Origin of the sequence: Paenibacillus sp. VT-400, assembly GCF_001029205.1 — a bacterium.
Classification (GTDB): Bacteria; Bacillota; Bacilli; order Paenibacillales; family Paenibacillaceae; genus Paenibacillus; species Paenibacillus amylolyticus.
Map to the genome: position 1 here is coordinate 115343 of NZ_LELF01000062.1, position 57671 is coordinate 173013.

Here is a 57671-nt window from a genome sequence, read left to right on the forward strand (position 1 = left end):
AAGTTTGATACCTTATATATGAAAGAAGCGGAAGCCACGGGATTTAAACCCGGAGCTTTCGCTTTTTTTGTATTCTTTTCTTGGGCAAAATGAATTTCAAAAATGTTTTCCTTCTATATAGAAGGAATGAGTATAATGATTTATGATTTGTTGGTTGTTTATCCAATGAAATCATCGGTTAATAAGTTCTATAACGTGATGAGTATGTACTGTATACAACATGAGTTTCTATATAAGTTGGATTAAGGATCATATATAAAAACTTATTGCGTTTGTAAGTTAATTACTCTGATCATTAAAGTTAGTGCGCAGATGTATCAATTAGCCGGCTATAAGGAGATACTTGTTAAAAGGTCTACAGGGTACTCATTTCATAAGAATTTAATGTTTATCGAAAAAAGACTTGCGTTCCATAACTGTACATGGTATATTCTATTTCCGGCCAAAAAAACACGAGATACACGGTGCGGCAAGCGATTGAAATAAGCTTCGAAAGAAACTTGAAAAAAAGAACTTGCAAAGTTGGTTCGGACATGATATTATATAAGAGTTGCTGAAGAGAACGACATTAGGCAACAAAATAAGTTTGATCTTTGAAAACTGAACAACGAGTGAGTAAACATTCTGCTTGCAGAATGAACGCAAAAGTTTGAGACAAGCCTTGGCTTGAATCGACTGGAGCACAAATGAGATTTTTAATCTCGTCAGATTCAAAATGAGCTTATCGCTCTTTTCAATACTTTATTGGAGAGTTTGATCCTGGCTCAGGACGAACGCTGGCGGCATGCCTAATACATGCAAGTCGAGCGGACTTGAAGAGAAGCTTGCTTCTCTGATGGTTAGCGGCGGACGGGTGAGTAACACGTAGGCAACCTGCCCTCAAGTTTGGGACAACTACCGGAAACGGTAGCTAATACCGAATAATTGTTTTCTTCGCCTGAAGAAAACTGGAAAGACGGAGCAATCTGTCACTTGGGGATGGGCCTGCGGCGCATTAGCTAGTTGGTGAGGTAACGGCTCACCAAGGCGACGATGCGTAGCCGACCTGAGAGGGTGATCGGCCACACTGGGACTGAGACACGGCCCAGACTCCTACGGGAGGCAGCAGTAGGGAATCTTCCGCAATGGGCGAAAGCCTGACGGAGCAATGCCGCGTGAGTGATGAAGGTTTTCGGATCGTAAAGCTCTGTTGCCAGGGAAGAACGCTTGGGAGAGTAACTGCTCTCAAGGTGACGGTACCTGAGAAGAAAGCCCCGGCTAACTACGTGCCAGCAGCCGCGGTAATACGTAGGGGGCAAGCGTTGTCCGGAATTATTGGGCGTAAAGCGCGCGCAGGCGGTCATTTAAGTCTGGTGTTTAATCCCGGGGCTCAACCCCGGATCGCACTGGAAACTGGGTGACTTGAGTGCAGAAGAGGAGAGTGGAATTCCACGTGTAGCGGTGAAATGCGTAGATATGTGGAGGAACACCAGTGGCGAAGGCGACTCTCTGGGCTGTAACTGACGCTGAGGCGCGAAAGCGTGGGGAGCAAACAGGATTAGATACCCTGGTAGTCCACGCCGTAAACGATGAGTGCTAGGTGTTAGGGGTTTCGATACCCTTGGTGCCGAAGTTAACACATTAAGCACTCCGCCTGGGGAGTACGGTCGCAAGACTGAAACTCAAAGGAATTGACGGGGACCCGCACAAGCAGTGGAGTATGTGGTTTAATTCGAAGCAACGCGAAGAACCTTACCAGGTCTTGACATCCCTCTGATCGATGCAGAGATGTATCTTTCCTTCGGGACAGAGGAGACAGGTGGTGCATGGTTGTCGTCAGCTCGTGTCGTGAGATGTTGGGTTAAGTCCCGCAACGAGCGCAACCCTTATATTTAGTTGCCAGCACTTCGGGTGGGCACTCTAGATAGACTGCCGGTGACAAACCGGAGGAAGGTGGGGATGACGTCAAATCATCATGCCCCTTATGACCTGGGCTACACACGTACTACAATGGCCGGTACAACGGGCTGCGAAATCGCGAGATGGAGCCAATCCCAACAAAGCCGGTCTCAGTTCGGATTGCAGGCTGCAACTCGCCTGCATGAAGTCGGAATTGCTAGTAATCGCGGATCAGCATGCCGCGGTGAATACGTTCCCGGGTCTTGTACACACCGCCCGTCACACCACGAGAGTTTATAACACCCGAAGTCGGTGGGGTAACCGCAAGGAGCCAGCCGCCGAAGGTGGGATAGATGATTGGGGTGAAGTCGTAACAAGGTAGCCGTATCGGAAGGTGCGGCTGGATCACCTCCTTTCTATGGAGAATCGTTTCCTGCAACGGAAACATTCAAATATGCAGTTCTTAGAACCTGCACACATTCATTTCGGTCCTCACTTCGGTGTGGATGAAATGAAGAGCAAAACACTCACTCGTTGTTCGGTTTTGAGAGCTCAAACTCTCAAACAGCTTGCTTTTGCATGGAGCTTGTTCTTTGAAAACTAGATATCGAAACGAAACAAACGCGAATTAGAACATTCCTTTAAGCTGAACTTGTGCAAACAAGTCAAGTGTTATAAGGTAGATTGCTTTTGTGATGGTATCGGGTGAGAGCGACTTTTGGCTTTGCGCAAGCAAAACAAGGGAAGCGAGCGACCGAAACCGGAACAAAAGGTTAAGCTACTAAGAGCACACGGAGGATGCCTAGGCGCTAGGAGCCGATGAAGGACGTGGCGAACAACGAAACTGCCTCGGGGAGCTGTAAGCAAGCTTTGATCCGGGGGTGTCCGAATGGGGAAACCCAGCTGGGGTAATTTCCAGTTACTCATAACTGAATACATAGGTTGTGCAGAGGCATACCAGGGGAACTGAAACATCTAAGTACCCTGAGGAAGAGAAAACAATAGTGATTCCGTCAGTAGCGGCGAGCGAACGCGGAGAAGCCCAAACCAGAGAGCTTGCTCTTTGGGGTTGTGGGACGTCTCACATGGAGTTACAAAGGAACCGGTTAAGCGAAGAGGTCTGGAAAGGCCCGCCAAAGAAGGTAAAAGCCCTGTAGTTGAAAGTTGGTTCCCTCCGAGACGGATCCCGAGTAGTGCGGGGCACGTGAAACCCCGTATGAATCCGGCAGGACCATCTGCCAAGGCTAAATACTTCCTAGCGACCGATAGTGAAGCAGTACCGTGAGGGAAAGGTGAAAAGCACCCCGGAAGGGGAGTGAAATAGAACCTGAAACCGTGTGCTTACAAAAAGTCAGAGCCCGTTTTAGGGGTGATGGCGTGCCTTTTGTAGAATGAACCGGCGAGTTACGTTCCCGTGCAAGGTTAAGGTGAAGAGCCGGAGCCGCAGCGAAAGCGAGTCTGAATAGGGCGACTTAGTACGTGGACGTAGACCCGAAACCGGGTGATCTACCCCTGTCCAGGGTGAAGGTGCGGTAACACGCACTGGAGGCCCGAACCCACGCATGTTGAAAAATGCGGGGATGAGGTGGGGGTAGCGGAGAAATTCCAATCGAACTCGGAGATAGCTGGTTCTCCCCGAAATAGCTTTAGGGCTAGCCTCGGAAAACAGAGTCGTGGAGGTAGAGCACTGATTGGGTGCGGGGCCCGCAAGGGTTACCAAGCTCAGTCAAACTCCGAATGCCATAGACTTACTTCCGGGAGTCAGACAGTGAGTGCTAAGATCCATTGTCAAAAGGGAAACAGCCCAGACCATCAGCTAAGGTCCCCAAGTGTGTGTTAAGTGGGAAAGGATGTGGAGTTGCACAGACAACCAGGATGTTGGCTTAGAAGCAGCCACCATTGAAAGAGTGCGTAATAGCTCACTGGTCGAGTGACTCTGCGCCGAAAATGTAACGGGGCTAAACACACCACCGAAGCTATGGCTTGATGCTTTGCATCAGGGGTAGGGGAGCGTTGTATAAGGGTTGAAGGTGTACCGTAAGGAGCGCTGGACATTATACAAGTGAGAATGCCGGTATGAGTAACGAAAAGATCAGTGAGAATCTGATCCGCCGAAAGCCTAAGGGTTCCTGAGGAAGGCTCGTCCGCTCAGGGTAAGTCGGGACCTAAGGCGAGGCCGAAAGGCGTAGTCGAAGGACAACAGGTCGAAATTCCTGTACCACCGTAAGCCGTTATGAGCAATGGGGGGACGCAGTAGGGTAGTGACGCGGACTGATGGATGTCCGTCTAAGCAGTGAGGCTGATGTGTAGGCAAATCCGCACATTGTAAGGCTGAGCTGTGATGGGGAGCGAAAATTATAGTAGCGAAGGTCATGATCTCACACTGCCAAGAAAAGCCTCTAGCCAGGTGATGGTGCCCGTACCGCAAACCGACACAGGTAGGCGAGAAGAGTATTCTAAGGCGCGCGGAAGAACTCTCGTTAAGGAACTCGGCAAAATGACCCCGTAACTTCGGGAGAAGGGGTGCCCCGGTAGTGTGAATAGCACGAGGGGGCCGCAGTGAAAAGGCCCAAGCGACTGTTTAGCAAAAACACAGGTCTGTGCGAAGCCGTAAGGCGAAGTATACGGGCTGACGCCTGCCCGGTGCTGGAAGGTTAAGGGGAGTGGTTAGGAGCAATCCGAAGCTGTGAACCGAAGCCCCAGTAAACGGCGGCCGTAACTATAACGGTCCTAAGGTAGCGAAATTCCTTGTCAGGTAAATTCTGACCCGCACGAATGGCGTAACGACTTGGGCGCTGTCTCAACGAGAGATCCGGTGAAATTTTAATACCTGTGAAGATGCAGGTTACCCGCGACAAGACGGAAAGACCCCATGGAGCTTTACTGCAGCTTGATATTGAATTTGGGTACGATCTGTACAGGATAGGTGGGAGCCTTTGAAACGTGAGCGCCAGCTTGCATGGAGGCAACGTTGGGATACCACCCTGATCGTATCTAGGTTCTAACCTGGTACCGTAATCCGGTGCGGGGACAGTGTCAGGTGGGCAGTTTGACTGGGGCGGTCGCCTCCTAAAGAGTAACGGAGGCGCCCAAAGGTTCCCTCAGAATGGTTGGAAATCATTCGAAGAGTGCAAAGGCATAAGGGAGCTTGACTGCGAGACCTACAAGTCGAGCAGGGACGAAAGTCGGGCTTAGTGATCCGGTGGTACCGCATGGAAGGGCCATCGCTCAACGGATAAAAGCTACCCTGGGGATAACAGGCTTATCTCCCCCAAGAGTCCACATCGACGGGGAGGTTTGGCACCTCGATGTCGGCTCATCGCATCCTGGGGCTGAAGTAGGTCCCAAGGGTTGGGCTGTTCGCCCATTAAAGCGGTACGCGAGCTGGGTTCAGAACGTCGTGAGACAGTTCGGTCCCTATCTGTCGTGGGCGTAGGAAATTTGAGAGGAGCTGTCCTTAGTACGAGAGGACCGGGATGGACGTACCGCTGGTGTACCAGTTGTTCCGCCAGGAGCACCGCTGGGTAGCTATGTACGGACGGGATAAACGCTGAAAGCATCTAAGCGTGAAGCCCCCCTCAAGATGAGATTTCCCAGTATGTAAGACCCCTTGAAGACGACGAGGTAGATAGGCTGGGGGTGGAAGTGCAGCAATGCATGGAGCTGACCAGTACTAATCGGTCGAGGGCTTATCCAATAGCAAGTTGTAATTCGCATGTTTCGTTTCGAATCTAGTTTTCAGGGAGCAATCCTTGAATGATGTTGATGATTGTTATTTGGAGAGATACCCAAGTGGCTATAAGGGGACCCTCTGCTAAGGGGTTAGACTGCGTAAGCGGTGCGAGGGTTCGAATCCCTCTCTCTCCGCCATCTTTACCTAAAGATGGACAAGCAATCAAGACACAATTAATATGGCGGTGTAGCTCAGCTGGCTAGAGCGTACGGTTCATACCCGTAAGGTCGGGGGTTCGATCCCCTCCGCCGCTACCATATTACCCAGGAGGCTTAGCTCAGCTGGGAGAGCATCTGCCTTACAAGCAGAGGGTCGGGGGTTCGATCCCCTCAGCCTCCACCATATACGCCGGTGTAGCTCAACTGGTAGAGCAACTGACTTGTAATCAGTAGGTTGGGGGTTCAAGTCCTCTCGCCGGCACCATTAATGCCTGGAACCGTGGTGTAGTTGGCCTAACATGCCTGCCTGTCACGCAGGAGATCGCGGGTTCGAATCCCGTCGGTTCCGCCATTAATCCTAAAAATTAAATATGGCTCGGTAGCTCAGTCGGTAGAGCAGAGGACTGAAAATCCTCGTGTCGGCGGTTCGATTCCGTCCCGAGCCACCTTTAATCCCTGGAGGATTAGCGAAGTGGCCAAACGCATCAGACTGTAAATCTGCTCCCGTACGGGTTCGGTGGTTCGAATCCATCATCCTCCACCAGTTTTATGAGTCATTAGCTCAGTTGGTAGAGCACCTGACTTTTAATCAGGGTGTCGAAGGTTCGAGCCCTTCATGACTCATCTTTAAGAAAAGAGTGATTAATCATTAATTTGATTAGTTGCTCTTTTTTTGTTATGTAATTTTAGCTCAATATGGATATTTATTAATGCTGGTCAAGATATGATAAACTAATAGAAAACATGCAGAGTGGTGACGTTCATTATATGAAGCTCATACCTGATTTAAAACAGCAAATTGAAGTCATTATAGGCACAACTTTGGACGAATATGAAATTACAATAGAAGAATGGATGCAATCTGTTGCCAATCTAGTTGGTAATCATGAAAATTCAGAGACCCTTGGTGATGAAGGTGAGCGTCAGGAGTTATCTGATCAATCTGCATCTCCAATTTCATCCGATGTGATCAGTTTGAATACGGGAAAGCGTATATTTTTTAAGGTTCGGATGAATGAGCAAGAAGAGACTGTCGTGTGTTGGGGATGCCCTGCAAAATCTATTACCGTGGAGACACGACAATTGATTGAGCTTTTGATCCGTACTAACACGGCTCTACCCGATGAGGTACAACCTGTTGTATATGAGAATGATAGGGAGCAGTATTTGACTGAATTGGGTCTCTGGCTTAAAGAGCAGATCGAAGAACCAACCAAGCAGGAATCTGAAGCGGTTCCTGATCGCTTTGTGGTGCCCGCAGGATTAAATGCTGAGAAAATTCTCTTCTTGCTGCAAGGGGATACACCGGATGCACATCGTTTACGATCCAAGGAACTCAACAAGTTGCTTGAGAGTTACTTTGGCGAGGAGATAGTCTTGATTCCTTTGGGGGAGCAAGAGTGGATTTTCATGGGTGATAAAGAAATTGTTACAGAAGAAGCCGAGGAAGATACAACGGAAGCCAAAAAGGATTCGCTGAACGCCTTTTGTCTGGGGTTGCATGAATTGGTTGCCAGTGAGTGGGCTGGGGTGTTCCATCTGTCCGCATCTCTGCCATGCATTCCTGCGCAACAACTTGTATCGGTCACAACTCTTCTTAGAGAAAGTGTTCACTTAGGGAGAGCATTCCATGTTACGCAGCATATTCATCTCCCATGGGATCTTCACCTGGAGCGGTTGGTAGCGAGCATTCCAGATGATCAACGTATACGTTTTATAAAGGAAACTGGCAAAGACACGGTGATCTTCAATGACAGTGAGACACTTGCTACGCTGGAGACCTTTTTTAGCCTGGACTGTAATGTCAGCGAGACAGCGAAACGACTTTTCATTCATCGTAATACGTTGGTTTATCGTCTGGACAAGATAAAACAGGAGATTGGTTACGATGTGAGGCACTTCGAAAGTGCTGTTCTAGTGCAGTTTTTACTACTAATGTACAAAGTGACGAAAAAGCATTGATATTTTTGTGCAGTTTGCGAATAGTCAAACCTCACGTAGATAGGGTATTATAAAAATACAAATTGTATTCGATTACAAAATGATCTCTGAGGAGGCAACAATCATGGCTGGAGTACGTTTAGAGCATATTTTCAAAAAATACCCGGGTTCTGATAAAGCAACTGTAGTTGACATTAACCTGGACATTAAAGATAAAGAATTTCTGGTACTGGTAGGCCCGTCCGGTTGTGGTAAATCAACAACACTTCGTATGATCGCAGGCCTTGAGGAAATTTCTGAAGGTAAACTCTATATCGGTGACCGTGTCGTTAATGATGTTGCACCTAAAGACCGCGATATCGCGATGGTATTCCAATCCTATGCCTTGTATCCGCATATGAGCGTATATCAAAACATGGCGTTTGGTTTGAAATTGCGTAAGGTTAAAAAAGATGAGATCGACAAACGTGTACGTGAAGCAGCTAAAATTCTGGATATCGAACATTTGCTTGAGCGTAAACCTAAGGCATTGTCCGGTGGTCAACGTCAACGTGTCGCTTTGGGACGTGCGATTGTCCGTGATCCACAAGTGTTCTTGATGGATGAGCCTCTCTCCAACTTGGATGCCAAACTGCGTGGTCAAATGCGTGCTGAGATCACTAAACTTGCGAAACGTTTGGAAACAACTGTTATCTACGTAACGCATGACCAGATCGAAGCTATGACGATGGGTGATCGGATCGTTGTTATGAAGGATGGTATCATCCAACAAGCAGCTTCTCCGGAAGAGTTGTACAACCTGCCGGCTAACCTGTTCGTAGCTGGTTTCATCGGTTCCCCGACAATGAACTTTATCTCGGGTAAACTCGCTGAGCAAGGTACTAGCATGCATTTCATAGCTCCTGGTGTGGATGTTGAAATCCCGCAAGGTAAAGCACAAGTGTTGAAATCTAGAGGATACATTGGTAAAGAAGTGATTCTGGGTGTTCGTCCAGAAGACATTCACGAAGAGCCAGTATTCCTGGAAGCATCCCCGAACTCTGTATTCTCTACACACGTAGATGTTACAGAGAACCTGGGTCACGAAATGCTCCTCTACTTGAGCGGTGTTGGTAATGATACAACGATCGCACGTGTAGACGGACGTTCTAACACTCGTGATGGTTCCACAGTTAAAATGGCCATCGACATGAACAAAGTTCATATCTTTGACAAAGAGACTGAAGTGAACGTACTTCTTCAAGACAAATAATACTGGGATTCCTCGGTGACGATGGAACCTGACAGTTAACGCAATTATACATTGTAATGAGAGCCCCTTCCGTTATTGCTGGAAGGGGCTTTTTTAAGATTAATGAATTTATAAGTTTCGGCAGAGTTGAAGGATTGATAATCGTAAGAAAAACACCCCTTAAACTACGAATGTAGTATCCTAGAAGGTGCTTCGATCAGAAGACTTTTCTTACTAATGGTTGTCGGAGGCTGCGATTGCATTCATCCCGGAATTCATTTAAGATTATTTGAAGGTCTGTCTTCATTTATTTGAGAGAATCGACTGTTGGAAGGGTATGCATTCTGTACCCCATGTTGTGAATGCGCTAATAATGGAAATAACTGATACACGATCTGATGTACATAGAGGGACAGCTAATGCTGAAAGGAAGAGACAAATGGCGAAAAAAGTGAAAGTATCTGAACTGGTGCAGCAATTTCAATTGGAGGTTGTTTCTGGATCTCACGGATTGAAAAGAGTCATTACGGTAGATGACCTGAACCGTCCTGGTTTGGAAATGGCCGGTTATTTTGAATACCATCCACAAGAACGGGTACAGCTGCTTGGAAGAACGGAGTTAGCTTTCTTTGCAATGTTACCTGAGCAAGAGCGGCGTGATCGTATGCAACGTCTTTGTACGGAAGAGACACCTTGTATCGTTGTCACGCGTGGACTGGAAGTTCCACAAGAGCTGATTGATATTAGTGAAGAACAGAATCTGGCTGTACTTCGCAGCAACATGGCTACAACAATTCTATCCAGCCGGATCACGGGATTCCTGGAAAAGAAATTGGCACCAACAGCAACCATTCACGGTGTACTTTGTGATGTCTATGGCGTAGGTATGCTGATCACAGGTAGCAGCGGTATTGGTAAGAGTGAAACAGCGCTTGAACTGGTGAAACGTGGACACCGACTGATTGCCGATGATGCGGTAGAGATCCGCCAAACGTCAGATTTTCAGTTGCACGGTACTGCACCTGAATTGATCCGCCACTTGCTCGAAATTCGAGGTGTCGGTATTATCAACGTCATGACATTGTTCGGAGCCGGTGCGGTTCGGAATAACAAACGGATTACTTTGGTTGTACGTCTGGAAGCATGGCAGCAGGATAAACAATATGATCGTCTGGGTCTGGATGAAGAGACTACACGTATCATTGATACGGATGTACCTCTTGTTACAATCCCTGTTCGTCCGGGACGGAACTTGGCGGTTATTATTGAAGTGGCAGGTATGAACTATCGCCTGAAACAGATGGGTCTGAATGCTGCACTGCAATTCACGAACAAGCTGACAGCAACCATCTCCGAAGATATGGAAGACATGGATTAAGAAACATTTTATACAAGGAAATGAAGATAAATGGTTGACATGTACTGCTTCTCTTAAGGCGCAGTGTATGCCAACCATTCGTCATGCGTGCGATTGATTGAATAAATAGGAGTGTGAATGAATGGATACATTATTACTGTTGAACCCGATTGCGTTCTCTATTGGAGCGTTAAAGGTTCACTGGTACGGGCTTATTCTTGGTGCTGCGGCACTTATAGGACTCCTGCTCGTGATCCGGGAGGGCAAACGTTACAATATTCCACAGGAAGTGTTCATGGACATGGTCTTGCTGGGCGTACCTTCTGCCATCATTGGTGCCCGCATTTACTACGTCGCATTTAAATGGGAAGATTATAAAGATAATTTCTGGGATGTCTTTAAAATATGGAATGGCGGTATCGCCATCTATGGTGCCCTTATTGGTGCAATCATCTGTGCAGTTATTTTCTTCCGTCGTAAAGGGTATAACTTCTGGCGTATGGCCGATATCTGTGCGCCTGGACTGCTCGTTGGACAGTTGATCGGACGCTGGGGGAACTTTGTGAATCAGGAAGCCTACGGCGGTCCTGTAGAAGAATCATTTTTGAGAGACAAGCTTCATCTGCCGGACTTTATTGTGAATCAAATGAACGTAGAGGGCGTATTCCACCATCCTGCGTTTTTGTATGAATCGATGTGGAGTCTCGTTGGTCTGGTCTTGCTGCTGGTTCTGCGTCGTCAGAAGTTTCTGCGTTCAGGTGAACTGTTCATGTCTTATTTCATCTGGTACTCTATCGGTCGTTTCTTCATTGAAGCTCTACGTACGGACAGTCTTGGCTTCCAAGCTCCGCAATGGGTTGCTTCATTAGTGAACGGGCTGTGGTCTCCAATGACTGCAATGGGCTTCGAACAAGGATATCTTGATCCTGCTTACGGTAACGTAAGAATCTCGCAACTGCTCGCGATTGGCATCATTATTGTTGCTGTTGTATTCATTGTGGTGAGAAGAGTGACAGGTAAAGCAGATGTTCGTTATAGTGATCCGATTGTATCGTCCAAGGTTCCTACTGATGATATGGAGCATACGGGAACGGTTACTGGCAAAGAGAACAAGGTAACACCTCCAGCCAAAGATGAATCCAAGCAAGTTGATGATAAAAAGGAGTAATGCAACATGATTGACAAGGTATTGTTCGATCTGGATGGAACGATTATTGATACCAATGAGCTGATTATCAGCTCATTCCAGCATGTCATGGGGGGATGGGAACATTCAGCTCCATGGACACGGGAACAGATCATTCCACATATGGGTGGCACACTGGAGCAGCAAATGCGCACTTTCTCCGGCCAGGAGGAAGTCTCCGAGTACGTAAAGGGTTACCGTGCCTATAATGATATCCACCATGAAGCGATGGTTAGACCTTTTCCACATGTTATTGAAGTAGTGGAGGCGCTACATCAGGCCGGCATTGTGATGGGGGTAGTCACAACCAAAATTCGTCCATCTACATTAAAGGTGTTGGAGCGTTTTGACCTATTGAAGTATATGAAGACGATTGTAACAGTAACTGACGTAACGAATCCGAAGCCGCACGCTGAACCTGTACTGAAAGCGATGACGGAACTGGGTGCAGATCCTGCCAAAACGTTAATGGTGGGTGACAGTCCAGTGGATATCCAATCGGCACAGAATGCGGGCGCACTCTCGGCGGGGGTTGCATGGTCTCTTAAAGGAGAAACAATCCTGAACGGATATGGACCCGACTATATGTTGCATGACATGAGAGACTTGTTGAAACTCATCCGTATTGAAACGGGACGTTCATGAGAAAAGTAACCCGCTATCCGGTAGAGGACCAGAATGCACTTTGGCATATCTACAAGACAGTGAGTCCGTGGAAGGGCGTTTGTAATTTTATCTGGATCCAGTTGTCACGTTATTGTCCAATCCTATCGGTGAAGAACTGGATTTACCGCCGAATGCTCGGTATGAAGGTGGGAAAACACACAGCCTTTGGCCTGATGGTGATGGTGGATGTGTTTTTTCCGGAGAAAATAACGGTCGGCGAAAACTCGGTCATCGGTTACAACACAACGATTCTCGCTCATGAGTATCTTATTAAGGAGTACAGACTCGGTGAGGTGATTATCGGGGAAAATGTACTGATTGGTGCTAACACAACGATTCTGCCCGGGGTAACCATAGGGGATGGAGCCGTTGTAGCTGCTGGAGCAGTCGTACATAAGGATGTTGCACCAGGAGCTTTTGTTGGAGGTAATCCACTTCGTGATTTATCCAGTGCGGCAGCTTCTACGGAAGAAACTGTCTTTAACACGGATGATTCTTCTCAGGGTAGTGTGCATTGAGTCAATAAAGTAATGAATGAAGATGGGTTGAAGTAAAAAGCTGCTTATGGCAGCTTTTTTCGTATATAAATACCGATTGGCGAGCGTAATGGTGTGCATATAAAACGATATGTCGATCCAAGGGCAATCAGGCTTTGGTATTGTTGACGGTAGTGCGGATTTCATGTTATCATATCCCATATCCTTTAGTTTGTTAGCACTTTACCATGTGAAAGTATTCTTGGAGAAATGAAGCATGATAAGGATTGGAATAAACCAATAGTTGAAGGCTTATGCGATAATACTGTGATTCAGGTTTATAAGATAGAATGGGGATTTACACTACATAAATCCTGTTGAAATAGAACGAGTGCAACTCTTAAATTACTGACTCGGGGTGAATATTACCAATGTCCAAACCAAAAGGTTTTGAAAAACCGACCGGATTCCGCGACTATACACCACATGTAGTATCCAAGCTGCGGACGATTGAACGCAATGTACTGGAATGTATGGAACGCTGGGGTTACCGTCAGATTATCACACCAACGATTGAATATTACGACACGGTAGGTGTGGCAAGCTCTACATCAGATCGCAAATTGTTTAAATTATTGAACAGCCGTGGAACCACGCTGGTGCTGAGATCGGATTTAACAGCTCCAATTGCACGTGTAGTTTCGTCCATGCTCAAAGATGAGCAGTTACCGCTACGTCTGTCCTACCATGCGAACGTATTTCGTTCCATTGAAGAGGAAGCTGGGCGTGAGGCGGAATTCTTCCAAACTGGCGTGGAGCTGGTAGGGGACGACTCACCTGAGGCGGATGCAGAAGTTGTTGCGCTTGCGATTGCCTCTTTGCAGGCAGCGGGAGTGTCTTCTTTTAAAATAGCGATGGGTCATATGGGATTCCTGAACGGATTACTGGAGGAAGTGATTCCAGGCCAGACCGCTGAGCAGGAGCAATTGAAGGAAGGGTTGCTCGGACGTGATTATGTCGGCTATCGCCAGTCAATTGAAGCATTGAATCTGGAGCCGAAGTTGAAAGAACAGCTTGAAGCGATCCTTCGTCTGCGTGGTGGCAAGGAAGTATGCACACATGCGGTAGAGCTAAGTTCAAGTGCTGAAGCAGCACAGTCGATTGCACATCTGTGTGCCGTATTCGAAGTGTTGGAAGCGTACGGTGTATCCGAGCATGTGCTGATTGATCTGACGATGATCGGTGATTTCTCCTATTATACGGGCATGACCTTTGAAGGGTATGCAGCCGAACTGGGATCTCCGGTATGTAGCGGTGGACGGTATGATAATCTCTTACAACAGTTTGGTCGTTCATTGCCAGCTACAGGATTTGCACTGAAAACGAACCGGATTATTGACGGTGTTCATGGCATTACGATTGAAGAGAAAAAAACGATACTTATCCAATATACCCCGAAACGTCGGGCTGAGGCACTAACAGAAGCGGCAAGATTACGCAGTATGGGACAAAATGTAGTGACACTCCTTCTTCCTGAAGATGGGGCTGGGGCAAGTGCCGTATCGGTTGAAGCAAGAACCGTTCACGCTGAGCAGGTTATTACTTACGGATCTGAAGAAGGAGGACGCTGAGATGTCGGATATTCTGAAGGTGGCCATGCCGAAGGGCCGAATCTATAAAAAAGCCTCCAAATTGTTCCGTGAAGCGGGGCTGGATATTCCAGAAGATGTGGACGATACACGCAGATTGGTCATCGAAGTACCGGAAGCGGGAATGGAATTCATTATGGCGAAGCCAGTAGATGTTCCAACTTATGTGGAGTACGGTGTTGCCGATATCGGAATTGTTGGTAAAGACGTGCTACTGGAGGAAGATCGGGATGTGTACGAACTGTTGAATCTGGGAATCGCTCAGTGCCGTATGTCTGTGATCGGACTTCCAGACTGGAAGCCAGGCATCCAGCAACGTGTTGCAACGAAGTATCCGAGGATTGCTTCGCAGTATTTCCGGGAGCAGGGACAGCAGGTCGAGGTGATCAAGCTGAATGGTTCCATTGAGCTGGCACCCCTGATTGGTCTGGCAGACCGGATTGTCGATCTGGTGGAGACTGGTCAGACGCTGCGAGAGAACGGACTGGTGGAGATGACAGGCATTCTGGACATCACGAGCCGTCTTATCGCCAATCGGGTAAGTTATCGGATGAAAAATGCACGAATCCAGGCTTTGTGTGATGCACTTCAGCAGGTCATACCGGCATCGAATGAGATATCGGCGGGAAGCTTTCGGGGATAAATTACTACGTTGGAAACATAGATGAGAAACATACAAAGCAGAAGCAGAAGCAGAAGCAAAATTAAGAGTAAGAGACAAAATAAAGAAGCAAATCGGCCACATGAAGGCAGGTATTACAGAGGATGAGGAGGTTGTACGTATGAAAATTGTACCTGCACGGGAGTTTGATCTGAAGCGGGAAGTGGAGTATGGCACGCCGGAGCAAAATGAAACGGTACGGCGTATTGTCAGCGACATTCGCCGTGAGGGTGATACGGCACTGCTGCGTTACACGGAGCAACTGGACCGCACAAAGCTGACGGCCGCGGAATTGTGCGTGCCGCAGGAAGAGCTGCAGGCGGCTTATGCAGCCGTGGAGCCATCCTTTGTGACGGCGATTCGGCAAGCCGCCGCAAACATTCGTGCGTTTCATGAGAAACAGAAACGCAACTCGTGGATGGATTGGCAGCCGGACGGCAGCCTGCTGGGCCAGGTCATCCGACCGCTGAAGCGGGTCGGCGTTTATGTACCTGGCGGCAAAGCAGCGTATCCATCGTCTGTGCTGATGAATGTGATTCCGGCACAGGTGGCAGGCGTGCCGGAGATTGTTCTTGTGACGCCGCCGTCAACGAACGGTGGCGAAGGTATTAACCCGTACATCCTCGTTGCTGCTGCGGAAGCAGGCGTGAGCGAGATGTACCGGGTTGGCGGCGCTCAAGCTATCGCCGCCCTGGCTTACGGCACGGAGAGTATTGCCCCGGTCGATAAAATCTGTGGACCGGGCAATATTTACGTGGCGCTCGCGAAGCGCGAGGTGTACGGTGCGGTCGATATCGATAGTATCGCCGGGCCGAGTGAGATTGTGGTGCTCGCCGATGATACGGCGAATCCAGTGTACGTCGCCGCCGACCTGTTGTCGCAGGCGGAACATGACGAGATGGCATCGGCCATTCTCGTCACGAATTCGGCCGCGCTGGCGGAAGCCGTGCAGGGCGAAGTGCAGCGGCAGCTTGAAGTGCTGCCGCGGCGTGATATCGCTGCTGCTTCCGTGGAGCAGTATGGCGCTATTATTGTGGTTGATTCCATCGATGAGGGAATTGACGTGGTGAACCGGCTCGCACCGGAGCATCTGGAGATCATGGTGCAGGAGCCGATGGCTTACGCTGGCCGGATCGAAAATGCCGGCGCGATCTTCCTCGGCCCGTACAGCTCGGAGCCGGTAGGGGATTATTTTGCAGGACCCAATCACATTATACCGACCAATGGCACTGCGCGGTTCAGTTCGCCAGTGGACGTGGATGATTTTATCAAGAAATCGAGTCTGATCTATTATAGTAAAGAAGCGCTGCTGAAGAACGGAGCGGCTATTATAGAGTTGGCCCGCCATGAGGGTCTTGAAGGGCATGCCCGTGCAATTGCTGTACGGTTAGAACAGGAAGGAAAGGCGGAATCGGACAATGGATAAGCAAAATAATGGTGTGGAACTTGAAAACAAAGGTGCAGTGCGCCAAGCAGAGGTTGACCGCAAAACAAACGAGACCAATATCCAATTGGCCTTTAATGTAGATGGAACAGGACAATCCACGATTGAAACGGATGTACCTTTCCTGAATCATATGCTGGATCTGTTCACAAAGCACGGACAATTCGACCTGAACGTGCAGGCCCGCGGAGATATTGATATCGACGATCATCACACGGTTGAAGACATCGGAATCTGTCTCGGACAGACGTTGCGAGAAGCGTTGGGTGACAAACGTGGAATTAAGCGTTACGCCAGTGTTTTTGTACCAATGGACGAGGCACTCGCTCAGGTCATTATTGATGTGAGTAACCGACCTCACTTTGAATACCGTGCAGAATACCCTTCCCAACAAGTAGGCAGTTTCTCCACGGAGCTGGTACATGAATTCCTGTGGAAATTAGCGCTGGAAGCTCGGATTACGTTACATGTCATTGTGCACTATGGTCAGAACACCCACCACATGATTGAAGCGATCTTTAAGGCGCTGGGACGTGCACTGGATGAAGCAACGATGATTGATCCACGTGTAACGGGTGTGCCTTCCACGAAGGGAGTGCTGTAGACGATGGCGATTGCAATTGTCGATTACGGTATGGGTAACCTGCACAGCGTCGGCAAAGCGGTCGAACGTCTTGGCTACGAAGCGCTGGTCACGGGTGACCGGGAAGAGATTCTTGGCGCAGATGGTGTCATTTTGCCAGGCGTAGGTGCTTTTGGTGATGCGATGGTTCATCTGCGTGAGAGTGGACTGGATAAGGTGGTGAAGGAAGCCGCTGTCGGGTCTAAACCACTGCTCGGTATCTGTTTGGGCATGCAATTGTTATTCAGCTCAAGTGAAGAGCATGGTGAGCATGAGGGACTGGATATTTTGCCAGGTAAAGTGGTGCGATTCGCACCAGGAGAGCTGAAAGTTCCTCATATGGGATGGAACCGTTTGGAATTCCTGCACGCGGAAAATCCTCTATTTACGGGGCTTGAAGCAGGTCACGTCTATTTTGTCCATTCCTATCATGCGCTTACTGAAAACAGGGACGATCTGCTGGCGGTAACGGATTACGGACATCCGGTGACAGCCATTGTAGGCAGAGGATCCAACTTCGGCATGCAATTCCACCCGGAGAAAAGTGGAGAGCTCGGTATGAAGTTGCTCGGCAACTTTTTGGCTCTGACAGGAGCACCTGTACAAAGGTAAAACATCATCTCTTCTTAACTATAGAAAGCGTACAAATCTAATTCATATTCAGGAGGCCTTGTATGTCATCTTTTATCCTATATCCGGCGATTGATATCCGGGACGGCAAATGTGTAAGACTGGTGCAGGGAGATTATAATCAGGAGACCGTGTATAACGATGACCCGGTTCAAGTGGCTCTATCCTGGGAGAAGCAAGGCGGTACATACGTTCATCTGGTCGATCTGGATGGTGCGAAAGCGGGTCATCCTGTTAACGATGAGCTGATCGGGCGGATTGCCTCGGCTGTGAACGTACCTGTTCAGGTAGGTGGCGGACTTCGTACGGTAGCTGATGTAGAACGTTTGCTGGGTCTGGGTGTTAGCCGGCTGATCATTGGAACAGCAGCGATTGAGGATCGTGCATTTACAGAGGAAGTACTGGGACGTTATGGCGACAAAGTGGCAATTGGCATCGACGCTCGTAACGGTTACGTGGCAACTCGCGGTTGGCTTGAAACATCGGAAGTGCAAGCAGAGGTGCTCGCGAAGGAACTGGCGGCATATGGAGCAGAAACATTTATCTTTACGGATATTTCCCGTGATGGCATGATGCAGGGTCCTAATGTGGAAGCGATTGTGTCTCTAGCTAAGGCAAGCGGACGGACGGTTATTGCTTCAGGCGGTGTGAGTGTAATGGATGATCTGCTTCGTCTGAGTCGCCACGCGGATGATGGTGTTGGTGGAGCAATTGTGGGTAAAGCACTGTATACGGGAAGCATCGATCTGTCTGAAGCAGTACGTGCGGTCAATAAGTAAGGGATATTCGGATAGAGAGGAAGAGGTAGCATGCTGGCAAAAAGAATCATCCCCTGTCTGGACGTGAAAGACGGCCGGGTCGTCAAAGGCGTCAACTTCGTTAATCTCCGCGATGCGGGTGATCCGGTAGAGCTGGCGGCACTATATGACCGCGAGGGCGCGGACGAATTGGTCTTTCTCGATATCTCCGCTTCGGTAGAAGGTCGCGAAACGATGGAAGAAGTCGTGCGGCAGACGGCGGGCGAGATCGCTATTCCCTTTACGGTAGGTGGTGGCATCTCCAAGGTAGAGGACATGAAGCGGATTCTCCGTGCAGGAGCGGATAAAATTGCAGTGAATACAGCCGCGGTACTTAATCCGCAGTTGATTGCAGATGGTGCACGTCGCTTTGGCTCGCAGTGTATCGTGGTAGCGATCGATGCCAAGTATAACGAAGCTTGGGGCGAGTGGGAAGTCTATACCCATGGTGGACGGAAACCCTCCGGGATCAAGGCGCTGGAATGGGTTAAACAGGCTGAGAGCTTGGGCGCGGGGGAGATTCTGCTCACAAGTATGGACGCGGACGGAACAAAAGACGGCTTTGATCTGAAGCTGACGGCAGCGGTATCCGAATCTGTGCGTATTCCAGTCATCGCATCGGGCGGTGCGGGCAAGGAATCTCATTTCTATGATGTATTTACCACAGGCAAAGCGGACGCAGGGCTGGCCGCAACGATTTTCCATTACAAAGAAATCGCCGTACCGGCGTTAAAACAACATTTGAGAGAACAAGGGGTGGAGATCCGTGACTAAAGTGAGCGATGAAATCAAGGAACAGTTATCCTTGGAACAGGTTGTGGAACACATTCGTTGGAGTGAAGGTTTGGTTCCTGCCATTGTGCAGGATGTAGATACCCGTGAAGTTTTAATGATGGCTTATATGAATCGCGAATCTCTGAAGTTGTCGCTGGAATCCGGTGAGACCTGGTTCTGGTCACGCTCGCGTCAGGAGTTGTGGCATAAAGGAGCAACATCTGGCAACGTGCAGACGATTACTTCCCTAAAATATGATTGTGACGGCGATACCTTGTTGGTTGAGGTGAAACCGAACGGTCCGGCTTGCCATACAGGGGCGGTAACTTGTTTCCATAATGAAATCATTGGTTTGCCAGAGAAATCGGCAGACAAGGCTTCGGATGAAGCGGGTGCGGCATCTGCTTCTGCAAGTTCCGGTTCCGAAAGTCGCTTTGAGGTATTGGCTGAACTGGAATCCGTTATTGCAGAGCGTGAACGTGAGCGTCCTGAGGGTGCATATACAACGTATCTGTTTGATAAAGGTGTAGACAAAATACTGAAAAAAATCGGTGAAGAAGCGTCCGAGACGATCATCGCCGCCAAAAATAAAGATAATGACGAGCTTCGTCTGGAAGTCAGTGACCTGATGTATCACCTGCTCGTCCTGTTACAAGAGCGCAAGCTACCGCTGGACGACATTATGTCAGAGCTGAGCCGCCGTCATGAACGGCCTCGCCGCGATTAAGGAGGCGAGTTTCGTGCGTATAGACTATCATACACACCATGAGCGGTGTGGACATGCCGTGGGCAAACTGGAAGAGTACGTGCAGCGTGGTGTGGAGATCGGACTATCCCAGATTGGATTGTCCGATCACATGCCCTTGTTGCATGTCGATCCGGCTCAATATTATCCGGAAATGGCGATGCCTATGGATGAACTGCCGCGTTACGTAGAGGAGTGTTTCTCCCTGAAAGAACGTTACCGTGGGCAGATTGACGTACGTGTTGGTCTGGAAGGTGACTATATCGAAGGCTGGGAAACAGAGATCCGTGCAATCATTGAGCGTTATCCATGGGATTATGTGATTGGCTCTGTGCATTTTCTTGGGGAATGGGACATTACGGATTTCCGCCAGACCCATCACTGGGAGGGCAAAGACATCCTTGAAGTATATCGTCAGTACTACGATGCCGTAAGCAAGGCAGCCGCCACGGGCATGTACGATATTATGGGCCATACGGATGTCATTAAACGGTTTGGCTATGTTCCTTCAACGGAGCAGACAGAAGAACGTATCTCACTGGAGAACGCAGCGCTGCAGGCTATTGCCAAAAGTGGTTGCGCCATGGAGCTGAATGCTTCCGGGATATCGAAGCCTTGTGCCGAGATGTTCCCTAGTCGCAGAATGCTGACAGAAGCCATTCGCTTGGGTATTCCATTAACCATGGGCTCTGATGCACATGACCCACTGAAGCTGGGCGATTATTTGCCTGAAGCTGAAGCACTTTTACATGAGTTGGGCTGTACGGAAGTCGCTGTTTTTGAAGGCCGTCATCGCTCGTTCATTCCTTTAAATGTATAAGCCATTGGAGTATAATGAGGGTAGGAAATAACCTTTTAGCTAAGGGATTATATAGGGACTTCAACCCTCGGGAGGGCATTATGCAGCATTCGTTACGTATTTTTTCCGGTTCATCGAACCCTAAGCTGGCAGAACAGGTATGTGACAAGCTGGGTGTACAACTGGGCAAGATCAAGCTGTCCAGGTTCAAGAGCGGAGAAATATACGTTCATTATGAAGAAACGATCCGTAATTGTGATGTGTTTCTGGTACAGTCGTTGTCTCATCCGATCAATGAGCTGTTTGTCGAGCTGTTGGTGATGATTGATGCCGCAAAGAGGGCTTCAGCGCGCACTGTGAACATCATTGTTCCGTATTACGGCTATGCTCGTCAAGAGCGCAAATCCGCACCACGGGAACCGATCTCGGCCAAGATGGTAGCAGATGTATTAACTACGGCTGGCGCCAATCGAGTGGTAACGATCGACCTGCACGCAGCGGCCATTCAGGGATTCTTCAACATTCCGGTTGACCATATGACATCACTGGATCTGATTAGTGATTATCTGTTAAGCAAAGGAATCGAGAATCCTGTTGTCGTCTCCCCGGATGCGGGACGAGCATCGATGGCAGAGAAGCTGGCGAACCGTCTGGATTCTCCATTTGCCATTATGATCAAGAAACGTCCAAGCCATAATGAATCGGTGATTACCCATGTCATTGGTGATGTAGAAGGACGGACACCTATTATTATTGAGGATCTGATCGACACTGGAACAACCATTCTGAATGTCGTGGAAGGGTTGAAGGAACGTGGCTCCAAAAATGTATATGTATGTGCAACACACGGATTGTTCTCGGATGGTGCAGTAAGTAAATTGAATCACCCGTCAATTGAAGAGGTGGTAGTTACGGACTCGATCGCACTGCCAGATGACCACCCTGAATGCTTCAAAGTGTTACCTGTTGCGCCAATGCTGGCCCGCGCCGTACGCATTATTGTGGATGGTGGCTCCATGGCCACATTGTTTAAGGATTCTGGCATTTAGAGCATCGAAGATATAACGGTGTGCTGCCAGATGAACTGTTCCGTGTCTGAGTTGTTGTCTGCTCAGCACGGTTTTTTTGTTTTGGCTCTTTGAATTCAATTCTTGCTTTGCTGCTCAGAGGCTTGTGCTATAATAACATAAAATCAGTTATGATAGCGTTATCATATAGTATTCAGCCCCTAAGGTGAGATGGATGCTGAACAGTAGAACCACGGCTGAGAACATTGGCATCGTGGAGTGAGGAGTGGGGTCTATTGTCTCGTAATTGGTACTACCGGTTATTGTTCTCGTATTTCCCGATTTTTTTTCTTACGGTGACCATACTCATTTTCATCGCGTTTGTTTTCATCAATGACATCTCTAAAGAGGAAACTAAAAAAGCAGACCGAATCTCCTCCAGTTATATGATAGACACGGTGGATCGCACAATCAGGGATATTGAACTATCCATCCTGGAAACGGTACAGAGTCAGCAGGCATACAAACTCTATTTTAATAACACAAACCTGACCAGCTCGGACACGGTGTATGCAATTGCGCAGAATTTACGTGAGTTATCCAATTCGTCCTCATGGATTCAATCCATCTATCTATATGACAAGCGAAATAAACATGTTCTGACCGTAAGTGGTTCCAGAGAAGTGGAAGGTTTCTCGGATAAGGCATGGATTGATCAGATGGGTAACGGGTCTATCGGTTCAGGCTGGCAGCCGGTCCGGGAATTCGACGCGGACTCTGTTCAACGTACCCCTATTCGCGTATTAACCGTGAACAAGGACATGCCTTTGCCTTTTGGCTCTCAGGGCACATTGGTCATTAATATCAAGATGAGCAGCATTGAACAGAGTGTAGATAGTATGGTTAATGGTCAGCTCTCATTCCTGACGATTACGGATCGGGACGGTAAGGTTGTGTATAATGCACATTCGGACCAAGAGGGTTCGATAGACGGTCAGGAACTGAATAGGCTAGCGCTAGAAAGACTGGGCTGGACAATATCCAGTGGAATTAAGGCCGGCAACTTATTTGGCTGGGTATCGGTCATATCTTATGTATGGGTAATCATTGCTATTGTGACTGTCATCTGTGCGATTGTATATATCGTGTATATTACTCGCCGTAACTACAAGCCCATTCAGATCATCATGAACCGGATTGAGTCTCATCAGATTCGGGCGTTCGAACACTCAGGTGCTCGCACGGATGAGATGAAGATGATTGACGGTGTGCTTGAGAATCTGATTAATCATATGATGGATTATGACAAGAAAAGCAGGGAAAATGTACTTATGCAGCGCAGCAAGTTGTTCAATGCCCTGTTGCATGGTGAACACATGGAAAATGCAGCAGAGCAATTAAAAGAGCTCTCTCCCCTGAATGACGTGCATGACTCGTCGCGTTTTGTCGTTGTTGTTGGAGAGATTAACCGTTATGAGAAGGGATTTCAGGAGAGGTACACGAGAGGTGAACAAAATACGCTGAAGTTTGCCTTGATGAACGTTTTGCAAGAGCTGTCACGTAATACGGGAGTTCAATGCTGGACGGAATGGATTAGTGTGGATCGAATTGCAATCCTTTTTGTGTTCAAAGAACAGAATGATAACAACTTGGATATGTCTGGGCAGATTCGTGTTGTAGCTGAGGAATGCAAATCTTGGGTAGAACAAAATCTACGCATTTCCTTAAGCTTTGGCATTGGACCTATCGCTCAGGGAATCGGTACAATACGAGATTCCTATGCGGCCGCAGAAGCGGTAATGCAACGTAAACTGTTGATGACTGGAGATGTCGGCCAAGCCGACTGCGGTGAAACGCAGCATCCTTTGCTGGATACCTATACCTATCTGCAGATGATTGCGGACTTTGTTAAGCGGTTCCGGATGTCGAGTGGACAGTGGCGGGAACAGTTGGAGGAGATCTTTACAGCGTTTGAACAGAACAAACTGCCGGATGATGAGATTCGTTCTCTGATTCAGGCCATGTTACAGATGCTCAGCCGAGAGGTGGCCATGATGTCGGAAGGACTCCAGGAAGAGCTGTCCGAAGAAAACATCAACAGATGGTTGAGTGCTGTAGAAGAGGCAGAGACGCTTGCGGATGTGAAAAGTCTTTTGTTTGATGGTCTGACGGACTTGTTCAGAACGTATGTAGCGGTAACGGAAACCAAGAGTTACAAAGCCATGGTTAACGAAATGAAAAATTATATCGAAGAACAGTTTGCGAATCCTGATCTTTCATTGAAACATCTGAGCGATCGATTCCAGATTACGGGCAAACATGCGAGTTATTTGTTCAAGACAGAATTCAACATGAAGTTTGTTGATTTTGTTACAGAGCTTCGCATGAAGGAGACGGAGCAGCTTCTGCTCAATACCGATTACTCTTTGCAGGATATTGCCCTGAAGGTGGGGTATGCAAATGGAATTACGTTGGGACGTGTATTTAAGCGGGTAACGGGTATTACACCAGGAGATTATCGTCGTTTGAAACGTGAACATCGAGAACCCGAAGAGTAAAGCAAAAGTGATCATATTCTGAGATCTGTACATCAGGACAACACAGGGTGAATTTCATGCAGTCACTTTCCACTTAGGAGAGAGAGGCTTGCAGAGGTTCGCCCTGTTTTCGTTGAACAATACTCTTATACTGAGATCGGATGCAACTGTTTTCGCAGGATAACAAGCTAGTATTCCTGTTTTTTTCCCGTTTACGAATATAGGCAGTGTGTGAAAATGGTTTATCCGACTTGGGACAGGCAGTTCTGATCCTTGAGGCGAAGAGTGCCGTCAAAGCCTAGAGCAGCGCAGCTTTGGGAAAAAAATCAGTCTGCGAAAATAGGCTTAACATATAAACCATAATCCTTTTGTAAGCGCTTCCGAAAGAGGTTTATTGCAGGATGACGGAAAAATGTGAAATACTCTGGGCAAGCTTTAAACATTCACGCAAAGCCAAAGGGGATGACAAAATGAGAAGCAAAGCAACCAAAGGGAGTCTAAAGAAATGGATGGGTTTGGCGCTTACGATGGTAATGGGCGTTTCTTTACTTGCGGGATGCTCATCAGCATCAAAAGAATCAGCTGAAGGCGGAACATCAGGCAATGGCGAGCGCGTTACTTTAAAGGTGGAGATTTTTGACCGTGGTAACAGTCCTTCACCGTACACAATTACGAACAACTATCTATCTAAAATGATTCAGGAGAAGTTCGGTGATCCCAACAATATTGATGTACAGTTTGTACCCGTTCAGCGTTCTGAGGAAGTTACCAAGCTGAACGTCCTGATGGCTAGCAATACGGATGTCCCTGATATTGTCTTTGTTTATGACTCAAGCGTGTTTTATCGGTATGCCCAGCAGGGTGGATTGACTGATGTTGGAGAGTTGATTGATCAGCACGGTCCGAACCTGAAGAAGTTCCTGGGTGAAGATACTTTGAAGTTTGGGCAAGTGGAAGGACAACAGTTTGCTGTTCCGGGTAAACGTGCTATCACAGGCCGATACAGTTCTTACATTCGTCAGGATTGGCTCGATAAGCTGGGATTGCCAGCGCCGAAGACCACGGATGAATTATATACAACTTTGAAAGCGTTCAAGGATAAAGATCCTGGTGGACTCGGAAGCAAAAACATCCCAATGGGTATGGCTCTTGCACCAGCTCAATTCGAAACACTCATCTACTCATTCATCAAGCCAGTTAGTGGCGACCTGACTTATGGTCAAAGATATGAATTGCCACTGCATGAAGGATTCAAAGAATCGATGCAGTTCCTGAACAAACTGTACAACGAAGGTCTGATCAGCAAAGACTTCAGTTTGGATGAAGACAAAACGCAGTTAGGGAAAGACATTCAAAACGGTAACGTAGGTTACTGGTCTGAAGATGTGGATGCCATGTTCTACGGAGATGGCACACTGGATAATTTGCATAAAAATGTGAGTGGCAGTGAAGTGTTGCCGGTTGATGTATACACCAATCCAAATGCAGACAACAAACACATCAAGTCACGCTACGGAACAAATGGTATGTACATTATGATTCCGAAGAGCAGCAAACGTTCTGTCGAAGCGATCAAATATCTCGACTGGATGGCATCTGACAACAATCTGATTGATATCTACAGTGGTGTGGAAGGCGAGAACTATGATCTGGTAGACGGCATTCCGGTAGTGAAAGAGGATGCATCCCAGGAAGCGCAGGATCGTCTGTTTAACGCAGGGGATACAGCCATTATCTCGAACGGTAAAAACATTGGTGATCAAGCGACGAATGAAAAGGCATGGATTATGGGCTTCCCGCAAAATAATCAGGAGATGCTGAAACAATCCATTGATATTGCTAACACCGATACGGTAGGACCAATCATTTTCGACAAACCGATTGAAGCAGAGATGAAGTACAGCACAGCTCTCAAAGACAAATTAAATGTCATTATCGTAAAAACAGCGATGGCTAAGCCAGCAGAATTCGATGCGGTATATGAAAAAGAAATGGCTGATTTCATGTCTCTGGGTGGTACTGAACTGAAAAAAGAACTTGAAGAAGCAGTTCAGGCACTTCCTGCAAATTAAGTAGCTCCACATTTCAATCTCCAAGACAGATACCCATACTACGGCTTAACTAGAAAGGAACGTGTGCCGCCGGACTGGCGGCACAGCCGTTTCCTTGTTGATAGGAGGAAACCGACTTGACCACCACATACTTGAAGAGGTATTGGCAATTATACGCTCTGATTTCACTGCCCATTATCTACTTTTTAATCTTTCGTTATGGACCGATGTACGGTGTACAGATCGCCTTTAAGGACTTTAACCTGTTTCAGGGAATCAGCGGCAGTGAGTGGATCGGTTTTGATGCTTTTCGCGAAGTATTTGGAATGCGGGACTTCTACACGACATTGCGCAACACCTTTATGCTGAATTTTCTTGATCTGGTCGTTTCATTTCCAGCTCCTATTATTCTGGCGATCATGCTCTATGAAGTTCGATTCAAATGGTTCAAAAAAATCTCACAAACGATATTGTACATTCCTCACTTTATCTCATGGGTAATCATCGGGGGAATTGTGTACCAATTGTTCGGTAATCAATCCGGTATGGTTAACGGTGTACTGGAAAGCATGGGCTTAAATTCAATACCATTTTTGACAGAAAAAAATCCATGGCTTGTGACGTATCTCTTCACAGGTGTCTGGCAAAGTGCAGGATGGGGAACCATTCTATATCTGGCCGCATTAACCGGCGTCAACAAGGAATTGTTTGAAGCAGCTGAGATCGATGGAGCATCGCGGCTGAAGAGAATCTGGCATATTACATTGCCAAGTATTAAACCAACCATCGTGACCTTGCTTATTCTCAATCTTGGACATATGGTCAGCATCGGTTTTGATCGGCCTTATATCATTGGTAATACGGCCGTGCGTGAATATTCCGATGTACTCAGTACCTTTGTATACAGAGTTGGTCTTGAATCAGGACAATACACGCTGGCAACTGTCGTCGGACTGTTCCAAGCAGTGGTGGGACTCATATTCGTGCTAGGATCTAACTATATTTCGAAGAAAGCAACCGGTGAAGGTATTTTGTAGGTTGTGGATGAACGGAAGAGACGCCAATCGGCTTGTTTGTATAGACCATCAGTAAAGGAGCTGTGCGCATATGAGTGAACGCACCTCAAACCGGATTTTTGATATCGTTAATATCTCCTTTATCACCTTGTTTGTTATATTCTGCCTGGCTCCATTTCTGCACACGATCGCGATCTCATTCAGTTCTAACCGTGCGATTACGTCAGGAGAAGTGACCATATTCCCGAAAGAATTCAATTGGGATGCGTATATTCAGGTGTTCTCTGATCAGTCGATGATCTATTCACTGGGTTACACGACAGTTCTGACCATTGCTACTACTGTGCTGTGCATGGTGTTCACACTGGCAGCTGCTTACCCGTTAACCAAGAAAAAATTAAAAGGGCGCAAGCTCTTCATGTATGTCATCATCATTACGATGTTCTTCAGTGGCGGGATCATTCCTGAGTATTTGCTCATTCGTGACCTGAACTTACTTAATTCCGTGTGGGCACTGATTCTGCCAGGACTGGTCAGTCCGTTTAACCTGATTATCCTGATTTCTTTCTTCAGAGGTATTCCTGAAAGTCTGGAAGAATCCGCTGAGATTGACGGCAGTTCCCATGTACACACGCTATTCAAAATTATATTGCCACTATCCATGCCTGTACTGGCTACATTAGCTCTTTTCTATGCGGTTGGACGCTGGAATGGGTTCCAGGATTCCCTGATGTATATTAATGATCCGAAGCTGTACCCGCTTCAACTGAAGTTATTCCAAATGGTACAGAACAATATGGTCAGCGAGCTTACCCAGATGGAGGGTGCTAACCGTACGCCATTGACTCCCGAGAGTCTCAAGGCCGCAACCGTTATTTTTGCAACCGTTCCGATTCTACTTGTCTATCCGTGGCTGCAAAAGTATTTTGTCAGTGGTGCGATGCTTGGCGCGGTAAAAGGTTGAGTTAAGGCTGATGTAAAAAGTTTAGCCAGAGGGAGGAGAAGGAAAACAGATGCAGCACATAGACAAGGGCGAATACTCATTCTCGACATGTTGGAACATCAGGAAACATCCAGTAGGGGAAGATATGATTCGGGAGATTGCGGATCTCGGCTTTCGTCGGGTGGAGCTCAATTATAATGTGACGAAGGAGATGCTCACGACGATTGAGCCGATGATTGAGCGTGGAGAAATCGGAATTTCTAGTGTCCACAACACCTTTCCACATGACCCTGATCCAGACTACGGTACGGATTCCATCTTGCTCGGCTTCGAAGATGAAGTGAAACGTAAACGGGCGATCGAATTGCTGGTAGAGTCGGCTGAATATGCCCAACGTTATGGTGGAGAAGCAGTTGTTGTACACCCGGGAGAGGTACCTTTTCCTGAGGATATCAGCAAAGACCTTGGAAAGATCTATAACGAGGAAGGTCCGGACTCACCGAAGTATCGCAGTAAATGGGCTGAATTGATGGAGCGGCGGGAAGCCCTCAGTTCAGGGTATGTGGAGAAAATTATCGCCAGTCTGGATGAGGTATGCAATCGGGCGGCAGCTAAAGGTCTGGATGTTCGTTTTGGCATCGAGACAAGATCGCGACCACAACAGATTCCTACCCTTGCCGAAGCCAAGACTATCATCACAGCTCTCAAAGGGGCCCCGGTTGGTATCTGGTACGATACAGGTCATGCCATCATGATGGACCGAATGGGCCTTTATGACAGTGTGGGAGAAATGCAAGGCCTGATGGATGATATCGTAGGGGTCCATATCCATGAGACACTTGGTCTCTCGGATCACTGGTGCCCGTATGTACACAGTAAGGATATGAACTTCTATGATGCCTATCTGCCGATGATTCGTCGGGCACAGGTGAAGGTGTATGAGTTGAAGTCTGCCTGTAAGGCAGAAGAGATTCATGAGAGTCATGACTTGCTAATGAAGAAGCTTGGAGTGACAGAGTAGGCGCGGTGAAGTGGGGAACAGTTTGCATGTTCACAGCCTGTGTTCAACGACTGTTTCCTCAGTGACGGAGACACATGAGTATTTAGTAAAACAAGCACAGATTTTCTGGCGACTTTTGTAGAAATATGATATATACTGACGAGAAAAATGAACTCACCTACGGGCGGTATGAGTAGGCTTCCGGTCTGAATTGAAGGCACTGAAGCAACATACTCCGCACATCGGGAGAATGCATTGGTATGGAGGGGACTGCACATGTACAAACAACTGGTGGACAGTAATGACAGAGCGGTAGAAAGAGGCATATCCCGGCAGATGCTTGACCCGGAAAGCCGTTACTATGGAGGGACAATTGATCCCTTCACAGGTGTTGCCTGGGTCAACCATACGACTGGAACGCCCACGGATATGTGTTACTGGGGAGCTGCGCTCTCCAATCCGGACTCTATCTATTACCGGGATGAATCGTTGTTAAATCGACTGCTGTTAGCTACGGAATTTGTACTCCGTTTCCAGCATGAAGACGGTTCAATATCGCCTGGCTGGACCAATTACCATTCCCCTCCGGATACTGCATTTGTCGTTGTAGGGTATTCACAGTTGTATCAGCTTCTTCAGCAGCAAGAATGGGAGCCGCTTCAACCTGTATTGAACAATATGAGGCTGTTTCTGGAACGTACAATCCCAACCATGCTTACAGGAGGTTGTCATACGCCCAATCATCGCTGGGTGCTATGCGCGGCGCTTGGTTTCCTGCATAAAATATTTGATCTGGAGGAAGCTGTGCAGCGCGCAGAGCAGTGGATGGATGAAGGCATGGATATTACACCCGATGGGGAGTGGACAGAACGGAGCAACGGGATATACAGCGCAGTTAGCGACATCATGTTAATTCATGCTGCGCGCCTGCTCAATCGTCCTGAACTGCTGGAACCAGTGAGGCTTAATCTCCGCATGATGGTGTATCTGGTCCATCCAACGGGTGAAATTGTTACGGATTATTCAGGGCGACAGGATCTGGGCAGTGTTCATGATCTGTCACCTTACTATCTGCCTTATGCCATTTTGGCTCGGCTGGACGGTGATCCACTCTTTGCAGGTATGTCAGCCTGGGCTGGAGATACATTGACCGATCCGGGAGTATGTTCGGTGAATACACTCATTCGATTAATGCTTGAGCCGGAGCTTCAGCAGACGAATGATACACGTGATGCATTACCGGAACAGTATGAGGTCATGCTGAATGAACATTTTGTACGGGGCGAATATCTGGAGCAGATGGACTCAGTAGGGCATCACGGGCGTATCTCGCACAGTCGGATGCATACGGACTTTGGTGCTCCCGTAGCTCGAATTCGGGATAGCGCTACTAGTGTGACTGTGATGACAGAAGTTCCTTCTTTCTTCGCGCTTCGTCATGGCAAGGTGCGCCTGCTGGCTGTGCAACTGGCCTCTTACTTTAATCCAGGGTATGTACCTATGCAGCAAATGACGAGGCTGTCCGAAGGGTATCGACTAACTGGTGAGCAGAAAAAAGGTTACTACGGCCCAATCCCTGCAAACCTGCTGCCAGAATCGGCTGCATCAGATATAAGTCCATGGTACTTGTTACCTCATCAGAGTCGTCAGCTTACTCATGAACAGACCTTCCGTGTAGGAGCAGAGTTACAGCCAACGGAAAATGGATGGAACATGCATCTATCTGGACAGGAACCGGAGGACATCATGATGCAGTTGTCCTTTGTATTCGGAAGCGAAGGTGAGCTGACCTGTGAGGACGCGATTGAAATGAGTGAGGGTCACTACTTGTGGAAAGGCGGTACATTACGCTATACCTGCGGAGAAGACTGGCTGGAGATCACCGGGGGCGAACTGGGTCATCTGGCGGCAACGGTACGTGAGGCAAAACTGCCGGACAAGTGTAAGGTTGTGCTGGTCAATTTCATGACGCCGTTTGATAAAACCGTTCATATTTCACTTTCTCCTTCGATGGCGTCGAAGATCTAGATTTATTAGATGTTTAAGCCATAATAGTTAGAAGACCGAGTCCAAATGCTCGGTCTTCTTTTTTTACGAATGACGAATGACTGCAATTAACGTTCTAAAATGATATTCCCACTGTCGAGCTCAGTCCAGTAATGTATGAACTAGTATCATTTCAGTTGCTCTAATGCAGTTTCGATTGGTTTAGTGAACAGAGGATCATCTTTGGTTTTGCTCCAGTAAACGATAAGAACATTTCCTTTCTCATATAGAAAAGGGAATGTTGTGAATTGGGCGCTTTCCATGTGTTTATTGAATTCTTTTGTCCCGTTGATGCGATCCTTTTCAGAATTGAAAATATAAAAATGTATAAATTCAGGGCTATATGGTTCTTCTTCCACGGGCACTTCAACGGAATACACCTCAGGTACAACATCATTTAATTTCAAAGGATACCCGGTTATACCAAAGGACACTAAATCCAGTTCTTGAGACTCGAGCGCTCTCAGTACATCATCTAATGTGAACTTATTTTCTATGTTTTCTATATCTTTTGAACATCCATTCAAAGCAAACAAGCAGATTAAGATGAATATAAGTGGTTTTATCTTTGAGATCCTCAATATAACATCCCCTTAAAATATTTATTTTTTATTACATACGCGAAAAAGAGGCTGACCGTCAGAGCTAATATACGTTGTTTGATTTTTAATGGAGATAAACCACTAAAAAGGACAATAAGGATAATAATACCATAGACTACACTCGTATTATTATAACCGGACCGAATCCAGTTAGATGCCGCGTAACCGACAAGAATAGACTAATGCAATACTGCAAAGAGAGCCTATGGTAAATGAGTGTAGGAGTCTCTAGGTAAACATGGTTTTCCTTTGAATAAACAACGCTCCAAGGTGATAGGTTTCCGCAAAATGGAATATCATCTTCTTTTGCATTTTTTTCATAAACGACATGAAACTACATATTGAGAAGTGGGCCTTAAGATGTGGTATACTGAAGAGTATGAATGAAATGCAAAGAGGAGGTGCCTTGGAAGATGAAGGGCAAGCTAGTGCGGGCTGAGGGACACCTTGCCAATATTATACCGATTCACTTGGATGCTTCTTTCTTCTTTGAAAGAGCTGTCCGCTCGCTGGACCGTAATCATGTCGACAAGGCATTAAAATATTTTCGCAAAGCTGTTGAATACGAACCGGAAAATCCGGTAAATCATTGTAATATGGCGGGTATATTATCGGAGAAGGGGGATTACGAAGCCTCCAATGCCATTCTGGCTAACGTGCTGGAAGTGGTAGATCCGTCGATGACGGAATGTTATTTTTATATGGCGAACAATTATGCAAATATGGATCGGTTTGAGGAAGCCGAGCAAGCACTTGTTACCTATCTGGAGGAGGACACTCAAGGTCAGTTCATGACGGAAGCCGAAGAGATGATGGAGCTTCTGTATTATGAGCTGGATCGTCCGACTAAACTGAATCGAATCAAATCACGCAAAGGTGTAGTGGAGCACGATCAGGCACGGGAACTGCTGGAAGAAGGAAAATTTGCACAGGCTGCTGAATTGCTCGAAGGCATGTCTTCTGATTATCCTGATTACTTGGCTGCCCGTAACAATCTGGCACTCGCCTACTATTATATGGGTCTGTTTCCCAAAGCAAAAGAGACTATTGCCGAAGTGCTTGAACAGGAACCAGGTAATCTGCATGCACTCTGTAATTTGGCCATTTTCCATCAAAATGAGAACCGGGCTGATCAAGTGCTGCTTCTGATCAAAAAATTGCGGGTCATCGTGCCCTTCCAGCACGAACAAGTCTACAAACTGGCGACAACGATGGGAATTCTGGGCCAACACGATACGGCTTATGTTCACTTCCGGCGTTTGCTCAAGGACGAAGAGACAGCTGCTGATCCGGCACTTGCTCACTATGCAGCAGTGGCAGCTTATAATACAGAACGTTATGATGCTGCTGAGCGTTTATGGCATCATGTGTCCAAGCTTGATCCGGGTTCCGAAGTATCCCGGTATTATCTGTCAGGTCTTGAGGCTGTAAAACAAGGCGAGCAAGAGCCAGAGAAGCTGAGCTATCACTATCATCTGCCATTTGATGAGCAATTCAGACAGTGGGAGAACTACGGTAGTGGCATACCTGAAGAAATGAAGAATGATCCACTGATTCGCTCATCCTTCTTCTGGGCATTGCGTCATGGTGATCGGGCAACCAAGCTACAGGTTATTCATGCGCTTGGGATGATCGGTGACTATGAGGTGCAACAGGCTCTGCAATCCTTTATTGAAGAGACTGGAGAAGAAAAGGATCTGCTTGAGGCAGCACAAACTGTACTGAACGGATTGAAATCGGCTGAACATGAGGATCGGAATTCTCAGGTGGTTCGCCCCTTTTCTCCTGTAGCCTTGAAGTCTATTGGGAAGGTTCCATCCACATCAGAGCAATCGGACACTGGTTCAACCTCCCATTGGCAGGCTGTTGTTGATCGTGCGTTACAGATGTCTGAAGCAAAGGCTGAGTTGCAGCAAGAGATGGAACGGCTCTGGACAGATTATGTATCCCGGGTGCATCCGGAGGTTCCGGGTACGAAGCAGATTGAGGGTTGGGCTGCAGGACTTGAATATTTGGCAGCGAAGAATCACAGTCGGCCCGTTACCTATCAAAGCATTGCTGAGCGGTATGGGATATCGGCATCAACGGTTAGCAAGTATGCTAAACAGATTCATTCGGTTTGTAACAGCAAGCCACCACTAGTATAGAAAGTTCGCTTCAACTCGTTTTCAGAAAGACATCAACAGGTGAAGGATACAACAACCGGGAAAACGGGTAAACTTAACGAATGGGCTTCGTAAACGCCTGTAGGATATCATCTTGGCAAGTTCATCGCTAGTACAACACATTCTCACCTTAATTAAGGAGGCTGTATCTATATGTCTAAATACAGAACGATTGTGATCGGAACGGGACCTGCGGGTCTGACAGCAGCGATATATCTGGCTCGTGCTAATCTGAAACCACTGGTTATCGAAGGTCTTCAGCCGGGTGGTCAATTGACGACGACAACGGAAGTTGAGAATTTCCCCGGTTTCCCGCAAGGTATCATGGGTCCGGAACTGATGGACAACATGCGTAAGCAAGCTGAACGTTTTGGAGCGGAATTCAAAAACGGTTGGGTGGAAGAGGTTGATTTCAGCAAACCGCCCTTCAAGGTCAAAGTTGGAGGAATCGGTGAACTGGAAGCTGAATCGATCATTATCTCCACAGGTGCTTCCGCTCGTTACCTCGGTATTCCGGGCGAGCAGGAAAATGTGGGACGTGGTGTAAGTACATGCGCGACATGTGACGGATTTTTCTTCCGAGGCAAAAAAATCGTGGTCGTGGGCGGTGGAGACTCCGCGATGGAGGAAGCGAGTTTCCTGACTCGTTTTGCAACAGACGTGACATTGGTTCACCGCCGGGATGAATTGCGTGCATCCAAGATTATGCAGGATCGGGCTCGCAGCAATGAAAAGGTGAAGTGGGCGCTGAACCGTACTCCACTCGAGGTCGTACCAGAAGCTTTGGGTGTCAAAGGGCTGAAAGTGCGCAACAACGAGACGGGGCAGGAAGAGTTGCTTGAAGCAGATGGCGTATTCGTTGCCATTGGTCACACACCGAATACCGGATTCCTGGGTAATGCGATTGCACTGGACGAACATGGCTATGTTGTCGTTAAACCCGGAACAACGGAGACCAATATTCCAGGTGTATTTGCCTGTGGTGATGTTCAAGATACGAAGTATCGTCAAGCTATTACGGCTGCAGGATCAGGATGTATGGCTGCGATGGATTGTGAGAAGTTCCTTGAAGGAAGCATTGTCCATGATTGGAGCGAAACGTTGGATAAATAAGCATTACATGTGTGAGGTTAGGCATATGCTGGGAATAAGAGACAACGGGAAGTCTCATGAAATGAGAGAAGCCGGAAGGCTTCTCTTTTTTTGAAACTACAGTGGGCATGAGATCGTATACATATAGGGCATATTAGCTGTGAGGTGAAGATTTTGGGGGAAATGATAAAAGATTGGTTACAGAATGCGACAGTGAGACGATTTTTGATCCTGCTCTTGTTCTGTTTAATTTTGTTCAGTATGGGGAGTATGCTGCACATGATTCTGCTGTTGTTCCTGGTGACATATGTCATGAACAGGTTACAGCATTTCATTACAGGTGGTTTGAATCGGTTGTTTCCAATCAATTATAAAGTTGTAGTCATCCTACTCTATATGATTGTGATCGCAGTCATTGTGCTTGGCATTTCCAGATATTCACCACGGATCGTGGATCAGGTCGTTCAGTTGACAAACGAGATTATGAAATTTCTGGATAGTGCAGACGGTGATAATTTTGCGTCCAAAATTGCGGGTTATCTTCAATCCTTCGATATTAAAAATTACACCAATGATGCATTGAAATATATTTTCGCTTTGAGCAAATGGCTGGAGTTTATTCTGCTCGTCATCATTCTGAGTCTGTTCTTCTTGTTGCAGAAGCAGGAGATATCCAAGTTCACGTCCAAGTTCAAAACAAGTAAAATTGGATGGTTCTACAATGAAGTTGCTTATCTGGGAGACAAGTTCGTATCTTCTTTTGGTAAAGTCATTGAGGCACAGCTTCTTATTGCGGTGTTTAATACGGTACTGACGATACTGGGCTTATGGATTCTGGGTTTCCCGTATCTGTTCGCTCTGACCATTCTGGTGTTCATGCTCAGTCTGGTTCCCGTTGCGGGGGTTATCATCTCACTTGTACCGCTCTGTCTGATTGGGTATCAGATGGGTGGACTGAAATTAAGCATTATTGTGATCATCATGATTATTGTTATTCATGCCTTGGAGACATATTTCCTGAATCCAAAACTGATGGCACACAAGACCAAATTGCCAATGTTCTACACCTTTATCGTACTAATTCTGTCGCAACACTTCCTGGGGATCTGGGGACTGATCATTGGTATTCCGATCTTTGTCTTCCTGCTCGATATTCTGGATGTGAACAAGATGGAGAAGACGGAAGAGCCGGTACGTGTGGAAACGAAGTTATAACGTAGAAAAATCAACTGAGTCAGCCCAATTTCTACAATTTCAGATTTTCATAAAAGTAAGGGAGTCTTCCTGTGGATGGAAGGCTCTTTTTTTGTTGGCAATACCGTCATTAGATAGCTTTCTGCGTAAGAATGACAGGTGGCGGGGTGCATAAGACGAGTCACCACTCTGAGGGGGCGATGTTGATCTTTTATGAATGGAACGAGTGAAGATGCAATATCATGAGTTGAGGCTTCCTCTGTTATGGGGAGGAAGGAATAAAGCGTGTGTTTATAAATGAAGGTAATGAGGATGTATACGTATTCAAAAACGGTGCGTGATGTGGTTCACAACCCCGGCGGAGCAGGAGGTACTAGAGGTCTTCTCGTCTTGACCCAGGCGTATCCTTCAATTATAGTTGGTACGTAGGACTTAAACTATTTTAGATAGATAAAGGTGGCTTGCAGCATGTCTGAGAAAATCTACGTTGGGGTCGATCTCGGCGGAACAGCAATCAAGGTCGGTATATGCGATGAACAAGGTCAGCTAATGCATACGTATGAAGGACCGACTGAAGTGGATAAGGGCGTAGACACGGTCATCGCCAACATCGAGAAGTATGTCCGACATATCGTAGCCGAATCACCTTACAGTTGGGAACAGCTTGAGGGTGTAGGTGCTGGAGTGGCCGGTTTCACGAATGTACGCGAGGGAATTATCGTTCATGCCCCTAACATCGGATTTCGGAATGTGGCCATTCGTTCGATTCTGGAAGAACGTCTGGGCAAGCCAATCAAAATAGATAACGATGCAAACGTGGCTGCACTGGGTGAAGTCTGGGCAGGTGCCGGCAAAGGCGTAGACAACTGCGTATGTTATACACTCGGTACGGGTGTTGGCGGAGGCTTGATCTTGAATGGCAACATCTATCAGGGTTTCTCCGGTATGGCGGGAGAACTGGGTCATATCAGTGTTGTACCTGATCTGGAGGCCATCAAGTGTGGTTGTGGTAAAATGGGATGTGTAGAAACAGTATCGTCTGCAACGGGTATTATCCGTATGGCGAAGGATGCCGTAGAGCGCGGTGATCATACGTCACTGGCACTCGTCGACAAGATTGCAGCCAAGGAAGTATTTGATGCTGCCAAGGCAGGCGATGAAGTGGCACAACGCATTGTGAATCGTGCGGCCTTTTACCTGGGCAAATCCATGGCTACTGTAGCAGCTGTCATTAACCCGGAGATGTTCATTATTGGTGGAGGTGTATCCAAAGCGGGCAATTTCTTGTTTGATGAAATCCGTACTGTGTTTGCTAAGCTGACGCCAGAACCGTTGCAAGATGGGGTTCAGATTCTGGAAGCTACACTTGGTAATAATGCAGGTATTGTGGGTGCAGCAGGTCTTCTCTTGCGTTCCTAGTATCCTCGTAACAATATATGAAGACAGCAATATGATAAGGAGGGGACATTTATGCTTGAAGGTGAAGGATCACCAGGCACAGGCGCCACGCTCATTATCATTACGGGCATGTCCGGAGCAGGTAAAACCATTGCAGTACAAAGCCTAGAGGATCTGGGTTTCTTCTGTGTGGATAATCTGCCGCCGGTATTGATTCCAAAATTTGCGGAACTAATTGAACAGTCAAACGGCAAGATTGGTAAGGTTGCATTGGTTATCGATCTGCGCGGGCGTGAATTCTTTACGGCTCTGTCCGAGTCTTTGAACTATATTAAAGATCATTTTACCATTCATTGCGAAATTTTATTCCTGGATGCTACAGATTCTGTACTTGTTCAGCGTTACAAAGAAAGCAGGCGCAGACATCCTTTGGCTCCTGAGGGCATGCCGCTGGACGGCATCCGACTGGAACGCAAGATGTTGGAGGAACTCAAAAACTCTGCGACTCAGGTACTGAATACAAGTACAATGAAGCCTGCTCAACTGAAAGAACGCATCATATCCCGTTTTTCTCATCTGGAAAGCCAAATGCTGTCGGTGAATATTACGTCGTTTGGATTCAAATATGGCATTCCGATTGATGCTGATCTGGTGTTTGATGTACGTTTTTTACCGAATCCGCATTATATTGAGCATCTGCGACCGAATACGGGACAGAATAGTGATGTGTACGAATATGTTATGAAATGGCCGGAGACACAGGCGTTTCTGACCAAGCTGCTGGATATGCTGCATTTCCTGATTCCGCAATACCGGAAGGAAGGCAAAAGCCAGGTTATTATTGGAATCGGCTGTACCGGAGGCAAGCATCGTTCGGTAGCAATATCGGAATATTTGGGCAAGATGTTGGGAAGCAGCGAGACAGAAGCTGTTACCGTGAGCCATCGCGACGCTGACCGGGACCGTCATTGAAGAGGGTGAAGGGATGAAAGAGGCCGGACCACGAAGAGAACGTCCGAGAATAGTTGTAATGGGCGGCGGAACCGGATTATCCGTGATGCTGCGCGGTTTGAAAGAGAAGCCGCTGGATATCACGGCCATCGTCACAGTTGCAGATGACGGTGGAAGTTCAGGCATCCTGCGCAATGAGCTACAGATGCCGCCTCCGGGCGACATTCGCAACGTGCTTACGGCACTGGCTGATGTAGAACCATTGCTTTCAGATATGTTGAAGTACCGTTTCAATACAGGCGCGGGGCTTGCAGGCCACAGCTTGGGAAATTTGATTTTGGCTGCAATGACGGATATTTCGGGCGACTTTGTGACCGCAGTGCGGGAGCTTAGCCGCGTGTTTGCCGTTCGAGGTGAGGTATTGCCAGCCGCAGGCCAGGCCGTCGTGTTGCATGCCGAGATGGAAGATGGGACAATTATTACAGGTGAGTCCAAAATCCCTGAGGCGGGTGGACGCATCAAACGTGTTTTCCTTGAACCGGATCACGTGGAGCCGTTGCCAGAGGCAGTAGAGGCCATTCGTCAAGCTGATGCTATTCTGATCGGGCCAGGCAGCCTCTATACAAGCATCCTTCCCAATTTACTCGTACCTAAGCTTGCAGAAGCTGTGGTAGAGGCTGATGCGGTGAAGATGTTTATCTGTAATGTGATGACACAGCCGGGAGAAACAGATAACTATACGGTAAGTGACCACCTTAAGGCGGTACATGAGCATATAGGTCATCAGCTCTTCGACTATGTTATCGTAAATAATGGTGATATTCCGCTGCAAGTGCAAAATAAGTATGCGGAAAAAGGAGCAAAACCGGTTGTACTGGATATGAATGTACTCGAAAGTGCCGGTTATCAGGTGGTTGCAGATACCCTTGTTCTGTTCAAAACCTATCTGCGTCATGATGCTGACAAGTTAAGTCATCACATCTACCAACTGGTACAAAATTGGATGTTACGGAAGAGGTGAAGTCCCATGTCGTTTGCAGCACAGACCAAAAAAGAGTTAACCATGATCGAGAGCGAACCGTGCTGCGAAAAGGCGGAACTTTCAGCCCTCATCCGTATGCTTGGTGCAGTGCAGTTATCGAATAAAAAAGTGATCTTGGATATTTCGACGGAGAATGCCGCGATTGCAAGACGGGCATACTCTCTGCTTAAAAAGCATTTTCAAGTGCATACGGAATTACTGGTCCGCAAAAAAATGCGGCTGAAAAAGAACAATGTATATATTGTTCGTATTCCAACCATGGTACAGGAGATTCTCAATAGTCTTCATATTGTATCTGAGGGCTTTCTCTTTACCCCAGGGATCAGTACGGAATTGTTTCAGCAAAACTGTTGTAAACGGGCCTATCTCCGCGGTGCATTTCTGGCCGGTGGATCGGTTAATAATCCGGAAGGTTCCTCGTACCATCTGGAGATTGCGTCCATGTATGAAGAGCACTGTCAGGCACTGGTTGACCTGGCCAATGAATTTCATCTGAATGCCCGGTGTATAGAACGGAAAAAAGGATTCATCCTATACATTAAGGAAGGCGAGAAAATCATTGAGCTGCTCAGCATCATTGGTGCTCATCAGGCCTTGTTCAAGTTTGAAGATGTACGAATTATGCGCGACATGCGTAACTCCGTTAACCGGATTGTCAATTGTGAGACCGCCAACCTGAACAAAACGATTGGAGCGGCGGTAAGACAAATCGATAATATCCGGTTGTTACAAAAGGAAGTTGGTCTGGAATCGCTGCCTGAGAAGCTTCGCGAAGTGGCGGAGGTTCGACTGGCTCATCCGGATATTAACTTGAAGGAAGTTGGCGAGCTCCTTAAAGGTACAGTCAGTAAGTCGGGAGTGAACCATCGGCTTCGTAAAATTGATGAGCTGGCTGAGAAAGTACGCACAGAACGTTATGGTTAAGACGGAGTAGGGTAAAGTAACAAGGTCGGCTGTTTCTGCTGAACAGAAAAGTCGGGAAAGTCAACCGTTAAGGAACTAGGGGACTTACTTAGGTCATTGGATGCGCTGTGCAAAAGATGAAATTAGGGCAAGATAATGTCCGTCAAAGCACCCTGAGTTTTTTCTTCTAGTGTCCTGCACGGGTTAATGGTATAATGTTGTTTAAATATAATTGTGTATTTAATGTCCAGATTTCATAATAGGGGGTAAGTTTCCATGACAAAGCACCCGGTAGTTGTCCGTTTGAAAACGGGTCTCCATGCCAGACCTGCGGCACTGTTCGTTCAAGAAGCGAATAAGTACTCGTCTGAAGTGTTCGTCGAGAAGGACGACAAAAAAGTTAATGCAAAAAGTATCATGGGGATCATGAGCCTTGCAATTAGCACAGGTACGGAAATCCAGATTAGTGCAGAAGGCGCGGATGCCGAACAGGCTGTAAACGCTTTAGTTAGTCTGGTAAGCAAGGAAGAGCTCGAAAACCAATAAGATATGATCAATCCAATGAAGAAGTCCCGAAAGGGGCTTTTTTGCGTTTTTCAAGTTTATGCTATCGTCAAGTGCAACATTATGGAATTTGTCCCGTCTGTTAAGGTATCAAATCGATTAAAGTTTGAGATGTTAACACATAAGGAGGCTATCGTGATGGGTAAACAATGGATGAAACCGTTTGGTGCGGTGCTGGTGGCAAGTACGTTGCTTGTTGGAGGAACAGCATGGGTTGCACCAGGTAACTATGCTTACGCTGCAGAGGTTCAGGGAGTACAGCAGAATGTGATTAATGTTGTGGGTAAAGGTGAGATTCAGGTGAAGCCTGATATCGCGTATCTGTCCATTGGTGTGAACAGTACTGCAGAGACAGCAGCATCTGCTCAAAAAGCGAATGCTGCCAAGGTTCAAAAGGTATCCAACTTGCTGAAGAATACGTGGAAGATCAGTGCAGACGACATTCAAACGAGTCAGTTCTCTGTACAACCCAACTATACGTATAGCGAAAAAGACGGACAACAAATTAAAGGATATACAGCGCATCATACGCTGACAGTCACATATCGTCAGATGGACAAGATTGGCGAGTTGCTCGATGCTGCTTCGGGTGCGGGTGCCAACAATATTGAAAACGTGCGCTTTACTGTAGAAAATCCGGAAAGTTATGAGTCCCAAGTGATTGAGAAAGCTGTTGCCAATGCAGATGTGAAAGCGGGCGCCATTGCAAAAGCAGTTAAACGTCAACTGGGTGCTGTTCTTTCCGTGAGCCAAGGTGATGCCAATGTGCCTGTATTCTATGCAAGCGAGGCGTTGATGTCCAAAGCACAAGATACAGCAGGTGGCACTGAGATTGAAACAGGCCAGGTTAAAGTAAGCACAATCCTGAATATCACGTATGAAATGAAATAAACAAGAGTGAACTAAGGATTGTAAGCTCAAGTAACCTTTATAAGTGTCATTTGAAGGGTACAACGAAATAATGACAAAGACTTTGTCCTGTGGACAGAGTCTTTTTTTGTTGGAAAAGCAAACTTTGATGAAGTTAGATAGGAGGGAACTTTATTCGAAGCAACATGAAATGTTGTATATTGGTATCTTTTTTGTATAGTTGTTCGTGACAAAAAGGTCATATCCCCATATATTTTCCTACTGATATTCATCAACATTGTAACTCGAGCTGTAAACCTTTCCGAATTCGGGTTAATTATAATAGAGAGGTGAGCGTATGAGATATGCGATCAGGTCAGGATTACATACGCAATGATCCCTAATTGTGAATTCAGAGAGGAGGTTTATATATGACATCATGGAAAAAATGGACAAGTGCATTGCTCGCAGCAGGAATTATTGTAGGTAGCGGTTCGGTGTGGCAGGACAGTTCGGTTCAGGCGGCATCGGTATCCTCGAAAGTGACAACCACAGCTGAGGTGACCCTGAAGTCGGGTGGAAAAACACTGACTCAAAAAGGACTTCTTCAAGGTGGTTCAACTTGGGTATCTCTTACGGCAGTTAAAGATGTGGCAGGTGGAACGCTGAAATATGATGCGAAAACCAAAGAGTACGCTTTGACAGCAGCCAATAACACAATGACGATCAGCCTATTGGATGGCGAGCCGAGTGTTCGAATTAACAACTATTATCCTCAAGTGGACGCAAAGCTGATCAACGGCAGATTATATATCCCATTCTCGGCAATGAGAGATTATCTGGGTGTACAGGGGAATTGGGATAGCAAAACCAAAACGTTGACACTCAGCAAAGTGAAACAAAATAACGTTAAAATTAAAGCGGCAACAGTTAATGTTACTGTAAAAAATGCTGAAGTAGATGTTCAATATCCGCAAGTGAGTGGACTTGCCAGCAAAGAAGCTGAAGCGGCGATCAACAAAGTGTTGAAAGACGAAGTGGATGCGTATGTAGCTGACTTCAAGAAACAGACATCTGAATTCGGCGGTGCAACAGCCAACCGTCCATATGCATTTGAGAGCTCCTATGTAGTGACGTACAACGAAAAAGGCGTGCTGGGACTCATTACACAACGATACGAAGATTATGCTGGCGCTCATGGTATGACGTACCGTACGGGCCACACCTTTGCACTGGACACAGGTAAGGAGCTTACGTTAGATGATGTGCTGCAAAATAACAAAACCATGCGCGAGACGTTGAGTAAAAAAGTGGGTGAACAACTGAAAGCCCGCGGTGGATACCTCGACGGTTATAAAGGGTTAAATAAAGATCAAGATTTCTATGTGACACCAACGGGTGTAGTTGTGTTCTTCCAGTTGTATGAGTATACGGCGTACGCAGAGGGATTCCCTGAAATGCCATTTACGTACAAAGAGCTTCTCCCTAAAGGCACGGAACCTTTCAGTAATGTAAATGGAACCAAATAAAGAATCATTATTATGCACTCTTAAGTTTTCTTCCTTATAAAATGAAAAAAGAAGCCCCCATCATAATTATGATGAGGGCTTCTTTGCGTATGGGCAAAACACGAAGTGTTGCTGATTACATTAACGCATAGACCTTGGTCTACGTCACACTTAGATGCCTTGGGAACCTACGTTTTCGATAACTTTATCAATGATACCGTAATCGGCGGCTTCAGCAGCACTCATGAAGTAGTCACGATCTGTATCTTTCTCAATCCGCTCCAGCGGTTGACCTGAACGCTCAGAGATGATGCGGTTCAAGGTATCACGCATTTTCAGGATGCGGCGAGCACGAATTTCGATGTCAGAAGCCTGACCTTGTGCACCACCAAGTGGTTGGTGAATCATAATTTCACTGTTTGGTAATGCAAAACGTTTACCTTTTGCACCGGCATTCAACAAGAATGCACCCATGGAAGCCGCCATACCTACACAGATGGTAGATACATCCGGTTTGATGAATTGCATTGTATCGTAAATCGCCATACCGGCTGTAATCGATCCGCCTGGGCTGTTGATGTATAAGTGAATGTCTTTCTCCGGATCTTCCGCAGCCAGGAACAACATCTGTGCCATAATGGCATTAGCCACTACGTCATTAACATCGCTACCAAGGAAAATAATACGATCCTTCAGCAATCTGGAGTAGATGTCGTAGGCGCGCTCACCCCGGTTGCTCTGTTCAACGACCATTGGAATAAAACTCACGTGAAAAACCTCCTTGGAATGTAAATGTTATTGGTGTTTATACTTAAACTGTTACCGTATTACCCACATAATAAACAATTCCAAACAAAAAGTCAAAGAAAGTCAAACTAACTTGCAAAAAAAAGAAACCTTTCCGGTTTCATTGGTTAAATGGGTTATGAGCTGTTAAATAAAAATGGCGCGCCCGCCAAGAATCGAACTTGGATCTCAGGCTTCGGAGGCCTACGTCATATCCATTGGACCACGGGCGCACATTATGTGACAGCAATAATGATTATAGCTCATGAAATATTTAATTGCAAGCAGTTCGTTGTGGTATTGGTTTGGATTAACCTAAAAATGATCATGATGAAGAAGAGTGGATAAAGAGTGCATTTAAGTAAATGCTATTAGAGGTTTTGGACATGCCGTATGAAATGTGATTCTGAGCGATATGTAGATCGAATTCATTTGTTTCTTCTATATATGGTATGCGTGTGCTAGTCCTAGATCATGGAAGTCTAGGATTGTGAAAATAGGCGCGTACAAACGCTGCATGCGTGTCGAAATAACACGTTGAAACACTTGCATGTCACGTCAGTTTTAGGTAGAATAGACGTGGGACTTAAAAAGTTAACCCGGGACGTTTTAGGGCCACGAAAGAGAGCTTAGAACGAGAACTTGCGGGAGTGGAAAGCATGCGAACGATTTTAGAAGTACAAAAGCAGCTTCTGCCTGATCTCATGGATATCTTGAAAAAGAGGTATACGATTCTGCAACAGATCATGTTATCGGATGTGATCGGACGGAGAACGTTAGCTAATTCCATGCAGATGACCGAGCGGGTTCTGAGGGCTGAGACCGATCTGTTAAAGGCTCAGGGACTTATTGAAATTGACAGTGCAGGAATGAAGATCAGCGAGGCAGGGTATGATTTGCTGCAGCAGTTAGAGCCCGTAGCCAAAGAGCTGTTCGGATTATCCGAGCTGGAAGAGCGCATCAAGCAAGCCTACGGTCTGCAAAAGGTAGTTGTGGTTCCTGGCGATTCGGACGTTTCTCCATTTGCCAAAAGGGAACTGGGCAGAGCCGGAGCGAAGGCTCTCGGCAATATCATGAGTGACAACGACGTTGTCGCCGTTACTGGCGGTTCAACAACGGCCGAAGTCGCAGAACAACTAAATCCGCCAACATCGCTCAAAGGTGTCTGGTTCGTACCGGCACGCGGTGGACTTGGAGAAAGCCTTGAAATTCAGGCTAATACGATCGCATCCACAATGGCAAAACGGGTAGGGGCGCAATACAAACTCCTGCATGTACCGGATTTGCTCAGTGATCATGCCTATGAATCATTAATCCAGGACCCTAGTGTTCAGGAGATTCTGCAGCTGATCAGGCAATCACGGATTGTTATTCATGGAATTGGTGATGCCGTAGAGATGGCTAAAAGACGCAAACTTGCGACGGAGATTATAGATGAACTTCAGGAGCAAGGGGCCGTATCTGAATCTTTCGGTTATTACTTTAATGATCAGGGTAAGGTGGTACATACCATGCTTACACTGGGTATGCGACTTCAGGATATTGAACGAACCGATGTTGTGATTGGAATTGCAGGTGGCAAAAGCAAAGCTGCTGCTATACATTCCGTGTTACGATTTGGTCAGGAAGATATTCTGATTATTGATGAGGCTGCTGCCGAAGTCATCGTTGCTGAAATGGAATAAGGTTTTACTTTGCATCACAACTATTGTTGTCTTGACGGACTTCACCGTCTGTCTTGAATATATAAGTTTCATAAAAAATTAATCAAAACTTGGGAGGAACTTACTCATGATTAAAGTAGGTATTAACGGTTTTGGACGTATTGGACGCTTGGCATTCCGCCGTATTCAAAATGTAGCAGGCATCGAGGTAGTAGCAATCAACGACTTGACTGACGCTAAAATGCTCGCTCATTTGCTCAAATATGATACAACTCAAGGTCGCTTCGATGGCGATGTTGAAGTACACGATGGCTTCTTTAAAGTGAACGGCAAAGAAGTTAAAGTATTGGCTAACCGTAACCCGGAAGAACTTCCTTGGGGCGACCTGGGCGTAGATATCGTTCTGGAATGTACTGGTTTCTTCACAACTAAAGAAGCAGCTGAGAAACACTTGAAAGGTGGAGCTAAGAAAGTTGTTATCTCCGCACCAGCTACTGGCGACATGAAAACCATCGTTTACAACGTAAACCATGAAATCCTCGACGGTACTGAAACTGTAATCTCCGGCGCATCTTGCACAACAAACTGCCTGGCACCTATGGCAAAAACACTGCAAGACAAATTCGGAATCGTTCAAGGTTTGATGACTACAATTCACGCTTACACTGGCGACCAAAACACGTTGGATGCTCCACACCCTAAAGGTGACTTCCGTCGTGCTCGCGCAGCAGCTGAAAACATCATCCCTAACACAACTGGTGCTGCTAAAGCAATCGGTCTGGTAATCCCAGAACTGCAAGGCATCCTTGATGGTGCAGCTCAACGTGTACCAGTAGCTACTGGTTCCCTGACTGAGCTCGTAACTGTTCTGAACAAAAAAGTAACAGCTGAAGAAGTTAACGCAGCAATGCAAGAAGCTTCCGATCCAGAAACTTTCGGATACACAGAAGACGAAATCGTATCTTCCGATATCCAAGGAATCACTTTCGGTTCCCTGTTTGATGCAACTCAAACTAAAGTTCTGACTGTTGGCGACCAACAATTGGTTAAAACTGTAGCTTGGTATGACAATGAAATGTCCTACACTGCACAATTGGTTCGCACTTTGGAGCACTTTGCAAAAATGATTAAGTAATATCTGTAATAACATAGAGCGGAAACAGATGCTATATTGTTTCCGCTCTTTATATATCTACATTTTGCAAATTTCTCAAAAACACCAGGATTGACGAGGGATTTTAGCTCTTGATTGGTCCACCAAATACATGGGTGCGGAGGAAATACAGATGAACAAAAAAAGTGTACGCGATATCGAATTGACAGGAAAACGGGCTTTTGTCCGTGTAGATTTCAATGTGCCGCTCGAAGATGGTAAAATTACAGATGACAAACGTATTCGTGCAACGCTTCCTACAATCAACTTCTTAATTGAAAAAGGCGCTAAAGTCATTTTGGCAAGCCACATGGGTCGTCCTAACGGCGAAGTGGTTGAATCCTTGCGTTTGACTCCAGCAGCTGAGCGTTTGTCTGAATTGCTTGGTAAAACAGTAGTTAAAGCTGACGATTCTGTTGGTGACGCTGTTAAAGCTCAAATCGCTGAACTGAACAACGGCGACGTATTGTTGCTTGAAAACGTTCGTTTCCACGCAGGCGAAGAGAAAAACGATCCGGAACTGGCAAAACAATTTGCTGAACTGGCTGACGTTTTCGTTAATGATGCGTTTGGCGCGGCTCACAGAGCACACGCTTCGACTGAAGGAATCGCTCACTTGCTTCCAGCGGTGTCCGGTTTGTTGATGGAGAAAGAACTTGAAGTGTTGGGTAAAGCAATCTCCAACCCTGAGCGTCCTTTCACAGCTATCATTGGTGGATCGAAAGTTAAGGACAAAATCGATGTAATCGACAACCTGCTGAACATTGCAGACAACGTGATCATCGGTGGCGGTCTGACTTACACGTTCTTGAAAGCACAAGGACATGAAATTGGACAATCCTTGTTGGATGATTCCAAACTTGATGTTGCTCTCGGTTTCATCGAAAAAGCGAAAAAACTGGGCAAAAACTTCTACCTGCCGGTAGATATCGTAGTGTCTGACGATTTCAGTGCAAAAGCAAACACACAAATCGTTGACATCGACGGCATCCCAGCAGATTGGGAAGGCATCGACATCGGTCCTAAAACACGTGAGATCTATGCTGATGTAATCAAAAACTCCAAATTGGTTGTGTGGAACGGACCAATGGGCGTATTTGAAATCGAGCCATTCTCCCACGGTACTCGTGCAGTAGCGGAAGCTTGCGCTGAGACAGAAGCTTACACTGTAATTGGTGGCGGTGACTCCGCAGCAGCAGCTGAGAAGTTCAAATTGGCTGACAAGATGAACCACATCTCTACAGGTGGCGGTGCATCGCTCGAGTTCATGGAAGGTAAAGTTCTTCCAGGCGTAGTGGCATTGAACGACAAGTAAGTTTTAGTAGCCTATAGCATGAAGGAGTTGAAACCCATGAGAACACCGATTATCGCAGGTAACTGGAAAATGTTCAAAACGGTTTCCGAATCCAATGACTTCATTCAGGAAGTTAAAGGAAAAGCGGAAGTTGAAGGCGTGGAAACTGTAATCTGCGCACCGTTTACAAATCTGCCATCCCTGGTAGAAGCGGTTAAAGGTACAAACATCAAAATTGGTGCACAAAATCTTCACTTTGAAGATAACGGTGCATTCACAGGTGAAATCAGCGGCGTGATGCTGAAAGACCTGGGTGTGGATTATGTCATTATTGGTCACTCGGAGCGCCGTCAATATTTTGCGGAAACCGATGAGACTGTCAATAAAAAGTTGCATGCAGCATTCCGTCACGGATTGACTCCAATCTTCTGCCTTGGTGAGACGCTTGAAGAGCGTGAAGCGAACCAAACAAAAGACGTATGCAAAGTGCAAACAGTAGCTGCTTTTGCAGGTCTGTCTGCAGAGCAAGCGGCACAAGTTGTTATCGCTTATGAGCCAATCTGGGCGATTGGTACAGGCAAATCCTCCACTTCCCAAGATGCGAATGAAGTTATTGCTTACATCCGTACGCTGGTGAAGGATCTGTACAACGAGACGGTTGCGAATGCAGTTCGTATTCAATACGGCGGCAGTGTTAAACCGGAGAACGTAACAGAATACCTCGGACAAAGCGACATCGACGGCGCACTTGTTGGCGGTGCCAGCTTGCAGCCGGCTTCGTTCATCGCGCTTGTTGAGGGGGCGAAGTAAGATGACAGCTCCAAAACCTGTAGCATTGATCATCATGGATGGCTTTGGTCTGCGTAACACGGTGGAAGGCAATGCGGTAGCGCAAGCCAAAAAACCGAACTACGACCGTTTCATGAGCCAATTCCCACATACAACACTCACTGCTTGCGGTGAAGCTGTAGGTTTGCCAGAAGGGCAAATGGGAAATTCCGAGGTAGGTCACCTGAACATTGGTGCCGGCCGGATCGTATACCAGGATTTGACCCGTATCTCCAAATCCATTCGTGACGGCGAGTTCTACGACAATGAAACACTTGTCAAAGCGGTTCGCGAAGCAAAACAAAGCGGCAAAAAGCTTCATCTCTACGGTTTGTTGTCCGATGGCGGCGTACATAGTCACATCGACCACCTGTTTGCTATGCTGGATCTGGCCAAAAAAGAAGAAATGAATGATGTATATATTCATGCTTTCATGGATGGCCGTGATGTTATGCCAGACAGTGGTAAAGACTTCATGCAGAAGCTGATCGCTAAGATTGAAGAAGTCGGTGTAGGTAAAATCGCAACGGTTCAAGGTCGCTATTACGCGATGGACCGTGACAAACGTTGGGAACGGGTTGAGAAATCATACCGCGCCATCGTTTATGGAGATGGACCAAAATACACTGACCCACTCAAAGCGGTTGAAGAATCGTATGAGAAATCCGTATTTGATGAATTCGTTGAACCAACGGTTATCGTCAAAGCGGATGGTGAGCCGGTAGGTTTGGTTGAGAGCGGCGATTCCGTTATCTTCCTCAACTTCCGTCCTGACCGTGCGATCCAGTTGTCGCAAGTATTCACGAACCAGGATTTCCGCGGTTTTGATCGTGGTCCGAAGTTCCCTGTGGGCTTGCACTTTGTATGCTTGACTTTGTTCAGCGAGACGGTTGAAGGTTATGTGGCTTATTCGCCGAAGAACCTCGACAACACCCTGGGTGAAGTCCTGGTACAGAACAATAAAAAACAACTGCGTATTGCAGAAACTGAGAAATACCCGCACGTTACCTTCTTCTTCAGCGGTGGTCGTGATGTGGAGCTTCCGGGCGAAACTCGCGTACTGATCAACTCACCAAAAGTTGCAACGTATGACCTGCAACCAGAGATGAGTGCGTATGAAGTAGCTGATGCATGTGTTCGCGAGATCGAAGCAGACAAACATGACGCCATCATTCTGAACTTTGCTAACCCTGACATGGTTGGACACTCCGGCATGCTGGAGCCTACCATCAAAGCGGTTGAAGTAACAGATGAGTGCATGGGCCGTGTTGTGGATGCAGTACTTGCCAAAGGTGGCGTTGTACTGATCACGGCGGATCATGGTAACGCGGATATGGTGTTCGATGAGAAAGGACGTCCGTTCACAGCTCATACAACGAACCCGGTTCCATTCATCGTTACGGATGCCAATGTAACCTTGCGTGAAGGCGGAATCCTGGCGGATATCGCGCCAACGATCCTTGACCTGATGCAATTGCCTAAACCGGCTGAAATGACAGGTACATCTGTCATCGCTACCCGTAAATAATTCGTTTTAATAGGTTGTCGAATAAGACAGAGTGGAACCTGGAACAAAGCGGGCAGAACCAATCTGAAGAAGCGTTAGCGTTCGCCTTTATCACATGATTCCAACTTATAAAAATAAGTTCAAAGGAATCAGGGGATAACAGCGATCGGAAGATGGTACTGCGTGCGGAGTGGCCTGGTGAAACTGAACTATTCTGAACGTATTAAAAATAAATTCAAATTTAAAGGAGATTATCACAAATGACTATTATTTCTGACGTGTACGCTCGCGAAGTCCTCGACTCCCGCGGTAACCCTACAGTAGAAGTTGAAGTATACCTGGAGTCCGGCGCAATCGGACGCGCAATCGTTCCATCTGGTGCATCCACTGGTGCCCACGAAGCAGTTGAGCTTCGCGATGGTGACAAATCCCGTTACCTCGGTAAAGGCGTTCTGCAAGCTGTTAAAAACGTAAACGAAACAATCGCTCCAGAAGTTATCGGTATGGATGCATTGGATCAACTGGGTATCGACAAATTGATGATCACTTTGGATGGTACGCCAAACAAAGGTAAACTGGGCGCTAACGCAATCCTGGCTGTATCCATGGCAGTAGCTCGCGCAGCTGCTGATGCTCTGGACCTGCCATTGTACGTTTACCTGGGCGGATTCAACGCTAAAGCATTGCCAGTACCAATGATGAACATCATCAACGGTGGTGAGCATGCTGACAACAACATCGACGTTCAAGAGTTCATGGTTCTTCCAGTTGGAGCACCAAGCTTCAAAGAAGCTCTTCGCGTAGGTGCAGAGATCTTCCACAACCTGAAATCCGTATTGAGCTCCAAAGGCTTGAACACAGCTGTAGGTGACGAAGGTGGTTTCGCACCGAACCTTGGTTCGAACGAAGAAGCAATCACTACAATCATCGAAGCAATTGAAAAAGCTGGTTACAAACCAGGCGTTGACGTATTCTTGGGTATGGACGTTGCTTCCACTGAGTTCTACAAAGATGGTAAGTACACACTTGCTGGCGAAGGTAAATCTTACACTTCCGCTGAGTATGTTGACCTTCTGGCTTCATGGGTTGAGAAATACCCAATCATCACAATCGAAGACGGTATGTCCGAAGATGACTGGGATGGTTGGAAATTGCTCACTGAGAAATTGGGAGACAAAGTACAACTCGTTGGTGATGACCTGTTCGTAACAAACACTGAGCGTCTGGGCAGAGGTATCAACGAAGGTATCGGTAACTCCATCCTGATCAAAGTTAACCAAATCGGTACATTGACTGAAACATTTGATGCAATCGAAATGGCTAAACGCGCAGGATACACAGCTGTAATCTCCCACCGTTCCGGTGAGTCCGAAGACAGCACAATCGCTGATATCGCTGTTGCAACTAACGCTGGTCAAATCAAAACGGGTGCTCCTTCCCGTACAGACCGTATCGCGAAGTACAACCAATTGCTCCGCATTGAGGATCAACTGGGTGAACTGGCTCAATACAATGGTCTTAAAGGATTCTACAACCTTAAAAAATAAGCTGGATATCCAGCTTTTACGGGCAAGCCGGGTAACCGGCTTGTCTTTTTTATTGCAACGAAGTAATGGTATAAAGTAAGCATCACGCGATGGTGAAATTTAGGGCATTGTATAAACTGTACTACTTGTAGTACAACCATAGCTATGTTACAATTAAAGTAACTGTTTTTATGGTGAGATGTATGCCCACATGGGTAGGAGGTGGAAAGAATGGATATTGCTTTGAAATTGCTGCTCGTTGTTTTCTCGATCGGTCTAATCACTGTAGTATTGCTGCAGCACGGGAAAAGCGCTGGTTTGGCGGGTGCCATCTCCGGTGGTGCGGAACATCTTTTCGGTAAAACGAAAGCGCGCGGATTGGATCTCTTCCTGCAACGTGCAACGGTGGTACTGGGTGCAGGATTTATGATTTTGTCTATTGTTGTTACGGTGCTTTCCAAGTAAGAATTGGAACTGCTGTTCAATGAATAGCTTAAGCTAATGGCTTAATTGATGAACCTTCGTTTCGTGAAGAAACGGGGGTTTTTTAATAAATTCTTACGCGTCCAAACTTTTCCAACAATTTAATCTATAGACTCCATGATTTTCGGTCTTCTTCTCACTTCTGTTTGGTTTTCCTTCCTTAACATGCAACACACCCCTATCATGTATGGTATGTCCCTCGCTTATTCGTTACGCGAACTCACTCCCTATAATGAATGTCATGTGTACAGAAAATTTTCGGATGTAGTCCTTTTCCAGATGCGCACAGCACGTGTATCGCATAAAATGCTGTAGAGATACGTGAAAGCGTGATTTTAGAGGAGCGCCCGGCAACTGTGGTTTTTTTGCGAGGTACGGATGGGCCGGATTGAATTCGTGTATACTAGGGTATGAGATAGTATGGTTGTACTACTACACTCTTCACAGCAATGATATTGTATTGCATGAAAAAGGTAAGAATTCCGATACATAAAGAGATGAGACTTGCTTACACTTTTATGTTTCCCGAGGTGAATATATTAATGATAACAGAACAACAATTGCTCGACTTCATGCGGGAAACCGCTTATAAACCTATGACTTATCAGGAGTTGGAACAGCACTTCGCTATTGAAGATGCAGCTGATTTCAAAGCCTTTTTGATTATGCTTAATACGCTGGAGGAATCCGGTAAAGTTTTGCTGACCCGTAACAATCGCTATGGCATGCCAGAGCGCATGGATTTGGTACGTGGACGTTTACAGGCTCACGCTAAAGGTTTCGCTTTCCTTATCCCTGAGGATCGGGAGCACCCGGATGTGTACATTCACGCCAATGATATGAAAAGTGCGATGAATGGTGATACGGTATTGGTTAAAGTCACATCTCAAGGACCTTCAGGTGGTCGTTTGGAGGGTGAGATCGTCCGTATTGTTACTCGTGCTGTGACACAAGTCGTTGGTGTGTTCCAGAGCCATGAGGTGTACGGATTTGTCATTCCGGATGATAAACGGATTAATCGCGATATTTTCATCCCACGTACCAACTTTGCTGGGGCGGTTGATGGACAGAAGGTCGTAGCCAAGATCGTCAGCTATCCGGAGGGCCGTGCGGCTGCCGAAGGTGAAGTGATCGAGATTCTCGGTCATAAGGATGAGCCGGGTATTGATATTTTGTCCGTCATTCGCAAGCATCAGTTGCCTGAAGCTTTCCCTGATGAAGTGGTAGAAGAGGCGGAAAAAGCACCCGACTCCATCACGGATGAAGAGATTGTACAACAGGGTCGCCGTGATCTGCGCGGACTTAACATTGTCACGATTGATGGCGAAGATGCCAAGGATCTGGATGATGCTGTTAACGTAGAGAAACTGCCTAACGGGAACTATCGTCTGGGTGTTCATATTGCCGACGTTGGCTATTATGTGCAGGAGAATTCCAAGCTGGATCAGGAAGCCTACAACCGTGGATGCAGTGTGTATCTGGTGGATCGGGTTATTCCGATGCTGCCACAGCGTCTGTCCAACGGGATCTGTAGTTTGAACCCGCAGGTAGACCGCTTGACACTGTCTTGTGAGATGGAGTTTAACGACCAGATGAAGGTTGTAAAACATGACATTTTCACAAGTGTAATCAAAACCAAAGAGCGGATGACGTATTCCAACGTCCGTAAAATCCTTGAAGGTGAAGAGCCGGAATTGCTCGAGCGTTATAAGGATCTGGTAGATGATTTCCATCTGATGAAAGAGATTGCCTTGAAGCTGCGTGCTATGCGTATGCGCCGTGGTGCGGTTGACTTTGATTTTGAAGAATCCAAAATCATTGTGGACGCAGAATGCAAACCGGTAGATATCGTGAAACGGGAGCGTTCGATTGCAGAGCAAATCATTGAGGAATTCATGTTGGCAGCGAACGAAACAGTGGCAGAGCATTTCCACTGGTTGAAGGTTCCGTTCATTTATCGTGTGCACGAAGATCCGGATCAGGAAAAACTGCAAAATTTCCTCGCCTTTGCTGCGAATTTTGGACACCAGGTCAAAGGACGTGGCAATGCAATTCATCCACGGGCGCTTCAATCGTTGCTTGAGGATATCAAAGAAACGAAAGAACAAACCGTGATTAGTACGATGATGCTCCGTTCCATGAAACAGGCGAAGTATGATTCTGAAATGTCAGGTCACTTTGGCCTCGCGGCAGAATTCTATAGTCACTTTACGTCTCCAATTCGTCGTTATCCCGATCTTGTCATTCACCGGGTGATTCGCGAAGTCATTGAAAATAATGGTGCATTGCCGGAGAACCGTCAGGAGTATTTGGCAGCACGTATGTCCGATATTGCGCAGCAGTCTTCTGAACGTGAACGTGTGGCGGTAGAAGCTGAGCGGGATACGGAGAAAATGAAAAAAGCCGAGTACATGCTCGACAAAGTAGGCGAAGAGTTCGAAGGCATGATCAGCAGTGTGACCAGCTTTGGTATGTTCATTGAACTGGAGAACACGGTTGAAGGTCTGATTCGCCTGAGCGCACTCACGGACGACTATTACCATTTTGACGATCAGCATATGGCTCTGATTGGTGAACGTACCTCGAAAGTCTTCCGCATCGGTGATGAAGTGAAGATCCGTGTGGCACGTGTAAGCATGGAAGAGTATACGATTGATTTTGAAATGGTCGATATGAAACCTCGCGGTGAACGTCCTGGCGGCTTCGGTGGCGGACGTGGCGGTAAAGGTGGTCGCCCAGCAAGTGGTGGCGGTCGCGGCGGTGCCAAGGGTGGACCAGGTGGATTCAGCGGTTCGCGAGGCGGCAAAGGCGGCTCATCCGCTGCTGGAGCCAACCGTGGTGGCAGATCAACGGAAGAAAGCAGCAAAGGTGGACGTGGCGGTCGCGGTGGAGCAGCGAGTGCAGGCGCGGGCGCAGGCTCATCTGGTGGCTACGCAGGTAAAGGCGGCGGCAAACCAAAAGGTGAGCGTCGTGCTGGTGATGCTGGAGGATCAACTGGCCGGGGTAAAGGCGCAGTGAGCTTTGGTTTTGGCTCAGGTAAAGGCGGTTATAGCTCTACATCGGGTGGATCGGATACTAGTTCAACCGGTGGACAAGGAAGTGGCCTGAACAGCGGCAGCGGTCGCGGTGAAGGAAGCTTTAAGTCAGGCAAGGGCGGCAATAAAGGTGGCAAAGGCGGAAGTGGACGCAAAAACACTTCGCCGAGCGGCGTATTTATTGGAGAGAATGCAACTCCTGGTGGCGCTCAGGAAGGCGGAGCACCACGACGCAAGCGGAAGAAGAGCAAAGGTGAAGCTGGTAACGGCACGGCAGCTTTTGTACGGAAAAAGAAAAAATAAAGCTAACGTAACTTGGAGAAATGGATTACAAGTCGTTCCTCCAGGTTAAGCGTTGGAGAAAATAGTCACTTCAGCCGGTGTGTTGTTTCGCACAGTCTGAAAGTGGTGTAATGAGGAGGGGCGGCAGAGGTCGCCTCTTTCTTGATTTTAACAGCCGTACTTGCTACAATTAGGGTCTGGCACGTGGTACCTTGGTGCAACATTGGGTGCGCTGCTATAGAGCATGGTACCGGCTTATTTTACGGAGAAGGAGTGAGGACATGGGTAAGAATGATGGACAGAGTAAAGTGCTCGCACAGAATAAAAAGGCTTCCCATGACTACTTCATTGAAGATACGTATGAAGCGGGCATGGTGCTTACCGGAACGGAGATCAAATCTCTTCGTAACGGCCGTGCGAATATTGGTGATGCATTTGCCACGATTCGGAACGGTGAGATTCATATTCACAATATGCATATTAGTCCTTTTGAACAAGGGAACCGAAATAATCCGCTTGATCCAACACGTACGCGCAAGTTGTTGATGCATAAAGTGCAGATTCACAAGCTGCTCGGGCTGTCGAAACAGGATGGGTACAGCATTGTTCCGCTGAAAATCTATATCCGCAATGGTTATGCAAAGCTTTTGCTCGGACTGGGTAAAGGTAAGAAGCAGTATGATAAACGTGAAACTGCCGCGAAGCGCGATGCACAACGTGATATCCAACGGGTACTGCGCGAGAAGCAGAAGGTTGCGCGTTAAGTGGAGCGCTGGGCGGCTTTACTTTAGGTGTATAAGTTAGTTTTTGTGATGAAGCTTTGATGTATGAGTTAAGGAGTCTCAAGGTTTGTCCTGCAATGGGCAAGCTTGGGGCTTTTTTATTTTTAGTGGAAAGTGGATGTGATGTGAATTGCTGAAGTGTATTGTGTGGTGATTTCCTTTGATATGTGTTGAAGGGAATTCGGTAGGAGCATGGAGCTTGTCGCGTTGATGAATCTAAATTATCAGCTGTTGCGTAGTTTGCCAGAGGAGTGGGTAAAATACTAAGGTGCAGTTGTTCGTGATCCAATCTGGGTAAACTTTACTTCCGATTGGTGACGCGGTATAATATGTAGACGATTGAGCCTGTTGTATTGGATAACCTTGTACACATGCTCAGCCTGCTGGAATGTCTTCCAGCAATCTGTACTATTTCGGTGATGTGTCCTGTGTTATGATTACTCATGTAGCAGACAGGAATGCCGAGTTTGAAAGAAGCATCTTTTTACCTTGGAGGAAAAAGATGTGCAGCACCTTTGCTCCGTATTCACGGATTAATCCTGGAGCCCTTCTTCATTGAGGGGGCGTTTATGGATTCGACGGGGATAGTTCGAGCATGGGTAGCGGGTAGTGGGGACGCGTCCGCTTTATCAACGCTAAAGCCTATTAAACGGCAAACAACAAACAAACTACGCTTTCGCAGCCTAAGAAACTGTGTGCGTGCTTCTACCCTGCAT

43 protein-coding genes, 9 tRNA genes, 2 rRNA genes and 1 other RNA gene (1 of these 55 cut by a window edge) are annotated in these 57671 nt (G+C 46.9%); 52 read left to right on the forward strand and 3 right to left on the reverse strand.

Annotation, left to right across the window (positions count from 1 at the left end):
- Window positions 1-741: 741 nt before the first annotated feature.
- The 32 genes from EL84_RS08995 to EL84_RS09150 all read left to right on the forward strand — a co-directional run bounded on the left by EL84_RS08995 (window position 742) and on the right by EL84_RS09150 (window position 31329).
- Window positions 742-2294 (forward strand): 16S ribosomal RNA (locus EL84_RS08995).
- A 355-nt stretch (window positions 2295-2649) separates the two neighbouring features.
- Window positions 2650-5575, forward strand: a 23S ribosomal RNA gene (locus tag EL84_RS09000).
- The 16S and 23S rRNA genes sit together here with 8 tRNA genes alongside, the layout of an rRNA operon.
- Before the next feature lie 81 nt (window positions 5576-5656).
- Window positions 5657-5748 (forward strand) — tRNA-Ser (locus EL84_RS09005).
- Window positions 5749-5791: 43 nt separating this feature from the next.
- Window positions 5792-5868: transfer RNA gene (locus tag EL84_RS09010), tRNA-Met, on the forward strand.
- Between the two features lie 9 nt (window positions 5869-5877).
- Window positions 5878-5953 (forward strand) — tRNA-Val (locus EL84_RS09015).
- 5 nt (window positions 5954-5958) lie between these two features.
- Window positions 5959-6034, forward strand: a tRNA-Thr gene (locus tag EL84_RS09020).
- Window positions 6035-6043: 9 nt separating this feature from the next.
- A tRNA-Asp gene (locus tag EL84_RS09025) sits at window positions 6044-6121 on the forward strand.
- A 21-nt stretch (window positions 6122-6142) separates the two neighbouring features.
- Window positions 6143-6215, forward strand: a tRNA-Phe gene (locus EL84_RS09030).
- A 12-nt stretch (window positions 6216-6227) separates the two neighbouring features.
- Window positions 6228-6313, forward strand: a tRNA-Tyr gene (locus EL84_RS09035).
- A 7-nt stretch (window positions 6314-6320) separates the two neighbouring features.
- A tRNA-Lys gene (locus tag EL84_RS09040) sits at window positions 6321-6393 on the forward strand.
- 144 nt (window positions 6394-6537) lie between these two features.
- A complete protein-coding gene (locus EL84_RS09045) occupies window positions 6538-7731 on the forward strand; it encodes a PucR family transcriptional regulator (RefSeq protein ID WP_053061435.1) in 1194 nt (397 codons plus the stop codon).
- 103 nt (window positions 7732-7834) lie between these two features.
- Window positions 7835-8962, forward strand: coding sequence for an ABC transporter ATP-binding protein (locus EL84_RS09050; RefSeq protein ID WP_017691279.1), 1128 nt, complete (start codon window positions 7835-7837; stop codon window positions 8960-8962).
- A gap of 418 nt (window positions 8963-9380) precedes the next feature.
- Window positions 9381-10319, forward strand: coding sequence for an HPr(Ser) kinase/phosphatase (hprK, locus tag EL84_RS09055; protein ID WP_017691278.1), 939 nt, complete (start codon window positions 9381-9383; stop codon window positions 10317-10319).
- Window positions 10320-10440: 121 nt separating this feature from the next.
- Window positions 10441-11466: a prolipoprotein diacylglyceryl transferase gene (lgt, locus tag EL84_RS09060; RefSeq protein ID WP_047841444.1), complete on the forward strand. Its 1026-nt coding sequence runs from the start codon at window positions 10441-10443 to the stop codon at window positions 11464-11466.
- 6 nt (window positions 11467-11472) lie between these two features.
- Window positions 11473-12129, forward strand: coding sequence for a pyrophosphatase PpaX (gene ppaX / locus EL84_RS09065; protein WP_047841445.1), 657 nt, complete (start codon window positions 11473-11475; stop codon window positions 12127-12129).
- Window positions 12126-12668, forward strand: a complete 543-nt coding sequence (locus tag EL84_RS09070) for an acyltransferase (protein WP_047841446.1) — start codon at window positions 12126-12128, stop codon at window positions 12666-12668. The genes ppaX and EL84_RS09070 overlap by 4 nt, the downstream gene beginning before the upstream one ends.
- Before the next feature lie 389 nt (window positions 12669-13057).
- Window positions 13058-14257: an ATP phosphoribosyltransferase regulatory subunit gene (locus tag EL84_RS09075; RefSeq protein WP_047841447.1), complete on the forward strand. Its 1200-nt coding sequence runs from the start codon at window positions 13058-13060 to the stop codon at window positions 14255-14257.
- A 1-nt stretch (window position 14258) separates the two neighbouring features.
- A complete protein-coding gene (gene hisG, locus EL84_RS09080; protein ID WP_036674770.1) occupies window positions 14259-14918 on the forward strand; it encodes an ATP phosphoribosyltransferase in 660 nt (219 codons plus the stop codon).
- A 139-nt stretch (window positions 14919-15057) separates the two neighbouring features.
- Complete coding sequence (gene hisD, locus EL84_RS09085; protein ID WP_047841448.1) at window positions 15058-16362, forward strand: histidinol dehydrogenase; 1305 nt, start codon at window positions 15058-15060, stop codon at window positions 16360-16362.
- Complete coding sequence (hisB, locus tag EL84_RS09090) at window positions 16355-16984, forward strand: imidazoleglycerol-phosphate dehydratase HisB (protein WP_036674766.1); 630 nt, start codon at window positions 16355-16357, stop codon at window positions 16982-16984. The genes hisD and hisB overlap by 8 nt, the downstream gene beginning before the upstream one ends.
- 3 nt (window positions 16985-16987) lie before the next feature.
- On the forward strand, window positions 16988-17614 hold the full coding sequence (gene hisH / locus EL84_RS09095) for an imidazole glycerol phosphate synthase subunit HisH (RefSeq protein ID WP_047841449.1): 627 nt from the start codon (window positions 16988-16990) through the stop codon (window positions 17612-17614).
- Window positions 17615-17676: 62 nt separating this feature from the next.
- Window positions 17677-18411, forward strand: a complete 735-nt coding sequence (gene hisA / locus EL84_RS09100) for a 1-(5-phosphoribosyl)-5-[(5-phosphoribosylamino)methylideneamino]imidazole-4-carboxamide isomerase (RefSeq protein ID WP_047841450.1) — start codon at window positions 17677-17679, stop codon at window positions 18409-18411.
- 30 nt (window positions 18412-18441) lie between these two features.
- Entirely contained in the window at window positions 18442-19203 is a 762-nt protein-coding gene (hisF, locus tag EL84_RS09105; protein WP_017691268.1) for an imidazole glycerol phosphate synthase subunit HisF, read from the forward strand.
- The gene (gene hisIE / locus EL84_RS09110) at window positions 19196-19930 is read left to right on the forward strand and encodes a bifunctional phosphoribosyl-AMP cyclohydrolase/phosphoribosyl-ATP diphosphatase HisIE (protein ID WP_370739117.1); all 735 of its coding nucleotides are present in this window, start codon (window positions 19196-19198) and stop codon (window positions 19928-19930) included. The genes hisF and hisIE overlap by 8 nt, the downstream gene beginning before the upstream one ends.
- Window positions 19931-19943: 13 nt before the next feature.
- Window positions 19944-20768: a histidinol-phosphatase HisJ gene (gene hisJ, locus EL84_RS09115; protein WP_047841451.1), complete on the forward strand. Its 825-nt coding sequence runs from the start codon at window positions 19944-19946 to the stop codon at window positions 20766-20768.
- A gap of 80 nt (window positions 20769-20848) precedes the next feature.
- A complete protein-coding gene (locus EL84_RS09120) occupies window positions 20849-21796 on the forward strand; it encodes a ribose-phosphate diphosphokinase (RefSeq protein ID WP_036616184.1) in 948 nt (315 codons plus the stop codon).
- 254 nt (window positions 21797-22050) lie between these two features.
- Complete coding sequence (locus tag EL84_RS09125; RefSeq protein ID WP_047841452.1) at window positions 22051-24312, forward strand: helix-turn-helix domain-containing protein; 2262 nt, start codon at window positions 22051-22053, stop codon at window positions 24310-24312.
- A gap of 449 nt (window positions 24313-24761) precedes the next feature.
- Window positions 24762-26363 (forward strand): extracellular solute-binding protein, encoded by a 1602-nt coding sequence (locus EL84_RS09130; RefSeq protein ID WP_047841539.1) that lies wholly within the window; start codon window positions 24762-24764, stop codon window positions 26361-26363.
- A 116-nt stretch (window positions 26364-26479) separates the two neighbouring features.
- Window positions 26480-27379, forward strand: coding sequence for an ABC transporter permease (locus EL84_RS09135; protein WP_036616191.1), 900 nt, complete (start codon window positions 26480-26482; stop codon window positions 27377-27379).
- Between the two features lie 70 nt (window positions 27380-27449).
- Window positions 27450-28322 carry a carbohydrate ABC transporter permease gene (locus EL84_RS09140; RefSeq protein ID WP_036616194.1) on the forward strand — a complete coding sequence of 291 codons (873 nt, stop codon included), beginning with the start codon at window positions 27450-27452 and terminating at the stop codon, window positions 28320-28322.
- Between the two features lie 49 nt (window positions 28323-28371).
- On the forward strand, window positions 28372-29322 hold the full coding sequence (locus EL84_RS09145; RefSeq protein WP_047841453.1) for a sugar phosphate isomerase/epimerase family protein: 951 nt from the start codon (window positions 28372-28374) through the stop codon (window positions 29320-29322).
- Between the two features lie 255 nt (window positions 29323-29577).
- Window positions 29578-31329 carry a hypothetical protein gene (locus EL84_RS09150; protein ID WP_047841454.1) on the forward strand — a complete coding sequence of 584 codons (1752 nt, stop codon included), beginning with the start codon at window positions 29578-29580 and terminating at the stop codon, window positions 31327-31329.
- A 146-nt stretch (window positions 31330-31475) separates the two neighbouring features.
- Here the strand turns inward: EL84_RS09150 and EL84_RS09155 are convergent, their stop codons facing one another.
- The gene (locus tag EL84_RS09155; protein ID WP_047841455.1) at window positions 31476-31928 is read right to left on the reverse strand and encodes a hypothetical protein; all 453 of its coding nucleotides are present in this window, start codon (window positions 31926-31928) and stop codon (window positions 31476-31478) included.
- Window positions 31929-32362: 434 nt separating this feature from the next.
- On the opposite strand from EL84_RS09155, the gene EL84_RS09160 reads away from it, so the two are divergent.
- The 10 genes from EL84_RS09160 (at window position 32363) to EL84_RS09205 (ending at window position 43636) form a co-directional block, all read left to right on the forward strand.
- A complete protein-coding gene (locus tag EL84_RS09160) occupies window positions 32363-34096 on the forward strand; it encodes a tetratricopeptide repeat protein (RefSeq protein ID WP_047841456.1) in 1734 nt (577 codons plus the stop codon).
- 171 nt (window positions 34097-34267) lie between these two features.
- Window positions 34268-35227 carry a thioredoxin-disulfide reductase gene (gene trxB, locus EL84_RS09165; protein WP_036674745.1) on the forward strand — a complete coding sequence of 320 codons (960 nt, stop codon included), beginning with the start codon at window positions 34268-34270 and terminating at the stop codon, window positions 35225-35227.
- Between the two features lie 162 nt (window positions 35228-35389).
- Entirely contained in the window at window positions 35390-36421 is a 1032-nt protein-coding gene (locus tag EL84_RS09170) for an AI-2E family transporter (protein WP_036616412.1), read from the forward strand.
- 447 nt (window positions 36422-36868) lie between these two features.
- A complete protein-coding gene (locus tag EL84_RS09175; RefSeq protein ID WP_017691252.1) occupies window positions 36869-37819 on the forward strand; it encodes an ROK family glucokinase in 951 nt (316 codons plus the stop codon).
- A 51-nt stretch (window positions 37820-37870) separates the two neighbouring features.
- Window positions 37871-38770, forward strand: a complete 900-nt coding sequence (gene rapZ, locus EL84_RS09180) for an RNase adapter RapZ (RefSeq protein WP_047841457.1) — start codon at window positions 37871-37873, stop codon at window positions 38768-38770.
- Window positions 38771-38783: 13 nt separating this feature from the next.
- Window positions 38784-39770 (forward strand): gluconeogenesis factor YvcK family protein, encoded by a 987-nt coding sequence (locus tag EL84_RS09185; protein WP_017691250.1) that lies wholly within the window; start codon window positions 38784-38786, stop codon window positions 39768-39770.
- Between the two features lie 6 nt (window positions 39771-39776).
- Window positions 39777-40715 (forward strand): DNA-binding protein WhiA, encoded by a 939-nt coding sequence (whiA, locus tag EL84_RS09190; RefSeq protein ID WP_036616210.1) that lies wholly within the window; start codon window positions 39777-39779, stop codon window positions 40713-40715.
- 255 nt (window positions 40716-40970) lie between these two features.
- On the forward strand, window positions 40971-41240 hold the full coding sequence (locus EL84_RS09195; protein ID WP_017691248.1) for an HPr family phosphocarrier protein: 270 nt from the start codon (window positions 40971-40973) through the stop codon (window positions 41238-41240).
- Between the two features lie 156 nt (window positions 41241-41396).
- The gene (locus EL84_RS09200; RefSeq protein WP_047841458.1) at window positions 41397-42149 is read left to right on the forward strand and encodes an SIMPL domain-containing protein; all 753 of its coding nucleotides are present in this window, start codon (window positions 41397-41399) and stop codon (window positions 42147-42149) included.
- A 389-nt stretch (window positions 42150-42538) separates the two neighbouring features.
- Window positions 42539-43636 carry a stalk domain-containing protein gene (locus EL84_RS09205; protein ID WP_047841459.1) on the forward strand — a complete coding sequence of 366 codons (1098 nt, stop codon included), beginning with the start codon at window positions 42539-42541 and terminating at the stop codon, window positions 43634-43636.
- Between the two features lie 150 nt (window positions 43637-43786).
- Here the strand turns inward: EL84_RS09205 and clpP are convergent, their stop codons facing one another.
- Together clpP and EL84_RS09215 are read right to left on the reverse strand one after the other, a co-directional pair.
- Window positions 43787-44383: an ATP-dependent Clp endopeptidase proteolytic subunit ClpP gene (clpP, locus tag EL84_RS09210; RefSeq protein ID WP_017691245.1), complete on the reverse strand. Its 597-nt coding sequence runs from the start codon at window positions 44381-44383 to the stop codon at window positions 43787-43789.
- A gap of 176 nt (window positions 44384-44559) precedes the next feature.
- Window positions 44560-44634, reverse strand: a tRNA-Arg gene (locus EL84_RS09215).
- A gap of 426 nt (window positions 44635-45060) precedes the next feature.
- Here EL84_RS09215 and EL84_RS09220 point away from each other — a divergent pair.
- The 10 genes from EL84_RS09220 to ssrA all read left to right on the forward strand — a co-directional run.
- Window positions 45061-46086 carry a sugar-binding transcriptional regulator gene (locus EL84_RS09220; protein WP_036616216.1) on the forward strand — a complete coding sequence of 342 codons (1026 nt, stop codon included), beginning with the start codon at window positions 45061-45063 and terminating at the stop codon, window positions 46084-46086.
- A 106-nt stretch (window positions 46087-46192) separates the two neighbouring features.
- The gene (gene gap / locus EL84_RS09225; protein ID WP_017691243.1) at window positions 46193-47200 is read left to right on the forward strand and encodes a type I glyceraldehyde-3-phosphate dehydrogenase; all 1008 of its coding nucleotides are present in this window, start codon (window positions 46193-46195) and stop codon (window positions 47198-47200) included.
- 151 nt (window positions 47201-47351) lie between these two features.
- Window positions 47352-48533, forward strand: coding sequence for a phosphoglycerate kinase (locus EL84_RS09230; RefSeq protein ID WP_047841460.1), 1182 nt, complete (start codon window positions 47352-47354; stop codon window positions 48531-48533).
- Between the two features lie 36 nt (window positions 48534-48569).
- Window positions 48570-49322 carry a triose-phosphate isomerase gene (gene tpiA / locus EL84_RS09235; protein ID WP_036616221.1) on the forward strand — a complete coding sequence of 251 codons (753 nt, stop codon included), beginning with the start codon at window positions 48570-48572 and terminating at the stop codon, window positions 49320-49322.
- A gap of 1 nt (window position 49323) precedes the next feature.
- Window positions 49324-50868 (forward strand): 2,3-bisphosphoglycerate-independent phosphoglycerate mutase, encoded by a 1545-nt coding sequence (gpmI, locus tag EL84_RS09240; RefSeq protein ID WP_047841461.1) that lies wholly within the window; start codon window positions 49324-49326, stop codon window positions 50866-50868.
- 239 nt (window positions 50869-51107) lie between these two features.
- Window positions 51108-52394: a phosphopyruvate hydratase gene (gene eno, locus EL84_RS09245; RefSeq protein WP_036616228.1), complete on the forward strand. Its 1287-nt coding sequence runs from the start codon at window positions 51108-51110 to the stop codon at window positions 52392-52394.
- 210 nt (window positions 52395-52604) lie between these two features.
- Window positions 52605-52838, forward strand: a complete 234-nt coding sequence (secG, locus tag EL84_RS09250) for a preprotein translocase subunit SecG (protein ID WP_047841462.1) — start codon at window positions 52605-52607, stop codon at window positions 52836-52838.
- 560 nt (window positions 52839-53398) lie between these two features.
- Entirely contained in the window at window positions 53399-56194 is a 2796-nt protein-coding gene (gene rnr / locus EL84_RS09255; RefSeq protein ID WP_047841463.1) for a ribonuclease R, read from the forward strand.
- 260 nt (window positions 56195-56454) lie between these two features.
- Window positions 56455-56937, forward strand: a complete 483-nt coding sequence (gene smpB / locus EL84_RS09260; protein WP_036674736.1) for an SsrA-binding protein SmpB — start codon at window positions 56455-56457, stop codon at window positions 56935-56937.
- Between the two features lie 577 nt (window positions 56938-57514).
- Window positions 57515-57671, forward strand: a transfer-messenger RNA (tmRNA) gene (gene ssrA, locus EL84_RS31260) (it continues 208 nt past the right edge of the window).

Bases quoted from the DNA above. Each gene is read 5' to 3' on its own strand.
- EL84_RS09045 (WP_053061435.1), top strand. From the start codon at position 6,538: ATGAAGCTCATACCTGATTTAAAACAGCAAATTGAAGTCATTATAGGC.
- EL84_RS09050 (WP_017691279.1), top strand. From the start codon at position 7,835: ATGGCTGGAGTACGTTTAGAGCATATTTTCAAAAAATACCCGGGTTCT.
- hprK (WP_017691278.1), top strand. From the start codon at position 9,381: ATGGCGAAAAAAGTGAAAGTATCTGAACTGGTGCAGCAATTTCAATTG.
- lgt (WP_047841444.1), top strand. From the start codon at position 10,441: ATGGATACATTATTACTGTTGAACCCGATTGCGTTCTCTATTGGAGCG.
- ppaX (WP_047841445.1), top strand. From the start codon at position 11,473: ATGATTGACAAGGTATTGTTCGATCTGGATGGAACGATTATTGATACC.
- EL84_RS09070 (WP_047841446.1), top strand. From the start codon at position 12,126: ATGAGAAAAGTAACCCGCTATCCGGTAGAGGACCAGAATGCACTTTGG.
- EL84_RS09075 (WP_047841447.1), top strand. From the start codon at position 13,058: ATGTCCAAACCAAAAGGTTTTGAAAAACCGACCGGATTCCGCGACTAT.
- hisG (WP_036674770.1), top strand. From the start codon at position 14,259: ATGTCGGATATTCTGAAGGTGGCCATGCCGAAGGGCCGAATCTATAAA.
- hisD (WP_047841448.1), top strand. From the start codon at position 15,058: ATGAAAATTGTACCTGCACGGGAGTTTGATCTGAAGCGGGAAGTGGAG.
- hisB (WP_036674766.1), top strand. From the start codon at position 16,355: ATGGATAAGCAAAATAATGGTGTGGAACTTGAAAACAAAGGTGCAGTG.
- hisH (WP_047841449.1), top strand. From the start codon at position 16,988: ATGGCGATTGCAATTGTCGATTACGGTATGGGTAACCTGCACAGCGTC.
- hisA (WP_047841450.1), top strand. From the start codon at position 17,677: ATGTCATCTTTTATCCTATATCCGGCGATTGATATCCGGGACGGCAAA.
- hisF (WP_017691268.1), top strand. From the start codon at position 18,442: ATGCTGGCAAAAAGAATCATCCCCTGTCTGGACGTGAAAGACGGCCGG.
- EL84_RS09120 (WP_036616184.1), top strand. From the start codon at position 20,849: ATGCAGCATTCGTTACGTATTTTTTCCGGTTCATCGAACCCTAAGCTG.
- EL84_RS09130 (WP_047841539.1), top strand. From the start codon at position 24,762: ATGAGAAGCAAAGCAACCAAAGGGAGTCTAAAGAAATGGATGGGTTTG.
- EL84_RS09140 (WP_036616194.1), top strand. From the start codon at position 27,450: ATGAGTGAACGCACCTCAAACCGGATTTTTGATATCGTTAATATCTCC.
- EL84_RS09145 (WP_047841453.1), top strand. From the start codon at position 28,372: ATGCAGCACATAGACAAGGGCGAATACTCATTCTCGACATGTTGGAAC.
- EL84_RS09150 (WP_047841454.1), top strand. From the start codon at position 29,578: ATGTACAAACAACTGGTGGACAGTAATGACAGAGCGGTAGAAAGAGGC.
- EL84_RS09160 (WP_047841456.1), top strand. From the start codon at position 32,363: ATGAAGGGCAAGCTAGTGCGGGCTGAGGGACACCTTGCCAATATTATA.
- trxB (WP_036674745.1), top strand. From the start codon at position 34,268: ATGTCTAAATACAGAACGATTGTGATCGGAACGGGACCTGCGGGTCTG.
- EL84_RS09170 (WP_036616412.1), top strand. From the start codon at position 35,390: ATGATAAAAGATTGGTTACAGAATGCGACAGTGAGACGATTTTTGATC.
- EL84_RS09175 (WP_017691252.1), top strand. From the start codon at position 36,869: ATGTCTGAGAAAATCTACGTTGGGGTCGATCTCGGCGGAACAGCAATC.
- rapZ (WP_047841457.1), top strand. From the start codon at position 37,871: ATGCTTGAAGGTGAAGGATCACCAGGCACAGGCGCCACGCTCATTATC.
- EL84_RS09185 (WP_017691250.1), top strand. From the start codon at position 38,784: ATGAAAGAGGCCGGACCACGAAGAGAACGTCCGAGAATAGTTGTAATG.
- whiA (WP_036616210.1), top strand. From the start codon at position 39,777: ATGTCGTTTGCAGCACAGACCAAAAAAGAGTTAACCATGATCGAGAGC.
- EL84_RS09195 (WP_017691248.1), top strand. From the start codon at position 40,971: ATGACAAAGCACCCGGTAGTTGTCCGTTTGAAAACGGGTCTCCATGCC.
- EL84_RS09200 (WP_047841458.1), top strand. From the start codon at position 41,397: ATGGGTAAACAATGGATGAAACCGTTTGGTGCGGTGCTGGTGGCAAGT.
- EL84_RS09205 (WP_047841459.1), top strand. From the start codon at position 42,539: ATGACATCATGGAAAAAATGGACAAGTGCATTGCTCGCAGCAGGAATT.
- EL84_RS09220 (WP_036616216.1), top strand. From the start codon at position 45,061: ATGCGAACGATTTTAGAAGTACAAAAGCAGCTTCTGCCTGATCTCATG.
- gap (WP_017691243.1), top strand. From the start codon at position 46,193: ATGATTAAAGTAGGTATTAACGGTTTTGGACGTATTGGACGCTTGGCA.
- EL84_RS09230 (WP_047841460.1), top strand. From the start codon at position 47,352: ATGAACAAAAAAAGTGTACGCGATATCGAATTGACAGGAAAACGGGCT.
- tpiA (WP_036616221.1), top strand. From the start codon at position 48,570: ATGAGAACACCGATTATCGCAGGTAACTGGAAAATGTTCAAAACGGTT.
- gpmI (WP_047841461.1), top strand. From the start codon at position 49,324: ATGACAGCTCCAAAACCTGTAGCATTGATCATCATGGATGGCTTTGGT.
- eno (WP_036616228.1), top strand. From the start codon at position 51,108: ATGACTATTATTTCTGACGTGTACGCTCGCGAAGTCCTCGACTCCCGC.
- secG (WP_047841462.1), top strand. From the start codon at position 52,605: ATGGATATTGCTTTGAAATTGCTGCTCGTTGTTTTCTCGATCGGTCTA.
- rnr (WP_047841463.1), top strand. From the start codon at position 53,399: ATGATAACAGAACAACAATTGCTCGACTTCATGCGGGAAACCGCTTAT.
- smpB (WP_036674736.1), top strand. From the start codon at position 56,455: ATGGGTAAGAATGATGGACAGAGTAAAGTGCTCGCACAGAATAAAAAG.